General features: G+C 64.5%; 57 protein-coding genes and 1 riboswitch (2 of these 58 only partly in view). Of the genes, 23 read left to right on the top strand and 34 right to left on the bottom strand.

The features are described 5' to 3' along the window. Positions 1–254: the start of an REP-associated tyrosine transposase gene (locus tag UP06_RS16375; RefSeq protein ID WP_045003841.1), read on the bottom strand. The gene continues 283 nt to the left of window position 1, outside the view; the window shows 254 of its 537 coding nt (coding positions 1–254); it begins with the start codon at positions 252–254; its stop codon lies off the left edge, out of view. Positions 255–309: 55 nt separating this feature from the next. Further along, positions 310–987 carry a DUF3800 domain-containing protein gene (locus UP06_RS16370; protein WP_045003840.1) on the bottom strand — a complete coding sequence of 226 codons (678 nt, stop codon included), beginning with the start codon at positions 985–987 and terminating at the stop codon, positions 310–312. Between the two features lie 605 nt (positions 988–1592). Between UP06_RS16370 and purD the strand changes: the two genes are divergently transcribed. Then, positions 1593–2876 (top strand): phosphoribosylamine--glycine ligase, encoded by a 1284-nt coding sequence (gene purD, locus UP06_RS16360; RefSeq protein WP_045003838.1) that lies wholly within the window; start codon positions 1593–1595, stop codon positions 2874–2876. A 167-nt stretch (positions 2877–3043) separates the two neighbouring features. Further along, positions 3044–3949 (top strand): alpha/beta fold hydrolase, encoded by a 906-nt coding sequence (locus tag UP06_RS16355; RefSeq protein ID WP_045004234.1) that lies wholly within the window; start codon positions 3044–3046, stop codon positions 3947–3949. Here UP06_RS16355 and UP06_RS16350 read toward each other — a convergent pair. Beyond that, positions 3946–4404 carry a nucleoside deaminase gene (locus tag UP06_RS16350; RefSeq protein WP_045003837.1) on the bottom strand — a complete coding sequence of 153 codons (459 nt, stop codon included), beginning with the start codon at positions 4402–4404 and terminating at the stop codon, positions 3946–3948. The genes UP06_RS16355 and UP06_RS16350 overlap by 4 nt on opposite strands. Positions 4405–4523: 119 nt before the next feature. Here UP06_RS16350 and UP06_RS16345 point away from each other — a divergent pair, with 119 nt between their 5' ends. Then, positions 4524–6620 (top strand): pseudouridine synthase, encoded by a 2097-nt coding sequence (locus UP06_RS16345; RefSeq protein ID WP_045003836.1) that lies wholly within the window; start codon positions 4524–4526, stop codon positions 6618–6620. A gap of 2 nt (positions 6621–6622) precedes the next feature. Next, positions 6623–7177 carry a 16S rRNA (guanine(966)-N(2))-methyltransferase RsmD gene (gene rsmD, locus UP06_RS16340; protein WP_045003835.1) on the top strand — a complete coding sequence of 185 codons (555 nt, stop codon included), beginning with the start codon at positions 6623–6625 and terminating at the stop codon, positions 7175–7177. Between the two features lie 111 nt (positions 7178–7288). On the opposite strand, the gene mutL is transcribed toward rsmD, so the two are convergent. Continuing rightward, positions 7289–9100, bottom strand: a complete 1812-nt coding sequence (mutL, locus tag UP06_RS16335; protein ID WP_045003834.1) for a DNA mismatch repair endonuclease MutL — start codon at positions 9098–9100, stop codon at positions 7289–7291. A 249-nt stretch (positions 9101–9349) separates the two neighbouring features. On the opposite strand from mutL, the gene UP06_RS16330 reads away from it, so the two are divergent. Continuing rightward, a complete protein-coding gene (locus tag UP06_RS16330) occupies positions 9350–9667 on the top strand; it encodes a ribbon-helix-helix domain-containing protein (protein ID WP_045003833.1) in 318 nt (105 codons plus the stop codon). Between the two features lie 245 nt (positions 9668–9912). Here UP06_RS16330 and UP06_RS16325 read toward each other — a convergent pair whose 3' ends face one another. From UP06_RS16325 to UP06_RS16310, 4 genes are read right to left on the bottom strand one after another with little or no spacing between them, the layout of a single operon-like run. Continuing rightward, the gene (locus UP06_RS16325; RefSeq protein ID WP_045003832.1) at positions 9913–11481 is read right to left on the bottom strand and encodes a GMC family oxidoreductase; all 1569 of its coding nucleotides are present in this window, start codon (positions 11479–11481) and stop codon (positions 9913–9915) included. A 30-nt stretch (positions 11482–11511) separates the two neighbouring features. After that, positions 11512–12060, bottom strand: coding sequence for a twin-arginine translocation pathway signal (locus UP06_RS16320; protein ID WP_045003831.1), 549 nt, complete (start codon positions 12058–12060; stop codon positions 11512–11514). Positions 12061–12103: 43 nt separating this feature from the next. Continuing rightward, positions 12104–12499, bottom strand: coding sequence for a VOC family protein (locus UP06_RS16315; RefSeq protein WP_045003830.1), 396 nt, complete (start codon positions 12497–12499; stop codon positions 12104–12106). After that, positions 12500–12886 (bottom strand): c-type cytochrome, encoded by a 387-nt coding sequence (locus UP06_RS16310; protein WP_082081444.1) that lies wholly within the window; start codon positions 12884–12886, stop codon positions 12500–12502. 307 nt (positions 12887–13193) lie between these two features. Between UP06_RS16310 and UP06_RS16305 the strand changes: the two genes are divergently transcribed. After that, positions 13194–13499 carry a hypothetical protein gene (locus UP06_RS16305; protein WP_045003829.1) on the top strand — a complete coding sequence of 102 codons (306 nt, stop codon included), beginning with the start codon at positions 13194–13196 and terminating at the stop codon, positions 13497–13499. Between the two features lie 68 nt (positions 13500–13567). Here UP06_RS16305 and arfB read toward each other — a convergent pair whose 3' ends face one another. From arfB to ileS, 6 genes are all read right to left on the bottom strand, one after another. Then, the gene (gene arfB / locus UP06_RS16300) at positions 13568–13990 is read right to left on the bottom strand and encodes an alternative ribosome rescue aminoacyl-tRNA hydrolase ArfB (RefSeq protein WP_045003827.1); all 423 of its coding nucleotides are present in this window, start codon (positions 13988–13990) and stop codon (positions 13568–13570) included. 117 nt (positions 13991–14107) lie between these two features. Further along, on the bottom strand, positions 14108–15499 hold the full coding sequence (locus UP06_RS16295) for a M16 family metallopeptidase (RefSeq protein WP_502691258.1): 1392 nt from the start codon (positions 15497–15499) through the stop codon (positions 14108–14110). After that, the gene (locus tag UP06_RS16290) at positions 15496–16890 is read right to left on the bottom strand and encodes a M16 family metallopeptidase (protein WP_502691564.1); all 1395 of its coding nucleotides are present in this window, start codon (positions 16888–16890) and stop codon (positions 15496–15498) included. Before UP06_RS16290 ends, UP06_RS16295 begins: the two co-directional genes overlap by 4 nt. 199 nt (positions 16891–17089) lie before the next feature. Continuing rightward, positions 17090–17821 carry a hypothetical protein gene (locus UP06_RS16285; protein ID WP_045003826.1) on the bottom strand — a complete coding sequence of 244 codons (732 nt, stop codon included), beginning with the start codon at positions 17819–17821 and terminating at the stop codon, positions 17090–17092. 93 nt (positions 17822–17914) lie between these two features. Continuing rightward, positions 17915–18409: a signal peptidase II gene (lspA, locus tag UP06_RS16280; RefSeq protein WP_045003825.1), complete on the bottom strand. Its 495-nt coding sequence runs from the start codon at positions 18407–18409 to the stop codon at positions 17915–17917. Positions 18410–18418: 9 nt separating this feature from the next. After that, positions 18419–21427 (bottom strand): isoleucine--tRNA ligase, encoded by a 3009-nt coding sequence (gene ileS, locus UP06_RS16275; protein WP_045003824.1) that lies wholly within the window; start codon positions 21425–21427, stop codon positions 18419–18421. A 263-nt stretch (positions 21428–21690) separates the two neighbouring features. On the opposite strand from ileS, the gene UP06_RS16270 reads away from it, so the two are divergent. Beyond that, on the top strand, positions 21691–22080 hold the full coding sequence (locus UP06_RS16270) for an MbcA/ParS/Xre antitoxin family protein (protein WP_045003823.1): 390 nt from the start codon (positions 21691–21693) through the stop codon (positions 22078–22080). Between the two features lie 9 nt (positions 22081–22089). After that, the gene (locus UP06_RS16265) at positions 22090–22530 is read left to right on the top strand and encodes an RES family NAD+ phosphorylase (RefSeq protein WP_045003822.1); all 441 of its coding nucleotides are present in this window, start codon (positions 22090–22092) and stop codon (positions 22528–22530) included. Between the two features lie 4 nt (positions 22531–22534). On the opposite strand, the gene UP06_RS16260 is transcribed toward UP06_RS16265, so the two are convergent. Next, positions 22535–23506: a bifunctional riboflavin kinase/FAD synthetase gene (locus tag UP06_RS16260; protein WP_045003821.1), complete on the bottom strand. Its 972-nt coding sequence runs from the start codon at positions 23504–23506 to the stop codon at positions 22535–22537. Between the two features lie 231 nt (positions 23507–23737). On the opposite strand from UP06_RS16260, the gene UP06_RS16255 reads away from it, so the two are divergent. Next, entirely contained in the window at positions 23738–24133 is a 396-nt protein-coding gene (locus UP06_RS16255) for a response regulator (protein WP_007596883.1), read from the top strand. Positions 24134–24213: 80 nt separating this feature from the next. On the opposite strand, the gene UP06_RS16250 is transcribed toward UP06_RS16255, so the two are convergent. From UP06_RS16250 to UP06_RS16240, 3 genes are all read right to left on the bottom strand, one after another. Beyond that, entirely contained in the window at positions 24214–25068 is an 855-nt protein-coding gene (locus UP06_RS16250; protein WP_045003819.1) for a TIGR01459 family HAD-type hydrolase, read from the bottom strand. A gap of 15 nt (positions 25069–25083) precedes the next feature. Then, the gene (locus UP06_RS16245) at positions 25084–26544 is read right to left on the bottom strand and encodes an EAL domain-containing protein (protein WP_045003818.1); all 1461 of its coding nucleotides are present in this window, start codon (positions 26542–26544) and stop codon (positions 25084–25086) included. Positions 26545–26684: 140 nt separating this feature from the next. Then, complete coding sequence (locus UP06_RS16240) at positions 26685–28247, bottom strand: winged helix-turn-helix domain-containing tetratricopeptide repeat protein (protein ID WP_045003817.1); 1563 nt, start codon at positions 28245–28247, stop codon at positions 26685–26687. 120 nt (positions 28248–28367) lie between these two features. On the opposite strand from UP06_RS16240, the gene UP06_RS16235 reads away from it, so the two are divergent. Continuing rightward, positions 28368–29210: a class I SAM-dependent methyltransferase gene (locus tag UP06_RS16235; RefSeq protein WP_045003815.1), complete on the top strand. Its 843-nt coding sequence runs from the start codon at positions 28368–28370 to the stop codon at positions 29208–29210. A 12-nt stretch (positions 29211–29222) separates the two neighbouring features. Here the strand turns inward: UP06_RS16235 and UP06_RS16230 are convergent, their stop codons facing one another. The 7 genes from UP06_RS16230 to uvrC all read right to left on the bottom strand — a co-directional run bounded on the left by UP06_RS16230 (position 29223) and on the right by uvrC (position 35507). Then, positions 29223–30353 carry a YihY/virulence factor BrkB family protein gene (locus UP06_RS16230; protein WP_045003814.1) on the bottom strand — a complete coding sequence of 377 codons (1131 nt, stop codon included), beginning with the start codon at positions 30351–30353 and terminating at the stop codon, positions 29223–29225. Then, the gene (locus tag UP06_RS16225) at positions 30354–30941 is read right to left on the bottom strand and encodes a phage holin family protein (protein ID WP_045003813.1); all 588 of its coding nucleotides are present in this window, start codon (positions 30939–30941) and stop codon (positions 30354–30356) included. It abuts the gene before it with no gap. A gap of 92 nt (positions 30942–31033) precedes the next feature. Then, on the bottom strand, positions 31034–31993 hold the full coding sequence (gene prmB, locus UP06_RS16220; protein ID WP_045003812.1) for a 50S ribosomal protein L3 N(5)-glutamine methyltransferase: 960 nt from the start codon (positions 31991–31993) through the stop codon (positions 31034–31036). Beyond that, entirely contained in the window at positions 31993–32475 is a 483-nt protein-coding gene (locus tag UP06_RS16215; protein ID WP_045003811.1) for a molybdenum cofactor biosynthesis protein MoaE, read from the bottom strand. Before UP06_RS16215 ends, prmB begins: the two co-directional genes overlap by 1 nt. 7 nt (positions 32476–32482) lie before the next feature. Next, positions 32483–32734, bottom strand: coding sequence for a molybdopterin converting factor subunit 1 (gene moaD / locus UP06_RS16210; protein ID WP_045003810.1), 252 nt, complete (start codon positions 32732–32734; stop codon positions 32483–32485). After that, entirely contained in the window at positions 32731–33348 is a 618-nt protein-coding gene (gene pgsA, locus UP06_RS16205; RefSeq protein ID WP_045003808.1) for a CDP-diacylglycerol--glycerol-3-phosphate 3-phosphatidyltransferase, read from the bottom strand. The genes moaD and pgsA overlap by 4 nt, the downstream gene beginning before the upstream one ends. A gap of 95 nt (positions 33349–33443) precedes the next feature. Then, positions 33444–35507, bottom strand: a complete 2064-nt coding sequence (uvrC, locus tag UP06_RS16200; RefSeq protein ID WP_045003806.1) for an excinuclease ABC subunit UvrC — start codon at positions 35505–35507, stop codon at positions 33444–33446. 250 nt (positions 35508–35757) lie between these two features. On the opposite strand from uvrC, the gene UP06_RS16195 reads away from it, so the two are divergent. After that, on the top strand, positions 35758–36381 hold the full coding sequence (locus UP06_RS16195) for an outer membrane protein (protein WP_045003804.1): 624 nt from the start codon (positions 35758–35760) through the stop codon (positions 36379–36381). Between the two features lie 90 nt (positions 36382–36471). Here UP06_RS16195 and UP06_RS16190 read toward each other — a convergent pair whose 3' ends face one another. The 4 genes from UP06_RS16190 to UP06_RS16175 all read right to left on the bottom strand — a co-directional run bounded on the left by UP06_RS16190 (position 36472) and on the right by UP06_RS16175 (position 39134). Next, positions 36472–36687 (bottom strand): cold-shock protein, encoded by a 216-nt coding sequence (locus UP06_RS16190; protein WP_008544396.1) that lies wholly within the window; start codon positions 36685–36687, stop codon positions 36472–36474. 250 nt (positions 36688–36937) lie between these two features. Then, positions 36938–37798, bottom strand: coding sequence for a 23S rRNA (adenine(2030)-N(6))-methyltransferase RlmJ (locus UP06_RS16185; protein ID WP_045003797.1), 861 nt, complete (start codon positions 37796–37798; stop codon positions 36938–36940). A gap of 61 nt (positions 37799–37859) precedes the next feature. Next, entirely contained in the window at positions 37860–38564 is a 705-nt protein-coding gene (locus tag UP06_RS16180; RefSeq protein WP_045003795.1) for a ribonuclease T2 family protein, read from the bottom strand. Positions 38565–38669: 105 nt separating this feature from the next. Further along, on the bottom strand, positions 38670–39134 hold the full coding sequence (locus UP06_RS16175) for a hypothetical protein (RefSeq protein ID WP_045003792.1): 465 nt from the start codon (positions 39132–39134) through the stop codon (positions 38670–38672). A gap of 181 nt (positions 39135–39315) precedes the next feature. Here UP06_RS16175 and UP06_RS16170 point away from each other — a divergent pair, with 181 nt between their 5' ends. After that, positions 39316–39609, top strand: a complete 294-nt coding sequence (locus tag UP06_RS16170; protein WP_045003790.1) for a hypothetical protein — start codon at positions 39316–39318, stop codon at positions 39607–39609. Between the two features lie 64 nt (positions 39610–39673). Further along, positions 39674–40204 (top strand): DUF3617 domain-containing protein, encoded by a 531-nt coding sequence (locus UP06_RS16165; protein WP_045003788.1) that lies wholly within the window; start codon positions 39674–39676, stop codon positions 40202–40204. 99 nt (positions 40205–40303) lie between these two features. On the opposite strand, the gene UP06_RS16160 is transcribed toward UP06_RS16165, so the two are convergent. From UP06_RS16160 to UP06_RS16150, 3 genes are read right to left on the bottom strand one after another with little or no spacing between them, the layout of a single operon-like run. After that, the gene (locus UP06_RS16160) at positions 40304–41689 is read right to left on the bottom strand and encodes an ATP-binding protein (RefSeq protein WP_045003787.1); all 1386 of its coding nucleotides are present in this window, start codon (positions 41687–41689) and stop codon (positions 40304–40306) included. Positions 41690–41713: 24 nt separating this feature from the next. After that, entirely contained in the window at positions 41714–42445 is a 732-nt protein-coding gene (locus UP06_RS16155) for a response regulator (protein ID WP_045003785.1), read from the bottom strand. Beyond that, complete coding sequence (locus UP06_RS16150) at positions 42442–42984, bottom strand: MarR family winged helix-turn-helix transcriptional regulator (protein ID WP_045003783.1); 543 nt, start codon at positions 42982–42984, stop codon at positions 42442–42444. The genes UP06_RS16155 and UP06_RS16150 overlap by 4 nt, the downstream gene beginning before the upstream one ends. A gap of 337 nt (positions 42985–43321) precedes the next feature. Between UP06_RS16150 and UP06_RS16145 the strand changes: the two genes are divergently transcribed. From UP06_RS16145 to UP06_RS16130, 4 genes are all read left to right on the top strand, one after another. Beyond that, positions 43322–44404 carry a branched-chain amino acid aminotransferase gene (locus UP06_RS16145; protein WP_045003781.1) on the top strand — a complete coding sequence of 361 codons (1083 nt, stop codon included), beginning with the start codon at positions 43322–43324 and terminating at the stop codon, positions 44402–44404. Between the two features lie 237 nt (positions 44405–44641). Continuing rightward, entirely contained in the window at positions 44642–46153 is a 1512-nt protein-coding gene (gene hisS, locus UP06_RS16140) for a histidine--tRNA ligase (RefSeq protein WP_045003779.1), read from the top strand. 55 nt (positions 46154–46208) lie between these two features. Next, positions 46209–46475, top strand: coding sequence for a tautomerase family protein (locus UP06_RS16135; protein ID WP_283806032.1), 267 nt, complete (start codon positions 46209–46211; stop codon positions 46473–46475). Between the two features lie 165 nt (positions 46476–46640). After that, positions 46641–47033 carry a thioesterase family protein gene (locus UP06_RS16130; RefSeq protein WP_045003777.1) on the top strand — a complete coding sequence of 131 codons (393 nt, stop codon included), beginning with the start codon at positions 46641–46643 and terminating at the stop codon, positions 47031–47033. A gap of 3 nt (positions 47034–47036) precedes the next feature. On the opposite strand, the gene proC is transcribed toward UP06_RS16130, so the two are convergent. Together proC and UP06_RS16120 are read right to left on the bottom strand one after the other, a co-directional pair. After that, positions 47037–47882 carry a pyrroline-5-carboxylate reductase gene (proC, locus tag UP06_RS16125; RefSeq protein WP_045003775.1) on the bottom strand — a complete coding sequence of 282 codons (846 nt, stop codon included), beginning with the start codon at positions 47880–47882 and terminating at the stop codon, positions 47037–47039. A gap of 170 nt (positions 47883–48052) precedes the next feature. Continuing rightward, positions 48053–48553 carry a type III secretion system chaperone family protein gene (locus tag UP06_RS16120; protein WP_045003773.1) on the bottom strand — a complete coding sequence of 167 codons (501 nt, stop codon included), beginning with the start codon at positions 48551–48553 and terminating at the stop codon, positions 48053–48055. 421 nt (positions 48554–48974) lie between these two features. Further along, positions 48975–49150, top strand: a riboswitch (FMN riboswitch). 76 nt (positions 49151–49226) lie between these two features. Between UP06_RS16120 and UP06_RS16115 the strand changes: the two genes are divergently transcribed. The 6 genes from UP06_RS16115 to UP06_RS16090 all read left to right on the top strand — a co-directional run. Further along, entirely contained in the window at positions 49227–49784 is a 558-nt protein-coding gene (locus tag UP06_RS16115) for a 6,7-dimethyl-8-ribityllumazine synthase (protein ID WP_045003772.1), read from the top strand. A 102-nt stretch (positions 49785–49886) separates the two neighbouring features. Next, a complete protein-coding gene (locus UP06_RS16110; protein WP_045003771.1) occupies positions 49887–51083 on the top strand; it encodes an MHYT domain-containing protein in 1197 nt (398 codons plus the stop codon). Positions 51084–51398: 315 nt separating this feature from the next. Continuing rightward, positions 51399–52262 (top strand): FAD binding domain-containing protein, encoded by an 864-nt coding sequence (locus UP06_RS16105; RefSeq protein ID WP_045004227.1) that lies wholly within the window; start codon positions 51399–51401, stop codon positions 52260–52262. A 12-nt stretch (positions 52263–52274) separates the two neighbouring features. Then, positions 52275–52775 carry a (2Fe-2S)-binding protein gene (locus UP06_RS16100; protein WP_045003769.1) on the top strand — a complete coding sequence of 167 codons (501 nt, stop codon included), beginning with the start codon at positions 52275–52277 and terminating at the stop codon, positions 52773–52775. Then, the gene (locus UP06_RS16095; RefSeq protein WP_045003767.1) at positions 52772–55192 is read left to right on the top strand and encodes an aerobic carbon-monoxide dehydrogenase large subunit; all 2421 of its coding nucleotides are present in this window, start codon (positions 52772–52774) and stop codon (positions 55190–55192) included. The genes UP06_RS16100 and UP06_RS16095 overlap by 4 nt, the downstream gene beginning before the upstream one ends. A 2-nt stretch (positions 55193–55194) precedes the next feature. Beyond that, a protein-coding gene (locus UP06_RS16090; protein WP_045003765.1) for an AAA family ATPase crosses the window boundary here: on the top strand, positions 55195–55976 show its 5' portion. Its footprint extends 85 nt past the window's final position; only the first 782 of its 867 coding nucleotides appear in the window; it begins with the start codon at positions 55195–55197; the stop codon falls past the right edge of the window.

The following is a 55976-nucleotide window of genomic DNA, read 5'->3' as shown; positions in this document are numbered from 1 at the left end:
GAAAAGGTGGATTTGATCAACTGCCAGCGCATTGCAAAATCGGCATCACCTTCCGGTAACGTCCACACCGTGTGAAGGTGATCAGGCAGCACCACGATGGCATCGATCGTGAATGGATGGCGTCGGTGCGTTTCACGAAATGCCGTGCGCAACAACCCGATATGATCCGTCAGCAACGCTAGCTTCCGCTCCGCCAGGTTGACGGTGAAGAAGAAACACCCACCCGAAACGAAGTTGCGGCGGTACGAGGTCATGACGGGACGTTACCACGAAACAAGTGCGATGGGTTTCGCAAGGGCTCAACCCATCCTACGGGCTTATGTCTCGCCAGCGAAACGACTCAAAGTGCGGGTTCGTGACGGGATTCTCGCGATCCAGTAGCCATTGCTGACCAAACTGAAACGTCTCCGTCGCAATCATGTCGCCTGCTTGCAGGGCTATCACCTTTGATACCGGTGCGAACCCGACGTTCGCGAACTCCGGTCGGTCCTTATTATTCTGCAGGTAAGTGCATACGAACATCTCGACGCGGTCGCGGATGCCCTCATCGAAGAAAACCCAAGTTTGCTCTCCCGGCTTACGCCACTTGATGATGTCCGATACTGAGTTCAGGCATTTATAGAGCAGAAATTCGAGAGGATGACCGAGCTGCTCGGCTGCGTCGCCGGTCACCAACTCGTCCCACGCCGCGTTATCAACTGCTGCCGCTACGGTCACCAAGCCAGTATCAAGAATAACCTGCCGAAATAGATAAGTCAGGTGGTCTCGCTCGGCGAGACTGTAGTTCTCAAATTCATCACGACCGGCCCGACACGGCGACAGATGGAACTGCTTAAGCGGCCTTTTGCCCGGCAGAGGCTCTATCAGCAGCGCTTCCCAAGCCACGGCGAAGACATCCCACTGAGGTTCCGTCCCCAACACGCCGCCAATGGTCATCACCGGCGACCCAGCATGCGTTCCACTATCGTCGAAGAATGCTCCCAGCATGTCACTTCCGTCATCAGCTAGAATCGAATTCTATCGCCAACTCTTCCAAGCCAACCAAGAAGCCCCCACAACCACTAACGGGGTCCATAGCGACATGACGAACAGGTACACGTAGCTTGGCCATTTCCCGTAGGCTTTGACCAGCACGGGGACATGGTCGAGTAGCTCGCCCAAACCCGGCCTTATGAGTGGTAGTTTCCGCATAACCTTCAATCCCACATCCTGCTCTGAAGGGGTGCAAATTCCCTTTGCCAAATGCGCAACCGCGACCGTATCGAGCTTCCGCTCCAAAATCTGGAGAAGTCTGCCAGCGACGCTGGGGATTCTGCCAGATCCTGTTGTCCGTCCGGCACCAATCTTTGGCCGAGATTCGCCAAAACGCCCGCTACCACCAGACACGGTAAGGCCTATGGCGAGCCGTCAACCGTAGCAACGCACGCGGCCCAATCGGACTATCCAAGCCGCGCGCCACCTTCTCCCACAAGAGGAAGGAAGAAGACTTCGCCGCGCCCTGAATGACGGGGAGTTCGGGTTCATCCCCCCTTGAGGCCCACGCCGATTCGTGCGACCTCCGCCCCAGCCAAACCCCTCATTCTGAGCCTCGTATGCACATTCTCCTGCTCGGTTCCGGCGGCCGCGAACATGCCCTGGCGTGGAAGATCGCAGCTTCTCCCCTGGTGACCAAACTCTGGTGCGCGCCCGGCAATGCCGGCATCGCGCGCGAGGCGGAGTGCGTGGCGCTCGATGTCGCCGACCATGCCGCCGTGATCGACTTCTGCAAGACCAACGCCGTCGCGCTCGTGGTGGTCGGGCCGGAGACGCCGCTGGCGGCCGGTATCGTCGACGATCTCACCGCGGCCGGCATCAAGGCGTTCGGGCCGAACAAGATCCCCGCCCAGCTCGAAAGCTCGAAGGGTTTTACCAAGGCGCTGTGCACTGAATTCGGCATTCCGACCGGGGCCTACAAGCGTTTCACCAACGCCGCTGACGCGCGTGCTTACGTCCAGAGCCAGGGCGCGCCGATCGTGGTGAAGGCCGACGGTCTCGCCGCCGGCAAGGGCGTCGTCGTCGCCAAGACCGTGCGCGAGGCCGAGGACGCCATCGCCATGATGTTCGAGGGCGCCTTTGGCGAGGCCGGCGCTGAAGTCGTCATCGAGGAATTTCTGCCCGGCCGCGAGATCAGCTTCTTCGCGCTCTGCGACGGCGAGACCGCGATCCCGCTGGCCTCCGCTCAGGACCACAAGCGCGTGTTCGACCATGACGTCGGCCCGAACACCGGCGGCATGGGCGCCTATTCGCCGACGCCGCTGGTGACGCCGGCGATCCACGACGCGATCATGGCAAAAATCATCCTGCCGACGGTGGCCGGCATGAAGCAGCGCAGCACGCCGTTCCGCGGCATTCTCTACGCCGGCATCATGCTGACCACGCAGGGTCCAAAGCTGTTCGAGTTCAACGTCCGCTTCGGCGATCCCGAGTGCCAGGTGCTGATGCTGCGCATGATGTCGGACATCGTGCCGGCGTTCCTTGCCTCCTGCGACGGGCAGTTGAAGAACTTCGATCTGCGCTGGTATCCGGAATCCGCGCTCACGGTGGTGATGGCGGCGAAGGGCTATCCCGGCGACTATCAGAAGGGCACGCGCATCGAGGGGCTCGATGACGCCGCTGGGGTCAACACCGTCGAGATATTCCACGCCGGCACAATGGCGAAGGACGGTGCGATCCTCGCCAATGGCGGCCGCGTGCTCAATGTCTGCGCGCTGGGGGCGACCGTGACCGAGGCGCAGGCGCGCGCCTACCAGGCCGTCGACCGCATCAACTGGCCGGACGGCTTCTGCCGGCGCGACATCGGCTGGCAGGCGGTGGAAGCGGAGAAGGCCAGGAGCTGACAGCGGTTTTTGCGCTGCGCGCGCAATGCTGTCCGCGTCATCGCGCCGCCACATCCACATTCCAAAAATGCGCAATCGGCTGTTGGGGTTAGCATCCCTCACCGGGACCGCCGTGCTACTGTGCATGGGGTTGTTTTCGACATTTTTGTTCGGAGCTGATGGAACTCATGTCCGATCTCGCCGACCTCTATCCCGGCTTCGCCTCCGAATGGATCAACACCTCGTTCGGCCGCATCTTCGCGCGTGTCGGCGGCAAGGGGCCGCCGCTGCTTCTGCTGCACGGCTTCTCCGAGACGCATGTGATGTGGCACCGCGTCGCGCCGCAGCTCGCTGACAAGTTCACGCTGATCATCGCCGATCTGCCGGGCTATGGCTGGTCCGACATGCCCGACAGCGACGCGCTGCATATGCCCTACAGCAAGCGCGCGATGGCGAAGGCCATGGTGGAAGCGATGGAGAGCCTCGGCCACGTGCACTTCGCGCTCGCCGGCCACGACCGCGGCGGCCGCGTCTCCTATCGGCTCGCGCTCGACCATCCCGGCCGGCTGTCGCGGCTCGCCGTGCTCGATATCCTGCCGACCTATAATTACTGGGAGCGGATGAACCGCGCCTACGCGCTCAAGATCTACCATTGGACTTTTCTCGCCCAGCCCGCGCCGCTGCCGGAGACGCTGATCTCGGGCCAAGGCGAGTTCTTCCTGCGCTTCAAGATGGCGAGCCAGACCAAGTCGAAGACGCTGGACGCCATCGACAAGCGTGCGCTGGAGCACTACATCGCGCCGTTCCGCGACCCCGCCCGCGTGCATGCGATGTGCGAGGACTACCGCGCCGGCGCCTATTTCGACTACGACCTCGACAAGGCTGATTTCGAGGCCGGCAAGAAGATCACCATTCCGATGCTGGCGCTGTGGGGCGGCGTCGGCATTGCCCAGGCCGCCGCGACGCCGCTCGACATCTGGAAGCAGTGGGCCACCAATGTCGAAGGCCAGCCGGTGGATTCCGGCCACTTCCTCACCGAGGAGAATCCGGACGTCACCGCCAAGGCGCTGCGGGAGTTTTTCGCGGAAGGTTAACGCCGCTCCCGAAAGAAGTCCTTGAGCAGCCGCGCCGCCTCGCTTTCGCCGACGCCGGAATAGACATCCGGGACGTGATGGCAGGTCGGCGAGGTGAAGAACCGGACGCCGGACTCCACCGCGCCGCCCTTGGGGTCGGCGGCGCCGTAATAGAGCCGCCTGACCCTTGCAAAGGAGATCGCGCCCGCACACATGGTGCAGGGCTCCAGCGTCACGTAGAGGTCGCAGTCGACCAGGCGCTCGCTGCCGATTTTCCTGGCCGCCTCGCGCAGCGCAATGATCTCGGCATGGGCCGTGGGGTCGTAATCGGTCAGGGTCCGGTTGGCGGCGGTGGCGATCACTTCGTAATTGCGGACCACCACGCATCCGATCGGAACTTCGCCCGCCTTTCCGGCATTTTCGGCCGTTTTGAGCGCCAAATCCATGAAAGAGGGGGCTTTCAAGCCTCGTATCATCGCCAGAAACCTGCTAGTAGCTGCGCCTTCAGCAGAAGTGCTTACCGAATTTGCCTGAGCATGCGGCTCGAAACGAGCGCGCACAATGCTTTCTGGCCACCCCCTGAGTGAGATTATTCATGCCTCGCGATAGCGACAAAGACAACGATTCCCGCGGCCGGCGAGGCCCGACCAAAGGACGCCCGGCCGGAGGCCCGCCGAAGGGCCGATCCGGCAAGCCGCGTGGCCCCGAGAAGAAGTTCGCCAAGCGCGGCCCCGACAGCAAGGGCGACGCCCGCCCGCCCCGTGGCGACAGCCGTCCGTTCCGCCCTCGCGCAGAGGGCGATGCCCCGCGCCGCGACTTCAGCGACCGTCCGAAATTCAAGCGCGACGACCGTGGTGGCGAGGAGCGCGGCGAGCGCAGCGTCAAGCCGCGCGGCGACCGCCCGTCTTCCGATCGTTCGTCCCGTGATGGCGAGAAGCGCCCGTTCAAGCCGCGTGGCGACCGTCCGTCCTATGCGCGTGACGACCGCCCGCCGCCGCGCAGGGATCGCGATGACTCCCGTCCGGCCGGTCGCTTCGGCGACAAGAAGTTCGGCGACAAGCGGCCCTACGCGCCGCGAGGTGATCGCCCGGAACGCAAGTTCGACGGCGAGCGGAAATTCTCGCGGGGCGCGCCGGATCGCAGCGACCGCCCGCGCGATCATGGCGAACGCAGCGATTCCAAGCGCTCTGATTCAAAGCCTTGGCAGAAGCGTGATGCGGCGCCGCGCGGCGACCGTCCGCCGCGCAAGGATTTCAGCAAGGGCCCGCGCAAGGATTTCGGCGGCCCTGATCGCAGCGGAGACAAGCCCTGGCAGAAGCGCGAGGGCGGCAGCGGCGATGACCGTCCGCGTTTCTCGCGTTCGCGCGACGATCGTCCGTCGGGCGATCGTCCGTTCCGCGAGCGGCCCAAATTCGATCGCCCGCGCGAGGATCGTCCCAAATTCGACCGGCCCCGTCGTGACGGCGATGGCGAGCGTGGTGGGCGCGGTGGCGACCGCCCGAAATTCGACCGTCCGCGCGAGCGCTCCGAAGGCCGTTCCGACTGGCACGAGCATCCGCGCAGCGAAGGTGGCTTCGGCGATCGTCCCCGCCGCGAAAACGAGGATGAGAGCAGGATCTTCGAGAAGCGTCCGGCCTTCGGTGGCCGCGGCGCCTATCGCGAGCGCGATCGTGATTCTGACCGCCGGCCGCGGCGTGAAGAGGAGCCGAAGCCGAAGAAGGCCGGCGAGCGCATCGCCAAAGTGTTGGCGCGGGTGGGGCTTGCCTCGCGCAGGGATGCCGAGGAGATGGTCACGCAGGGCCGCGTCAGCGTTAACGGCCGCGTCATTAATTCGCCGGCGCTCGACATCACCAAAAACGATGTCGTCACTGTCGACGGCAAGCCGTTGCCGGAGCGCGAGCGCACGCGGCTGTTCCTCTACCACAAGTCGCGCGGCCTGATGACGACGCATGACGACCCCGAGGGCCGTCCCACCGTGTTCGACAATCTGCCGGAAGGCCTGCCGCGCCTGATCTCGATCGGACGGCTTGACTTCAACACCGAAGGGCTGTTGCTGCTCACCAATGACGGCGGGCTCGCGCGCACGCTCGAACTGCCGGATACCGGCTGGCTGCGCCGCTACCGCGTCCGTGCCCACGGCGAGGTCACGCAGGCCCAGCTCGACCAGCTCAAGAACGGCATCGAGGTCGAGGGCGTCAAATACGGCCCGATCGATGCGACGCTGGAGCGCGACCAGGGCGCCAATGTCTGGCTGGTGTTCGCGATCCGCGAAGGCAAGAACCGCGAGGTGCGCAACGTCTGCGCTCATCTCGGGCTCGAGGTGAATCGGCTGATCCGCGTGTCCTACGGGCCGTTCCAGCTCGGCGAGGTCCCCGAAGGCCAGGTCGAGGAGATCAAGTCGCGCGTGCTGCGCGACCAGCTCGGCGACAAGATCATCGAGAAATCGGGCGCGCAGTTCGACGTGCCGCAGAAATCATCGTCAGGCGACGACGATAGCGCGCCGCGCGAGAAGAAGCCTGCCACCAAGCGCGACGTGATCAACGATCGCAAGGGTCGCCGCGTGCTGGTGCAGCGCACCGGCAGCGATGAAGCCCGCGAGCGCAACGAGGCCGAGGTCAACGGCTACGGCCCGCCAAGGCGTCCCAAGCGCGGCTATCACGGCAAGCGCGATCTGACGCCGAAGGAGGACTAGGGTTGCGCGTCGTTGGCGGTCGTTTGAAGGGGCGTAATCTGGCCTCACCGTCCTCGCGTGACATCCGCCCCACCGCGGATCGCCTGCGCGAGTCCGTGTTCAACATCCTCGTGCACGCCTATGACGATCCGATTCAGGACGCGCGCGTGCTCGATCTCTTTGCTGGTACCGGTGCGCTCGGCATCGAGGCGGCCTCACGTGGTGCGAAGTTCACGCTGTTCGTCGACAATGGCGCCGAGGCGCGTGCGCTGTTGCGCAACAATGTCGAAGCGCTGGGCTTGGGCGGCACGACCAAGGTGTACCGCCGCGACGCGACCGATCTCGGCCCGGCGCATCCGGTCGAGCCGTTCTCGCTGGTGTTTCTCGATCCGCCCTACAGCAACGGTTTTGCGGAGAAGGCGCTCGCGAGCCTGCGTGATGGCGGCTGGCTTACATCGGGCGCGCTGCTCGTGGTCGAGGAGGCGAAGGCTGCGCAATTCGTTGCGCCGGAGGGCTTCGAGGAATTGGAGCGGCGCGCCTATGACGACACGGAGTTCGTGTTTTTGAAGAGGCCGTAGCCTCGCTGCCGTAGGGTGGGCAAAGCGAAGCGTGCCCACCACTTCTGTCGCAATCATGGAAAGATGGTGGGCACGTCGCTTCGCGCCTTTGCCCACCCTACGGCATCCAGCTTATCGTCTTCCGAACAGCTTCTCCACATCTGCGAGCTTCAGCTCGACATAGGTCGGCCGGCCGTGATTGCACTGGCCGGAGTTCGGCGTCTCTTCCATCTCGCGCAGCAGCGCGTTCATTTCCTCCGGCCTGAGCCTGCGGCCCGCGCGCACCGAGCCGTGACAGGCCATGGTGGCGGCGACGTGCATCAGGCGGCGCTCCAGCGGCAGTGCCTCGTCCCATTCGGCCATATGCTCGGAGAGGTCGCGCAAGAGTCCGCCGGCATTGGTCTTGCCAAGCAGCGACGGCGTCTCGCGCACTGCCACCGCACCCGGGCCGAAGGATTCGATTGCGAGCCCGAACGATGTGAGCTCCTCGCTGCGTTCAAGCAGCCGCTCCACCGTGGCCTCGTCCATCTCGACGATCTCGGGAATCAGCAGGATCTGCCGCTGCACACCATTTTCGGCGAGCGAGGCCTTCAGCCGCTCATAGACGATGCGTTCATGGGCGGCGTGTTGGTCGACGATGATGAGGCCGTCGCGAGTCTGCGAGACGATGTAGGTCTCGTGAAGCTGCGTGCGCGCCGCGCCAAGCGGACGATCGACCAGATCGGCTACGGGCTGCGTCTCGAACCGCACGTCAGCGCTCGGCGCGCCGACGTCGAACGTGGCTTGCGCGCGCTCCGCGAAAGCAGGCGCGGCGGACCCTTCGAACGATGGCCGCGGCCCGGTCGGAGCGGACGGCGACTGACGCCAGTCCCAGCTCGCCGGGCGGGGCGTGAAAGCGGGCCGGAACGCGGACAATGCGCTCTCGCCGCTATTGGCCGCGGTGCGCCGACCCTCGCGCGCCAGCGCTTCCTTCAATCCATGCACGATCAGTGCACGCACCAGACCCGCATTGCGGAAGCGCACCTCGGTCTTGGCCGGATGCACGTTGGCGTCGACCTCGCGAGGATCGAGCGTGACGAACAGCGCCAACACCGGATGGCGGTCGCGCGGTAGATAGTCGGCATAGGCCCCGCGCACCGCGCCGAGGATCAGCTTGTCGCGCACCGGGCGGCCGTTGACGAAGAGATATTGTCCGAGTGCGTTGGCCTTGGTCAGCGCGGGCGCAGCCGCGTAGCCAGCGACGACAACGCCATCGCGTTCGGCATGGACCTCGATGGCGTGGCTGCGGAACTCCGCGCCCAGGATATCGCCGAGCCGCGTCAGGCGTCCGGCGGCGCCCGGCAGGGCGGCTGCCCAGGTCACCGGCGTGCGCTCCTCGCCGGCCAGCGTGAAGGCGATATCGGGGCGCGCCATCGCGAGCCGCCTGACCACCTCGCGAATGGCTTCGGCCTCGGTACGGTCGGTCTTCAGAAATTTCAGCCGCGCCGGTGTCGCGTAGAAGAGATCGTTGACCTCGACGCGCGTGCCATGGGCCAGCGCCGCCGGCATGATCTCGGACTTCTCGCCGCCCTCGACATTGAGCGCCCAGGCATGCGGCTCGCTCGCATGCCGCGTCGTGATCGATAGCCGCGCCACCGAACCGATCGAGGGCAGCGCCTCGCCGCGGAACCCGAGCGTGCGGATTTGCAGGAGATCTTCGTCGTCGAGCTTGGAGGTGGCGTGGCGCTCCACGGCGAGCGACAGATCCTTTGCGGTCATGCCGCCGCCATCGTCGGTGATGCCGATCCGGCGACGCCCGCCGCCATCAGTGAAGACGTCGATCCGGCTCGCGCCGGCATCGATCGCGTTCTCGACCAGTTCCTTGACCACGCTTGCGGGACGTTCGACCACTTCGCCGGCGGCGATGCGGTTGACGACCTGCTCTGGCAATTGGCGGACGGGCATGAACTCGATCTTGGGCTCGGTCTGAGATTCGCGGACGCGCTATTCTATGCCGTGTTGCGTCAAAAGCATGTGTTGGGCAACAGGAACGTGGCGGGCTGGGGAAGAGGGGTGTCTATCACATTGAAGACGCTGGACGTTCGAGAAAATCGCAAGCCGGCGACTGCTCGATCTTCGGCCTCGCTCCTGATTGTGAGGTGCCGGGCACGGGTGTAGCATCGTGAAAAAACGGCAACAGGACGGGAGGACGCCATGTGCCATTTGTTCGCGCACCAGCCCCAACGCGACTACGAATCCCAGACCCGCTCGTTGCGGATCGGTGGTCACTGCACCTCGATCCGGCTGGAAATGGCGTTCTGGGACACGCTAGAGCAGATCGCGGCTAGGGAGAGCATGAGCCTCGGCAAGTTCCTGACCACGCTCTACAACGAGGTGCTCGACCATCACGGCGAGGTCAACAATTTCGCCTCGCTGCTGCGGTGTTCATGCCTGATTGATCGCTCGCGAAACGTGGTGCAGGTGCAGGAGTTCAAGGGCAACGTCACGGCCATTCTCGACGCGGCCGAATAGCTGTCCCAACAGAAGTGCGTAGCCCGGATGGAGCGCAGCGCAATCCGGGATTCAGCTCATCGGAGAGCCCCCGGATTACGCTTCGCTCCATCCGGGCTACGACATTCCATCCGCCGTCATTGCGAGGAGCTCTTGCGACGAAGCAATCCAGACTGTCGCCGCGGAGGGATTCTGGATTGCTTCGCTTCGTTCGCAATGACGAGGAGAGAGCGGTATGCTCCATGCCGAGCAGATGACGTCGGAGATCAAATCTCCTTCTTCTGCATCGCACCCGCAATGTAGTCGGCCTGCCGGATCGCCAGCGCGACAATGGTCAGGGTCGGGTTGCAGGCCGCGCCGCTGGTGAACTGGCTGCCGTCGGAGACGAACAGGTTCTTGACGTCGTGGCTCTGTCCGAACTTGTTGACCACGCCGTCCCGCGGCTTCTCGCTCATCCGGTTGGTGCCGAGATTATGCGTGCTCGGATAAGGCGGCGTCGGATAGCTCACGGTGGCGCCGACGGCGTCGTAGACCGCCGCACCCTGCTTGTAGGCGTGGGCGCGCATCGCGACGTCATTGGGATGATCGTCGAAGTGTACGCTGGCGACCGGTTGGCCGAACTTGTCCTTCACGCTAGGATCCAGCGTGATGCGGTTGGTCTCCTGCGGCATGTCCTCGCCGACCAGCCACATGCCGGCCATCCGCGGATAGCCGTCGAGCGCTGCGGTGAACGGACGGCCCCAGGCGCCGGGGTTGAGGAACGCCGCCATGAAGGGCAGCCCGATCGAGAGCGTCTCCATCTCATAGCCACCGACGAAGCCGCGCTTCGGATTGTTGGCGGCCTCGTCACGGATGATGCCGGCCATGGTGGTGCCGCGATACATGTGCACCGACTTCTCGAACACGGCGTAGACGCTGCCGGTCATGTGACGCATGTAGTTGCGGCCGACCTGTCCTGATGAATTGGCGAGACCATCGGGGAACATGGTGGAGGCACTGTTCAGCAGCAGCCGTGGGCTCTCGATCGAATTGCCGGCCACCGCGACGATCCGCGCCTTCTGGCGCTGCATCGCCCCGCTCTCGTCGGCATAGACCACGCCGGTGACCTTGCCGCTGGCATCATGCTCGATCTTGACCGCCATGCTGCTCGGCCGGACCTCGAGATTGCCGGTGGCCTCGCCCTTGGGAATCTCGGTGTAGAGCGTCGACCATTTCGCACCGGATTTGCAGCCCTGGAAACAGAAGCCAATCTGCTGGCACGAGCCGCGTCCGTCGCGCGGCTGGCTGTTGATCGCCATGTTGCCGGTGTGGACGGTCTTGTAGCCGAGCTTCTTGGCGCCGGCCTCCAGCACCCGGAAATTGTTGTTGCCGGGAAGTCCGGGAATGCCGTTGGTGCGGGTCACGCCCATCTTGTTCTCGGCCTTGGCGTACCACGGCTCCATCTCGGTGAGCGTGACCGGCCAGTCCAGCAAATTGGCGCCGGGAATGGTGCCGTAGGTGCTCTTGACCCGATACTCGTGCTCGTCGAAGCGCAGCGACGCGCCGGCCCAATGGATGGTCGAGCCGCCGACCGCCTTGACGATCCAGGCGGGGAGACCCGAGAAGTCCTTGGCGACGCGCCACGTTCCTGATGTGGTGCGCGCGTCCGTCCAGGCGAGTTGGGAAAAACTATCCCACTCGTCGTTGATGAAATCCTGGTTCTCGATGCGTGGGCCGGCTTCGAGGATGACGACCTTGACGCCCTTCTGCGCCAGTTCGTTGCCCAGTGTGCCGCCGCCGGCGCCGGAGCCGACGATCACCACAACGCCGCTGTCGTTCAGATCGAATTTTGCCATTTGCGTTCTCCTGAACCGTTGGGGTGCGCCTTAAGCCTTCGGCAGCCAGTCGATGTCGGCAAAGCCGCGGTTGATGTACCCGCCATGCTCGGCGGACGAGCCCTCGTAACCGAACCGTGGCCAGACCTCTTTCTGGTTGTAGAGCGAGACGATGAGGTCGCCGCGCACCTTTTGGAAGAAGTCGCTCTGCTCGATCTCCTTCAGCAGCACCACGCGATCGGATTCCCAGGGCACCTCGGCGTAAGCCACCTTATGGCGGTCGCGCGCGTTCTGATCGAGCCTGGTGATGCCGTCGCTGATGAGGGACTTGACGGAGGCATCCTTGGCCGCCTTGCCGTCCCACGGCTTGATCGCGGTGATGTAGTAGCTGTCGCCGAGGACATCGTGCGGATAGATATCGCGCGCGACCTTCACTAGCGTCTTCATTGTCGCAGGCGAAAGCGCGGTCGCATCATCGGCCCATGCGCCCTCGATGCTGACGGCGACGCTGGTCGCAACGGCTGCGACCGGCACGGCGGTCGCCGCGCCCTTGAGAAAGACGCGGCGGCTGTGCTTGCTTCGACGATCGACTTCTCTCATGGGTTTCCTCCGTTGATTTTGTGATTTGGATTTTTTGATTGGGTTAGTTGAAACGTCCGCCTCGCTGGATCACTTCGATCTTGTAGCCATCGGGATCGCTGACGAAGAAGAAGCGCGCCAACGTCTTGCCATCATGCTTGAAGTCGCGCAGCGGCCCCGGTGCGAGCTCCTCGCGCGCGAAGCGCGCATGCTCGGCATCGAGATCCTCGACCACCACGGCGAGATGGCCGTAGCCGTCGCCGAGCGCGTAGGGTTCCCTACGATCGAAATTGACCGTCAGCTCCACCTCGAAAGGGGAGGACGGGTGACGCAGATAGATCAGGGCAAAGTCCGCGAATTTCAGGTGGTCCGCGACTTCGAGGCCGAAGGCGCGCTTGTAGAAGTCGAGCGCGCGGGCTTCGTCGAGTACGCGGATCATGGAATGGACAGGCTTGGCCATTCAGTTCTGCTCCTTGAGGTAAGTGATGATGGCGGCGCGCGTCTCCGGTTTGGCCTGGCGATATGCCATGACGACGCCGGGAATGACGGCCTGCGGATTGGTCAGCCACGCATCGAGCCTGGTCTCGTCCCAAGCAAAGTCTGCTTTCGCGAGGCCGTCGGAGTAATGAAACCCTTCGACCTTGCCGGCCGGCCGTCCGACGATCTTGACCAGCGGCGGACCTTGCCGCATCGGTTCCAACAGGTTGGTGGTGTGACACACCGCGCATTGTTGCTTGAACAGCGTCGCGCCATCCGGTGGTTTCGCTGCCGGCAACGGCATCTGCGCGTCGGCGACCCGCGCCAACAGCACCACTGCGGTGCACAATCCCAACACGGCTGCGCGCATCGCGAAAGCTCGCTCATCCACAAATCAACGTCGACGCGCAAACTCTAGGCGGCGCCAAACATGCGGTGGTAGTAGCGGGCTGTTTCGCTGCAAGCGGAGATGCTCTTGATGTGCGTTGTTCCGCGTTGCCGCATATGCGGAGCACAATTCCGCGAAACCGCCTCGAAATCCCTAAACGATGACCACACGAGGCGGATTGCATCGCGACCGCGCCGTTCGAACTCTCGACGCGATGAACTGGTCCGGTGCAGGCGGGCGGCGCAGGACGCAGCCGACCTGTTCATTGCGAAAAATCCAGGAGAAATGGATGAAGTTGGTGAAGACCTCTGCAATCGCATGCGCTCTCTCGGCCCTCATTGCGACGCCCGTTTTCGCGCAAGGCGCGTCATCTGGCACCAAGCCTGGCGGCACCGTGCAAAGCAAACCCATGCAGGGGGGCGCGTCAGCCAGCGAAGATGAGGATCTCGGTGCGCAGCAGGGAGCTGCGGGTGAGAAGGTGGGCATGAAGTCGACCAAGGGGACGAAGGGCACGGTCGGCACCACCGGCAGCGCAACGCACAAGGGGGCGGTCGAGGATTCCGCCTCAGGCACCAGCACCGGCAAGCGTTACTGACCCCACCCGACACAGCAAACCTCCGGTCGCCCGGCGGCCGGAGGTTTCTTGGTCAATGTCCTGGTCAATCAGTCGTCGAAGCCGCGGCCGCCACCGCGGCCAGCCTTGACGTCGCTGCGGCGCTTCTTGCCCTCGAGGCGGCGCTGCTTGGAGCCAAACGTCGGCTTTGTCGCACGCCGCGGCGTCGGCCGTATCATCGCCTCACTCAGGATATCGACGAGCCGGTCAATGGCGTCCTGGCGATTGCGCTCCTGGGTGCGGAAGCGCTGGGCATGGATCACGATCACGCCGTCCTTGGTCATGCGTTGGCCGGCGACCCGGGCGAGCCGGATCGCCGCATCTTCCGGGATGGTCAGCTTGCGCGCGTCGAAGCGTAGCTGGGCCGCGGTCGACAATTTGTTGACGTTCTGCCCGCCCGGGCCGGAGGCGCGGACAAAGCCGATCTCGATGTCGTCCTCGTCGATGACGAGATCGCGGGATATCCGCAGCATGGGAGCACCATTCGTGATGTCCGGACATATCCCGGACGTCCATTTTCGGCAATGGCGTGCCATTAGAAACGCAAATGGCCGGGCAAGCCCGGCCATTTCAGGGAAGCGTACAGAACGTCAGTTCGACTTCGTCGCCGGCGCTGCCGCCGGTTGCGCGGCGGCCTGCGGGGCGCGGCCGACGATGACGGTCAAAAGCCCCTGGCCCCAGAGCCGCTTGGCCGCGGCCTTGGCGTCGTCCAGCGTTACGGCGTCGACGATGGCGTTGCGCTTCTCGATATAGTCGATCGGCAACTTGTCCTGCTGATATTGCAGCAGTGCCTGCGCGAGCTTGGAGGAGGTATCGAGCGCCAGCATCTGCGAGCCCTTGAGGTAGGACTTGGCCTCGTCGAGCTCCTTCTGCGTCGGGCCCTCGTCGGCGATGCGGCGTACTTCCTTCTCGATCGCGTCCATGGTGTCGCCGGCGCGGTCGGCGCGCGTGCCGGTGTTACCGATGAAGACCGCCGAATGCTCCATCCAGAGCAGCGATTCGAACACCGAATAGGCGAGGCCGCGCTTCTCGCGGACCTCGTGATAGAGCCGGGAGGACAATCCGCCGCCACCAAGGATATGGTTGACGACATAGGCCGCCATGAAGTTCGGATCGCTGCGCTTCACGCCGGGGCCGCCGAAGGTGATCACGGTCTGCGGCACGTCGAGCGGCACGAAGGCGCGTTGCGGCGGCTTTGCGGCCTCGATGTCGGGGACCGCTGTGAGAGTGGCTTTGGCAGGCAAGCTGCCGAACGTGTGGTCGAGCAGCTTGCCGAGGGTGGCCGGATCGACGTCGCCGACGACCGCGATCTTCAGCGTGTCCTTGGCGAGCACGCGGCCGACATAATCCTTCATGTCGGGGACCGTGATGGTCGGTACGCTCTCCAGCGTGCCGGTGGTCTGCTGCCCGTAAGGGTGATCGCCGAACGCGATCTCCAGGAATTTGCGGCTTGCGAGCGAGCTCGGGTTGGTGGTCTCGCGGCGCAGCCCCGAAATGACCTGGGATCGGATGCGCTCGACGTCGGCCGTCTCGAAATGCGGCGAGGTCAGTGACATCCGCAACAGGTCGAAGGCCTCGTCCTTGTTGTCGCGCAGCATGCGCAGGCTGCCGCGGAAGGTGTCGCGGGTGGCGCTGAAGGAGAGCTCGATGGCGCGGCGGTCGAGCCGCTCGTGGAACGTCTTGGAGTCGAGATCGCCGGAGCCTTCGTCGAGGAGGTCGCCGACGAGATTGGCGACGCCCGGCTTGTCCTTGGGGTCCTGCGCCGAGCCGCCGGCAAAGGAATATTCCATGGCGATCAGCGGCACGGTCGCGTCCTGCACGAACCAGGCCTCGATGCCGCCGGGCGAGGTCAGGTGCTGGATCTTTGCGGCGGCCTGCGACGGCGAGACCGAGGCAAGCGCGAGCGCCGCGCCGGCGGCCAAGGAGAGCGCGAAGTGTCTTGTCCGCAGGAAGTGTCTTGCGCGAAGGAAAGGATGGTTCACGAACGCTTCTCCTCGCGCTTGGCGGGTGTGGTGTCCTTGATCAGATAGCCCGTCACCGAGCGCTTCTTCTCAAGCCATTTTTGCGCAGCTTGACGGACTTGTTCGCCGGTGACGGCGCGGATGCGGTCGGGCCAGCTTCGGATGTCCTCGATCGACAGGCCCGTGCTCAGCGCGCCGCCGTACCAGCGCGCCAGCACAGCCTGGTTGTCCTGGGCGTAGATCGCCTCGGCAATGAGCTGGGTCTTGACCCGCTCGAGATCCTCGGCGCGGATCGGGTTCGCCACGATGTCGGCGATGACGCCGTCGATCACCTGCTCGACATCCGCGAAGCTGACGCCGGGTCTCGGCGAGGCCGCGACTGCGAACTGGGTCGGGTCGAGCGAGACGCTCGAATAGCTGGCGCTGGCGGAGACGGCGAGCGGCTTGTCGACGACCAGCGCGCGGTAGAGGTAGGAATTGCTGCCGCTGCCCATCAGTTGCGCGAGCACGTCGAGTGCTGCGCTCTCGCCGGTCGCGGCCGTCGTTGCCGAGGGCGCCAGATAATAGCGCCGCAGGCTGGGCTGCTCGACGCGCGGGTCGGACAGCGTGACGGTGCGCGGTGCGGCCGGCTCCGGCTCCTGTGGGCGGATGCGCTGTGCGGGGATCGCCGGCTGGGCCGGGATCGGGCCGAAATTGCGCTCGACCAGCGGGCGGATGTCGGCGGCCTCGACGTCGCCGGCGATCACCAGGATCGCGTTGTTCGGCGCGTAGAACCGGCGGTAGAAGGCGAGCGCGTCCTCGCGATTGAGCTTCTCGATCTCCTGGTGCCAACCGATCACCGGCCGGCCATAGGGATGGTTGAGATAGAGCGCGGCCATGACCTGTTCGTTCAGGCGCGCGTCGGGGCTGTTGGCGACGCGCATGTTGTACTCTTCGAGCACGACGTCGCGTTCAGGCAGCACGTTCTCGTCCTTGAGGATCAGGCCGGTCATGCGGTCGGCCTCGAACTCCATCATGGTCGGCAATTGCTCGCGCGGTACGCGCTGGTAGTAGTTGGTGTAATCGACCGAGGTCGAGGCATTCTCGTTGCCGCCGACGCGGAGCACGGTCTGGGAGAATTCGCCGACCGGATGCTTCTCGGTGCCCTTGAACATCAGATGCTCGAGGAAATGGGCAAGGCCCGATTTGCCCGGCGTCTCGTCGGCCGAGCCGACCTTGTACCAGATCATCTCCGTGACCACGGGCGTGCGGTGATCGGGGATCACCACGACCTGGAGGCCGTTGCTGAGCGTGAAGCTGGCGGGCGGGGCCGATGTTACGGTGGTCTGAGCGAAGGCGGCGCCGGTCGCAAGAACACTGGACGAAAGCAGCGCGGCGATAAGGCAGGCAGCCGATCGGTAAGAGGACATCATCATCCTTATGAAAGGCCGAGCCCGGACGTCCGGCTCGGAGGCACGGCATGGTACACCGCGCGGCTGAGGCTTCGCGTCACGAAGCAGAGAACGCTATCAAGGCGCAACTAAATTGCACGTAAGCTAATCGTGCGCCGGGTCACACAGACCGGGCGCGCCAGATCGGCGCCTGTCGAGACGCCGCGGCGGGCGACGGGCGCTATTGTTCCCTGTCCTTGCCGGACATGATGTCGAAGTACATATGCTTCGTCTTATCCATCCCCTCGCCATAGGCATAGCTCGACGAAGGCGTCTGATATCCCGGAGGCGGCTCGGTCAGCGACTGGCGCGGCGGCTCGCTTGTGAACGGCTTGGACTCGGCTTTGCCGCCGACGCCCCTCATCATGTTCCAAAGGCCGCCGGTGAAACCGAGTTCGGCGGGGCTCAGCGACGGGTTGCCGTTGGTGCCCGGCTGGATCGGATCGCTGTTCGTGCGCTCGGGGGCGGCGGTCTGGCCGGCCTTCATCTCGGCGGGCGTCAACGGCTGGGCCGCCTGCCAGTTCTCCGTTGCCTTGACCGCCTTCTTGCGCTGAGCGATGGCCTCCTTGCGGCGCCTCTCGTCTGGGTCCTTCGGCCAGTTCGGTGCGTTCTTGGCTTCGGTCCCGGCGGGCGGCGGCAGGTCGAGCTTGGGTGGCACCACCAGCGGCGACCGCTCGCGGTACTCGATACCTTTCTTCTCCATGCTCTTGGCGCCGATGCCGGACATCAAATTGTCGATGAGCTTCTCTTCGAAGGTCATGTCGTCATCGTCGTCGCCGTCGTCACCGGCGCGGACCGGGCCTGCCGCCATGACGAGGCCGATGCCGAGTGCGACGGCGGACAATTTCAGCGCCCGCCAAATCCCCGTCCGGGGGTCTCGAACCATCGAACCACTGGTCTCGGAGCTGCGCATACCTGTACCTGTTCCAAATTGTGGCAGATGCCGCGTCACGCGCAGCCGCCCCTCGCAAAGCAGGGTTCCATCTCCGGTCCGTATCGGCCGGGATCAGGGCGCTTTTGCGGCGGGTACCCCCAGGAAGGAATCATACAATAGGGCCGCCACCCCGGCAACGATGGCCACGTCAGCCAGGTTGAAGACGTACCAGTTAAAGGTATTTCCGGCGATCTCGATATGAAACAGAGCGAAATCCACCACTGCGCCATAGGCCAGGCGGTCGATGCCATTGCCGATGGCGCCGCCGATGATCAGCCCCAGTGCGACGGTCGCCAGGAAGGTGTGCGACCGGGCCATCCAGATCGCCAGCGCGACCACTGCGATGGCCTTCACCGCCATCAGCGCGAGCTGCGCCGCCTGGCTGTCGTTCTGGAGCCAGCCGAAGCTGATCCCGATGTTCCAGGCCAGCACCAGGTCGAAGAACGGCGTCACCTTCACCACGCCGCGACGGGCGAGGTCGAACCCGTTCAGCAGCCAGAGCTTTGAGGCCTGGTCGAGGATGACAGTGATGACGGCCGAGATGATGCCGACGCGGAGCGGGGTCATGGCCGGGGATCAGACCCCCACCCCCAGCGCCTTCCATTCGCGCAGCGCCTTGGCGTCGCGCGGGGTGACGTCGGGATATTCAGGGTCTTCGCCGACGGTCGGCGAAATCTTCCAGGAGCGGGCGCATTTGGTGCCAACCGCCTTCTCCACCACGACCGCGACGCCGGGCACGGCATCGAGACGGAACGCATTCGCCGGCGCCTCGCCCTCGCGCACCTCGTAGTTCGAGGTGATGCAGATCTCGGCGAGATCGGTGTCGAACAGCGTCGCCAGCATGTCGCGGTCGGCGATATAGATGACCGGCGAGGCCTCCAGTGACGAGCCGATGTTCTTGGCGGCACGCTCGAGCTCGAGGGCGCCGGTGACGACGCGGCGGACGTCGCGGATGGTCTCCCACTTCGCGGCGAGCTTGTCGTCGCGGAGCTTTTCGAGACCTTCCGGAAACTGCGTCAGATGCACCGACGGCTCGGCATCGGGCTTGTACATTCGCCAGCCTTCTTCCGCGGTGAAGCTCAGGACCGGCGCCAGCCATTTCAGGATCGAATTGCACAGCAGGTCGATTGTGGTCAGCGCCGCCTTGCGCGTCAGCGAGGACGGCGGATCGCAATACAGCGTGTCCTTGCGGATGTCGAAATAGAACGCCGACAGCTCGCTGTTCAGGAATGCCGACAGCGTCGCCACCACGCTCTTGAAATCGAACGTCTCATAGGCCTTGCCGACGGCCTCGGCCCGGATCGCGAGCTCATGCAGCATCAGCCGTTCGAGCTCGGGCATCTCGGCGGGCGCAACTGCGTCGGCCGGCTTGTAATGGTGCAGCGTGCCGAGCATCCAGCGCACGGTGTTGCGCAGCTTGCGATAGGTCTCGACCGTGTTCTTCAGGATCTCGGGGCCGATGCGCTGATCGTCGGTGTAGTCGCAGGACGCGACCCAGAGTCTCAGGATGTCGGCGCCGGATTCCTTGATGACGGCCTGCGGCTCGATGGTGTTGCCGAGCGACTTCGACATCTTGCGGCCGTCCTCGGCCTGGGTGAAGCCGTGGGTCAGCACGATGTCGTAGGGCGCGCGGCCCCGCGTGCCGCAGCTCTCCAGCAGCGAGGAGTGGAACCAGCCGCGATGCTGGTCCGAGCCTTCGAGATACATCACCGTGTCGGTGCCGCCATCGACCTTGCGCTTGATGCCGGCAAGGCCGGGGAAATGCACGGGGTCTTCGAGCACGAAGGCGTGCGTCGAGCCGGAATCGAACCAGACGTCAAGGATGTCGTCGACCTTCTGCCAGTCTTCGTTGGCGCGTGAGCCAAGGAAGCGCTCGCGGGCGCCCAGTGCGTACCAGGCGTCGGCGCCTTCCTTTTCGAAGGCGTCGCCGATGCGGGTGTTGACGGCCTCGTCCTGGAGGATTTCGGCGGAACCGTCGCCCTTCTCGCGCACGAATACCGCGATCGGCACGCCCCAGGCGCGCTGCCGCGAGATCACCCAGTCGGGGCGCGCCTCGATCATGCCGTTGATGCGGTTCTCGCCGGATGGCGGCACCCATTGGGTCACCGAGATCGCGTGCAACGCGCGGGCGCGCAGCGTGTCGCCGGTCTTGGTCTTGCCGTTCGTCGCAATGTCCTTGTCCATCGCGATGAACCATTGCGGCGTGTTGCGGAAGATCACCGGCTTCTTCGAGCGCCAGGAATGCGGGTATTGGTGCTTGAGCCGGCCGCGCGCGAGCAGCATGCCCTTGTCGACGAGCGCCTTGATCACGGCCTCGTTGGCGTCGCCCTTCTCGCCCTTGTCGTTGATGACGCGCTTGCCCGTGAAGCCCGGCGCCTGGTCGGTATAGGCGCCGTTCTCGTCAACGGTGTAGGGGATGGCGCTGTTGATGCCGCGTGCATCCAGCTCGCGCGTGCTCGCTGTCCAGACGTCAAAGTCCTCGCGGCCGTGGCTGGGCGCGGTGTGCACGAAGCCGGTGCCGGTGTCGTCGGTGACATGATCGCCGGACAGCAGCGGCACGATGAACTCGTATCCGCCGGCAAGGCCCTTCAGCGGATGGGCGCATTCGATCGCGTCCATGGTGTCGCCGGGGATGTCGCGCACCTTCTTATAGGCCGTCACGCGCGCCTGCTTGAATACCCCTTCGGCGAGCGCATCGGCGAGGATCAGGAGATCGCCGGTCTTGGCCCAATTGTCAGCCGGCGCGTCGGTGATCTCAAAGAGGCCATAGGCGATCTTCGGCGAGAACGAGATGGCGCGGTTGCCGGGCAGGGTCCAGGGCGTGGTGGTCCAGATCACGACGCTTGCCGACGCCAGCGCGCCATGGGCGGGCGAGGTGACCGGGAATTTCACCCAGACCATATCGGACGTGTAGTCCTCGTACTCGACTTCGGCCTCGGCCAGCGCGGTCTTCTCGACCACGCTCCACATCACCGGCTTGGAGCCGCGATAGAGCGTGCCGTTGGCGGCGAACTTCATCAGCTCGCGCGCGATCTGGGCCTCGGCCGGATAGTTCATGGTGGCGTAGGGATGGTCCCAGTCGCCGATCACGCCGAGCCGCTTGAACTCCTCGCGCTGCACGTTGAGCCAGTGCGTGGCATAGGCGCGGCATTCTTTCCGGAAATCGATCATCGCGGCACTGTCGCGGAAGTCGGGCTTCTGCTTGCCCTTCTTGCGATAGTGTTCCTCCTCGACCTTCCATTCGATCGGCAGGCCGTGGCAATCCCAGCCGGGCACGTAGTTGGAATCGAAGCCGAGCATCTGCTGGCTCTTGGTGACGAGATCCTTGAGGATCTTGTTCAGCGACGTGCCGATATGGATGTTGCCGTTGGCGTAGGGCGGGCCGTCATGCAGCACGAACTTGTCGCGGCCCTTCGCATCCTCGCGCAGCTTCTCGTAGAGGCCGATCTCGTACCAGCGCTTGAGGATCTCCGGCTCGCGCTGCGGCAGGCCGGCGCGCATCGGAAATTCCGTCTGCGGCAGGAATAGGGTTTTCGAATAGTCTTTGGCTTCGGACTTTTGGGACTTTTGCGGCTTTTCGGACATGAGGCTGACTGGCTCGGAAGGGCGCGGGAACAGATGGCGATGCGGAATCGCGGGTGAAACGACAACATCCCGGTCTTGCGCCGAGCCGAAAGCTCAGGCGGAAGCCGGGCCGCTAATTCCTATGATGCGCCGCGCAAACATGGGCTCTCCATAGCAGCCGGGCGGGGGAAGCGCAAAGGGGCGAACGGCCCAATCCTGACGGCGAGGCACTATTGCGGAATTCTGCAGCAGAACTAATGTATTGATTAACGGAGACTAATTCCATGAACGCGGAGCCGCTTGCCGAGGTGTTCGAGGAGCTCAAGCAGCTCCGCCGACTTGGTAGAAGGCGAGATGCCCAGGCACATCCAGAGATTACATCCTCCCTTGAGGACGCTTACGCTGTGCTGGTCGAGGCTGGCCAGAATGATACCGCGGAGCTAATCCGCCAGGTGATAGACGATCTTTCTCCATCGGGGTCGCTGGTCAGAACTCTGGAGATCAGGACGCTGGCCAACCGCGTCTTTGGTGATACGGCAAAGGCAGTGGCTTGGCTCGATCGACCAAATCGGTCCTTATCTGGCCAGAAGCCGGTCGATCTGTTGCAAGATGAACTTGGCGCGGCTGTCGTCCGCGAGTTGCTTGAGCAGATCGATCACGGAATTTTTGCCTGAGCCCGTAAGATGGAGCTCTGGCGGATTTCGAACTACACCGATTTGTCCGGAATAGGCGGCCTGAGGGCCGCGGGCCGATGGCATTCGCAGGGCAGGCGGATCGTCTATCTCGCCGATCATCCGTCGAGTGCGTTGTTGGAAATGCTGGTCCACATGGATCGAGATCTTATCCCGCCAGCATATCAATTGCTGCGTGTCGCGGTCCCCGACGACCTTCTCGCTGAGACCGTCGGGCCGGAATTGCCTCTGGATTGGAGGACCCAGACGATGGTCAGCCGTGAGATTGGCGATCGCTGGCTCGATCGGTCGACAAGTGCGCTCTTACAGGTGCCATCTGCGATAAGCGCGCAAGGAGCCAACTTTCTCTTGAACCCTGCGCATCCTGATGCAGCGCGCGTCAGCGTAGCCGAGGTGATCCAGGCGCCATTCGATTCACGGCTGCTCGGCTAATGGATCAATCGACCACCCCAAGCCGCGGAAACGCGTCCGGGGCGGCGGCCAGCATGGTGCGGGCGTGGGCGGAATCGTCGTCCATCTGGCGGATCAGGGCCTCCAGGCTGTCGAATTTCAGCTCCTCGCGGATGAAGCCGATGAAGGCGCAGTCCAGCGCCTGGCCGTACAGGTCGCCCTTGAAGTCGAACAGGAAGATTTCCAGCAGCGGTGCGCCATTATCGAAGGTCGGGCGGCGGCCGAAGCTCGCGACCCCGTCGAGCCGCTCGGCGCCGCGGCCGACCCGCACCGCATAGATGCCGTACTTCAGGCCGCAATTGGCATCGAGCCGGATGTTGGCGGTGGGATAGCCGAGGTCGCGGCCGCGCTTCTCGCCATGAATGACCTCGCCGGTGATGAACCAGGGGGCGCCCAGCATGGTCGTCGCCTCGTCGATCTGGCCTTCCGCGAGCGCGATCCGGATGGCGCTGGAGGAGACCGGGCGTTCGTCGATATCGACATGCGGCTGCACGTCGACCTCGATGCCGAGCCGGGGCGCCTCGCTGACCAAAAGGCTCGGCGAGCCGACCCGGCCCTTGCCGAAATGGAAGTCGTAACCGACCGCGATGCCGCTCACGCCAAGGCGTCCGATCAGGTCATGGTGAATGAAATCTTGCGCGGTCGTCCCGGCGCGGGCCTTGTCGAAGGTCATGACCACGGCGCCAGCGAGCCCAGTCCCGGCCAAAAGCCGTAGCTTGGCCCGCTCGTCCGTCAGGCGGAATTGCGGGGTGTTCGGGCTGAAAAACCGGCGCGGATGTGGCTCGAAGGTCAATGCCAGCGCAGGCCGGCCCTGCACCCGGCCCATCTCCAGGGCTGCCGCAATCACGGCCCGATGGCCGAGATGGACCCCGTCGAAATTGCCCATGGCGACCACGGCACCCCTGAGAATCGTCGAATCCGGCGTGATGTCGCGAATAACGGTAAAATGCGGGGCCATCAGGGGAATTTCTCGAACCGGCGGGACCGGCCGGACCGTGGCTTGACCCACCCGATGAAGTCAAGCGGGGGGATGCGACCGCATTGAACGCGATTTCAATTGATCGGGGGCGCCCCCAATTAACGGGCTGTTTAACGCCTTGGTGCTAGTCCTTGAAATGTGGAACTGCGGGCCCCGGCCTTGGCAGCTCCAATCGTAAATATTTCCTGGGTATGCGTTGGGGGAGTCGAGATGGCGGTTGATTTGTCGATGTCGGTTCTAGTGGTGGACGACTACAGCACCATGATCCGTATCATCAGGAATCTGCTGAAGCAGCTTGGCTTCGAGAACATCGATGATGCCAGCGACGGTTCGGCAGCGCTGAACAAGATGCGCGGCAAGAAGTACGGCCTCGTGATCTCCGATTGGAACATGGAGCCGATGACGGGTTACGACCTGCTGCGCGAAGTGCGCGCGGATCCCAACCTCGCCACCACGCCCTTCATCATGATCACGGCAGAATCCAAGACCGAGAACGTGATCGCGGCCAAGAAGGCCGGCGTGAACAATTACATCGTCAAGCCGTTCAACGCGGCGACGCTGAAGACCAAGATCGAGGCGGTCTTCCCGGACATGGCGAGCGCGTAAGGCGCTATCAGAGCCATCGGCTGAATTCGGAAGGCCCGGGCTGGTCCCGGGCCTTCTGCATTTGTCCGGACGCTAGATCGCTACCACTTCAACTCGCGCATCAGCGCCTTCGGCGGGTGGCCGAACAATTCCATCACGGATGCCGGGTCGAGCTGGTCGAGGCCCTCGAACTCCTCGGAATGGATGCCGCGGGTGACGAACAGGCAGTCGATACCGAATTCGCGCGCGCCGGTGAGGTCGGTGCGGACGGAATCGCCGATCGCCAGCACCTTCTTCCGATCGATCTGGTGGCCCTGGCGTTCGCCGGCCAGCCGCATCGCACGCTCATAGATTGGCCGGTGCGGCTTGCCGTAGAAGATCACCTCGCCACCGAGCTCGCGATAGAGCTCCGCGATCGCGCCGGCGCAGTAGATCAGCCGGTCGCCGCGCTCCACCACGATGTCGGGGTTGGCACAGACCAGCGTCAGCTTGCGCTCGCGCGCCTTCAGCATCATGCCGCGATAGTCTTCCGCCGTCTCGGTCTCGTCGTCGTAGAGACCGGTGCAGACGATGTAGTCGGCCTCTTCCAGCGGCGCGAGCACCGCATCGAGGCCGCGATAGATCGAGTTGTCGCGCTCGGGGCCGAGCCAGAACATTTTCCGGCCAGGATGGTCGGCGACATAGAGCCGCGTCAGATCGCCGGAGGAGACGATCGCGTCATAGGTCTCGTCGGCGACGCCGAGCTTGCGCAATTGCCGCTGCACGGAGTCGGCCGGGCGCGGCGCATTGGTGATCAGGATCACCGTACCGCCACGGCTGCGATAGGTGTGCAGTGCCTCGCAGGCCTCGGGGAAGGATTCCAGGCCGTTATGGACCACGCCCCAGATGTCGCTGAGCACGACCTCAACTCCGCCCACGAGCTCGCGCAGGCTTTCGGCGAAATGCAGCGCGGTCATGATGCGCGCGGCCGATCAGACACGGCGCGCGAGCGCCGCGTTGCCGGTGATGCGTGGTGACGGAGGGGCGGCAGATGTTGCGCCCGGGCTGGGTGTACCGGAGCCATTAGATCCCTGAATGTCCTGCGCCTGGTTCGGCGCGGCCCCGGCGGTAGCAGAAGCCCCCTCGGGTCGCAATGGCCGGGGCGGCGCGAACAGAAAGCCCTGGCCGAACCGCACGTCATAGTCGAGCAGATCGACCACTGCGCGCTCGCCCTCGATCCGCTCGGCGATCAGGTCGATGCCGAAGCGGCCGAGCAGGTCGGACAGGTCGGAGGGATGAATGTCCGAGGTCGACGCCTGCCTGGGGTCGAGCAGGAGGGACGCGGGCACCTTGATGAAGCGCACGCCACGGTCGGCGAGCTCGCGCGGCTCGATCCGCAGATCCGTGACATGGTCGATCGAGAAGCGGAAGCCGCGCTGCGCGAGCGCGGCGAGGTTTTCGGTCTCGGCGGGGCCGAGGCTGCGGAAGGTCGACTGCTTGAACTCCAGCACCAGTGACGGCGCCAGCGCCCGGTTGGCCTCGAGGAAATCGAGGCATTGTGCGAAGGTGGTGGAGTTGCCGAGCGTGGAGGCCGCGACGTTGCAGAACACGCCGACATCCTTGTTGCGCACCATCAGCCGGCGCAGCACCTGCACACAGCGCAGCATCACCATATTGTCGATGCGCCCGATCAGGCCGGAGGCCTCAGCGAGGCTGATGAACTCCTCGGCGGCGATCATCTGTTCGCGCTCGTCGCGCACCCGCGTCACCGCCTCATAGAAGCGCACCTTGCGCTGCGGCAGCGTCACCATCGGCTGGAGGAAGATGTCGATGCGGTTCTCGTCGATGGCGTTGCGCAGCGTCGCCAGCATCTGGGTCTGGTTGCGTGCGCCAGCAGCGGCATGGACCATTGGTGCGGGTGCGGGCCGCGGCGCTGCCGGGAGCGGGGGCCGCGGCGCAACCGGGCGCTCGTCGGGCATGGCGATCAGATCAATCGGCCCCTCCAGTTCAGGCTTCGCGAGCGGAGCCGGGGCAGGAGCCGGCGTGCCGTCAGCGAGCAGGTCCTCGTGGGCCGACACCGTGGCAGCGAGCTGCCTGACCAGCCCGCCGAGCTCGTTGATCTCGCCGACCACCGACTGGATGCGGTCGGAATTGGTCGAATTGGACGAGGCGATGCGTCCCTCGACCGCCGCGAGCCGGCGGCCGAACTCGGCCACCTGGCGGGCGAGGTCGGCGGTGCCGCGCGACAGATCGGCGATCTGGCCGCCGACGTCGCTGCGGTCGCGCAGCCGCATCGACACCGCGTTGTAGAGGATCAGGAAGGTCAGCGCGGTCAGCGCCACGATCGCAGATTCGGTTCCGCTGATGCCGGCGACCGAGTAGAGCACAAGCCCGAGCGAGGCCGCGACCAGAACCATGCAGATGGCGATGAAGATCGTCGAAATGCGAATCATGCCGCGCGTTACGCCTCAAGTGCTGACTGCCTCACCGGGAAAACACGGGTCGCTATCCGAACCCGTCACGCCTCATGCTCCCCAAGCCGCATCACCCTAACATCATTGTTGATTCGAGGGGATAGCGGCCTGTTCGCGGCTCAAGTCAGGCCAGCCCGGCGAAAGCCTTCGAGGTAGCGCTCACGGTCGGGGGCGAGCCTGATCGGCATGAACTCGGCGATCCAGGCCAGCGAGACGTTCGGCTGGGCGCGGCGGAGTTCCTTCAGCGCGACGCTGGCGATCGTGCCGTGACCCGCCATGGCGGCGGCCGCGGTCAGCACCCTGTGTGCGCCGACGAAGTCGCTGCGCTGGCGCAAGGCTTCCTGCGCGAGCCGGATCGCCTCCTCATAATCGCCGCCGAGGAAGCGGGCATAGGCGGCGATGCCGAAATAGACCGGGGCGTAGGGGTCGCGCGGGCTGAGGCGGATCGCCCGGCGCGCGGCCGCGTCGGCGTCCCGCCAGCGGCCGCAATAGCCGAGCGCCAGGCCGTAATAACCCTGCGCCAGCGCAAAGTTTGGATTGAGCCGCAGCGCGGTCTCGAACTCGGCCAGCGAGTCGTCGAACCGCCGCGCGAACAGATGAACATGACCGAGCGCATTATGCGCCCAGGCATCCTCGTCGTCAGCGCGAATCGCGGCACGTGCCGCGCGCTCGGCGACGGAGATCGCGGCGGCCATCTCCATCCAGCCCATATGCGCCGCGAACATGTAGCTGGTGCCGAGCAGCCCGAGCGCCTTGCCGTAGTTCGGGTCGAGCGCGATGGCCTTTTCGAGCAGGGCCTGCGCCACCACGTGGTCCTGCCGCGTCACCCGCCAATAGTGCGACAGCGCGCGCATCAGCAGATCCCAAGCGTCCATGCTGTCGGGCGGCTTGCGCTGGGCGCGAAAATTCTCCGCGGCATAGAGCTGCGGCTCGATCGCGGCGACGATCGCTTCGGTGATCTCGTCCTGCACGGCGAAGACGTCGGCGAGCTCGCGGTCGTAGCGTTCGGCCCAGAGATGGCTGCCGGTGGCGACGTCGTTGAGCTGCGCGGTGATGCGGACACGGTCGCCGTCCTTGCGAACGCTGCCTTCGACGACATAGCGAACGCCAAGCTCTTCGGCGACCTGGCGCAAATGAACCGTGCGGCCCTTGTAGATGAACGACGAGTTGCGCGCGATGACGAAGAACCAGCGCAGCTTCGACAGCGCGGTGATGATGTCCTCGCTGATTCCGTCGGAGAAATAATCCTGCTCGGCTTCGCCGCTCATATTGGTGAAGGGCAGCACGGCGATCGCCGGACGGTCGGGGAGCGGCAATTCTGCGCCTGTCGCGTCGGACGGCTTGCCTGCCGCAGGCGGTGGGGCTGCAGAGGAACGTTCTGTGACCTCGCCGACGAAGCGCACGCCCTTGCGCGCGACGGTGCGGATCAGCCGCTGCTCCTCGCCGGTGTCGCCAACCGCGCGCCGTGCCGAATTGATCCGGCTGGTCAGCGTCGATTCCGAGACGACGCGGCCGTTCCAGACAGCATCGAGCATATTATCCCGCGTCACCACGCGCTCGCGGTTGCCGATCAGATAGAGCAGGAGATCGAACACCTGGGGCTCGAGCGCGACGAGCATATCCGCCCGCCACAATTCGCGGCGCTCGGGATCGAGCACGAAATCCTCGAATTGAAACGCCACGCCTTGCCTCGGCTCCTGCCCGGAAATCAAGGTACTCTCAGCGTAAAATAACGCCACTCTCAAGGCCAGCGAACCGCCAGCGCCCTATCGTCCCGGCAGTTTCAACCGCAGGAGATTGCCATGTCGACATCCGCAGCGCTCAGCGCGCAGGCCACAGTCCAACCCGATCTCGTCGCCGTCAAGCAGCGCCAGCACGGCGCCTGGTCGTCCGGCGACTATGCCGTCGTCGGCACCACCTTGCAGATCGTCGGCGAGCAGCTCTGCGAGGCGCTGGATTTGCGCGCCGGCAGCAAGGTGCTGGACGTTGCCGCCGGCAACGGCAATGTGACACTGGCCGCGGCGCGGCGCTGGTGCGACGTCACATCCACCGATTATGTGCCGGAGCTGCTCAAGCGTGGCCGCGAGCGGGCGACAGCCGAGCATCTGACGATCGAATTCCGCGAGGCAGACGCCGAGGCGCTGCCGTTTCCGGATGCCAGCTACGATGTCGTGGTCTCGACCTTCGGCGTCATGTTCACGCCGGACCAGGACAAGGCGGCGTCAGAACTCGCGCGGGTCTGCAAGTCCGGCGGCAAGATCGGCCTCGCCAACTGGACGCCGCAGGGCTTTATCGGCCAGCTCTTCAAGACCATCGGCAAGCATTTGCCGCCGCCGGCGGGTGTGAAGTCGCCGGCGCTGTGGGGCACGCCGGCGCGGCTTCAGGAGATGTTCGGAAGCCAGGCCTCGGAGATCGCCGCCGAGCCACGCATGTTCGTGTTCCGCTATCGCTCGCCGGAGCACTGGCTCGAGGTCTTCAAGTCGTTCTACGGCCCGATGCTGAAAGCCTTCGCCGCGCTCGACGAGACCGGCCAGGCTGCGCTGAAGCGCGATCTGATGACGCTGCTCGCCGAGTTTAACCACGCCGATGACGGCACGGTGGTGGTGCATAGCGAATATCTCGAAGCCGTCATCACCAAGCGCTGAGGCGGAGTTCGGTCAGCTCGGCGCCGCGGCGCCGACCGTATCGGCTGATACGGCATCGCGACTGCCGAGCGGCTTGGGCCGCCCGGTGGTCGTGTCGTGCAGAGTCTGCCGCTCCACCTCGGAGTTCAGCTCGGCCCCGAACATGATCACAATCGCCGACATCCACATCCACATCATCAAGCCGATCGCTGCGCCGAGCGAGCCGTAGGTCGCGTTGTAATTCGCGAATTTCGACAGGTACCAGGACAACAGCGCCGAGCCGGAGATCCAAAGCATGGCGGCCGCCATCGCGCCGATGCTCAGCCATTGCCAGCGCGGTGCGTCGCGGCTGGGTGCGAAGCGGTAGAGGATCGCGAGCGCCGCGAGCAGGATGACGAGCAGCAGCGGCCAGCGTGCGAGTGCGGCGATCAGCTGGCTCTCCGGAGCGATGCCGAGATGATCGAGCGCGAGCGGGAACGCGACCACGGCAGCCACCATCAAAAGCAGTGCTAAGATGGCGCCGATCGTGAAGGCCAGAGAAATCAGGTTCAGCCGGATGAAGCTGCGCTTCTCGCGTTCCTCATAGGCGACATTGAGGGCGTCGAAGATGGATTTGACGCCGGCATTGGCGCTCCAGATCGCGAGCACGAGGCCGGACAGGAAGGTGATGCCGAGCGCTGTATTGCCATTTGATACGACGCGCGCAACCTGATCCTCGACAATCTGGAACGCGCCCTCGGGCAGCATCATCGCCAGCGTCTGAAGGTTGGCGCTGATCGTGGAGGGATCGGCGAACAGTCCGTAGGACGAGACGAGCGCCGTCACTGCGGGAAAGACCGCGAGCAGTCCGAAGAAAACGACGCCACCTGCAGTCGCCAGCAGGCGATCGTCGTCGATGCGCTGATAGGTGCGCCAGAAAATATCCTTCCAGCCAGGCCAGGGAATCCCGAACGGGCTTCTCGCGCGACGGCCATGGCCGGGCTGCATCGCTGCGCCCGCAGGGTTTGTTTCCGGCGAATTTGCCTCATTGTTCCGGTGGTCTTGCGGAGGTCCGGATCGGACGAACCCGGAGTCCTCGAAGTAGCGCTTCGCGGTCAGCACGAAGATTGCCGTGGCGGCGACCAGGACCCAACTGTCGAGCTGGTCGGAGCGCCCCGCACGCATTCAGGCGTCCAGTCCATGCCTGCCGCGCTTGCGGCGCGCTGCCGCGAAGCCCAGCAACCCGACAGCGGCGATCATGACGCCGAGCTGCACCGGGCGGTTGGCGCGAGCCAGCCGCGCCTTGCCGCCATGGCTTCGTTCGCCCGGCGCGTGCGGTACCAGCGGAATCGTCGTCGCGACCTCCTTCAGGGCCTGTCCGACCGTTCCGCGCGGAACGCGCGGGGTGACGACCGCCACGCGCAGGCGGCTGGCGAGCGGCACGATCGGCCTGGTCTTACGATTCATCTGAGCTATGGCCGCGCCGGCACAGATCGCGGCCAGCATCAGAAGCACGGCGCCGACCGCGCCGAACCCCCAGAACTGTCCGTAAGTGAGTGCAACCCAACGGTACAGCGCCATCAGGCCGACGAAAAAGGCTGCGATGACGAATAAGGCCGCCACCGCGAACAGTCCGCCGGCCACTGCGTAAGAGGTTACCTTGCCGGTTGCGTGGTTCGTTCGGTCGCGAAGATAGGATTGTGTGGCGCGTTTGACGTGGTTGAGCTTGAGCGCCAAGCCGGCGCGCAGCAATTCGCCCGATGGCGCAAGCATGCGGACATCCCTCTGAAAGTCGAAAACCCTTATTCGGGGATGAACGTGGCGGCGTTTGACTTGTTCCGCCGGAGCGCGCCAGCCGTTGCGGATCAGCCGAGATCGGCCGCCGCGATCCAGAACACCTCGCCCTCGGATTCCTCGGTGTCGAGCCAGAGCAGCGGCAGTTCCGGGAAGGCCTCGTCGACCAGGTCGCGGCCGCGGCCGATCTCGCAGATGAGGCCGCCGTCCGGCGTGAGATGGTCGGGCGCATCGCGCAGGATGCGGCGGACCACGTCGAGGCCGTCGGCGCCACCGTCGAAGGCGAGCTTCGGTTCGGCCCGGCATTCCGGCGGCAGCGCCGCCATGCCTTCCGCGTCGACGTAAGGCGGGTTGGTGATGATCAGGTCGTAACGTGCATCGCCGAGCGGCGCGAACAAATCGCCGCGATAGAGCGTGATGCGCTCATCGAGCCCGTGCTCCCCGACATTACGTGTCGCAACCTCGAACGCGCCCTTGGAGATGTCGACCGCATCGACGGCGGCGTTCGGGAAATGATGCGCGGCAAGGATCGCCAGACACCCGGATCCGGTGCAGAGATCGAGCACGCGCTCGATGGACGAGGGATCGTCGATCAGCGAGCCAGCCTCGCCATCGCCGCCGAAATGCGACTCCAGCAATTCGCCGATGAAGGAGCGCGGAACGATGACGCGCTCGTCGACATAGAAGGGCAGGCCGCGCATGTAGATCTTGTTGACGAGATAGGCGGCCGGTTTGCGCGTGGTGACGCGCTTGTGGATGAGATCGAGGATGGTCTTGCCTTCCGCCGCCGTGACGCGCGCGTGGGCAAAGGTCTCGAACTGGTCGGGATGCAGATGCAGCGCTTCGCAGACCAGGAAGGCCGCTTCCGCGACGGGGTCGGTGGTGCCATGGGCAAAGGCGAGCTTGGCCTCCGTGAAGCGGCTCACCGCGTAGCGGACGAAATCGAGCAGCGTCAGAAGCTCGCCACGGCCGACCTTGGCGAGTTTTGGCGCGGCGCGGCTGCGCGCGGTCTTTTTGGATGCTCTTGCCATCAGGATCGGGTCCAGCGCGCGGCGGCCTCGTCGTCACGGGCCTGGGCCTCGACCCAGCCGGTGCCGGTGGCGCTCTCTTCTTTCTTCCAGAACGGTGCGCTGGTCTTGAGGTAATCCATCAAGAACTCGGCCGCCTCGAACGCCGCTTTGCGGTGTTGCGAGGCGGTTAGCACCAGCACGATGTTCTGGCCGGGCATGAAGCGGCCGACGCGGTGAATGATGGTGACGCCGTTGAGCGGCCAGCGCGAAATGGCCTCGTCGACATGGCGCTTGATCTCGTCCTCGGCCATGCCTGGATAATGCTCGAGCGTGAGCGCTGAAATCTTCGCGCTGTCCTCGTCGGCGCGGCAGATGCCGGAGAAGCTCACGACCGCGCCGATATCGGTGCGGCTCCTGGTCAGGCTCGCGATTTCGCGCGCAATGTCGAAATCGTCTTCCTGGATGCGGATGGTGACGGCGCCGGTGGCGACAGGGGAGGTCATGGCTGGCCTAGCCGCCGGTCATCGGCGGGAAGAACGCGATCTCGCGGGCGCCGGCGATCGTGGCGTCCGACTTGACGTGGGTATGGTCGATCGCGGCGCGGATGACTTTTGGCTTCTCGAACGCGTAGGCATAGGCCTCGCTCCGGCCGGACAGCCAGGCGATCAGCTCCTCCACGGTGCGCACGCTTCCCGGAGGCTCGATGGTCTCCTCGGCCATGCCGACGCGCTCGCGCACCCAGGCGAAGTATTTCAGCTTCATCCCTCATCCTCCTTGATGAGGTGATGGATGCCGGCACGGAAATAGTCGTAGCCGGTGTACATGGTGAGGATGGCCGAGGCCCACAGCAGCGCCAGTCCGATCATCGAGACGATCGGCACCGCCTCGTCGCCGGCCGGGCCAGCGAGCAGGAAGCCGATCGCAACGAGCTGAACCGTCGTCTTCCACTTGGCGAGGTTGGTCACGGGCACGCTGACGCGTAGCGCGGCGAGATATTCCCGCAGGCCCGAGACCAGGATCTCGCGGCACAGGATCACGATGGCGGCCCACAGCGACCAGCCATGGATGATGCCGTCGGCAGCCAGCATCAGCAGGCAGGAGGCGACCAAGAGCTTGTCGGCGATCGGGTCGAGCATCCGGCCGAACGCCGATTGCTGATTCCAGATCCGCGCGTAATAGCCGTCGAGGTAATCGGTCACTGCGGCCGCGATGAAAATGGCGACCGCGACCCAGCGCAACCACAGTGGCTGATCCAGAATCGACTGCGCATAGATGCACCCGACCACGACCGGGATCGCGGCGATCCGGCCATAGGTCAGCATGTTCGGGAGGGACATCGCGCGGCTGGTTGTCCCTCGTGTCGTGGCGATGTTCATCCGTCCTACCAATACCGCTGTGGCCTGAAGGTCAACTATCCCGCTCCCAAATGGGGTGCGGCATGCGACGACCATATGACCGCGGCCCCTTTAGTTCACCCCGGCTGGGGATGGAAATAGTCGAAAATCCTGCGGGCGCTCTCGGCGCTCACCCCCGGAACCTTGCCGAGATCGACGATCGAGGCCCGTTCGATCTCCTTCAGAGTTCCGAAATGATGCAGCAAGGCACGTTTGCGTGACGGGCCGATGCCCGGAATCTCCTGCAAACCGGCCTCGCGGATGTCCTTCTTGCGCAGCTTGCGGTGCGAGCCGATGACGAAGCGGTGGGCCTCGTCCCGCAGCCGCTGAATGAAATAGAGCACGGGGTCGCGTGGCTCCAGCTTGATCGCCTCGCGCTCCGGCATGAACAGGGTCTCGCGGCCGGCATCCCGGTCCGGTCCCTTGGCCACCGACATCAGCGACACCTGGGTCAGCCCGAGATTTGTAAAAATCTCCCGAACGGCGTTGAGCTGGCCGCGGCCGCCGTCGATGACCACGAGATCTGGCCATTGCGGGAAGTCGTCGTCCTTGGCCTTGGCCGCACCGTCTTCGGGCGGATTGATCAGGCGCTTGAAGCGGCGCTCCAGCACCTCACGCATCATGCCGTAATCGTCGCCGGGCGTGAGCCCTTCCGACTTGATGTTGAACTTGCGGTACTGGTTTTTCACGAAACCATCCGGACCGGCGACGATCATGGCGCCGACCGCATTGGTGCCCTGGATGTGGCTGTTGTCGTAGACCTCGATGCGCTTCGGCGGATGCGGCAGGCTGAGCGTCGTCGCCATCGCGTCGAGCAGGCGGCTCTGGGTCGCGGTATCGGCGAGCTTGCGGCCCAAAGCCTCGCGCGCATTGGTCAGGGCGTGGGTGACGAGCTCCTTCTTCTCGCCGCGCTTCGGCGTGGAGACCTCGATCTTGTGGCCGGCCTTGATCGACAAGGCGTTTTCGAGCAGCTCGCTCTCCTCGATCTCGTGCGAGAGCAGGATGTTCCTTGGCGGCGGCTTGTCGTCGTAGAACTGGGCGAGGAAGGAGCCGAGCACCTCTTCCGGCGTAAAGGTCTTCTCTGCCCGCGGGAAATAGGCGCGGTTGCCCCAGTTCTGTCCGGTGCGGAAGAAGAACACTTCGACGCAGGAGAAGCCACCGTCCTGGTGGATGGCGAACACGTCGGCTTCCTCCACCGTGCGCGGATTGATGCCCTGCTGCGACTGGATCGCGGACAGCGCAGCGAGGCGGTCGCGGTAGAGCGCCGCGCTCTCGAATTCGAGCTCGCCGGAGGCCTTCTCCATCTCGCCCGCGAGCTCCTGCTTCACTGCCTGGCTCTTGCCGGACAGGAAGTCGGTCGCCTCGCGCACCAGCGTCGTATAGCCGGGGAAGTCGATCTCGCGGGTGCAGGGGCCGGCGCAGCGGCGGATCTGGTAGAGCAGGCAGGGCCGCGAGCGGCTCTCGAAGAAGGAATCGGTGCAGGAGCGGATCAGGAACGCGCGCTGCAACGCCGTGATGGTGCGGTTGACCGCGCCGGCGGAGGCGAACGGGCCGAAATAACGCCCGGGGCGGCTCTGCGCGCCGCGATGCTTCAGGATCTGCGGCGCCCAATGGTCGCCAGTGATCAGGATGTAGGGAAACGACTTGTCGTCGCGGAGCTGCACGTTGAAGCGCGGGCGGAGCTGCTTGATGAGGTTGGCCTCGAGCAGAAGCGCCTCGGTCTCGGTCGTGGTCGAGACGATCTCCACGGAGACTGTCGCCGCGATCATGCGCAGGATGCGCGCCGGCTGCGGCGCACTGAGGCGCGCGTAGTTGGACAGGCGCTTTTTGACGTTCTTGGCCTTGCCGACATAGAGCACGTCGCTGTTCGCAGCGAGCATGCGATAGACGCCGGGCGATGTCGGGGCGAGCCGGACCGCGCGCTCAATCGCCTCATGGCCGGTCGCCAATGGCTCTTCGCCGACCGCGCCGCTCTCTTCCAGGATGTCCGGCAGTCGCGCATCGTCCTCGTCGTCGCCGCTCGCGGTGGCGGGATCGAGGTCCGGCGGCGTCAGCCCCTCGGGCGGGGCGTCCGGTGCGGTGCCGCGCGGCGATTTGCGCGCGCGCGCGTCGTTCGGATTGTCGGGGGAATCGTGAACCATGGGACGAATTTAGGCGCTGAGGGTGCCGATTTGAAGTTCCGGCAATGCCGCACGCACAGGATGGCGGCCGCAGTTCCCGGTAACGCTTCCTTAAGTCTGTTAACAGCGCGGTAACGGGTCTTAACAGGCCTTTAACTTAAAACTCTCGATAAATCTTACGCGAAAAGTTCTTGGTTCCGTAACCATGCGGTTTTGCCTTGCGCGGCGGTGCAGGCATCGCACGGGGTGGTAGTTGCGTTGGAGAGTACCGATGAAGAGGCTCGTTGTGGGCGCAGCCGCGTTGGTTGCAGCCGGCTGGACAGCTTCGGCAGAGGCCGCCGATCTTAATTACGGGCAGCGTGCGCCCTATACCGTCAATCAGCCGCTCAATTCCTATAGCTGGGCCGGCCCCTATATCGGCGCCAATGTCGGCTACGAGTGGGGCTCGGTGAGCAACACGCCCGTGAAGCCCTCCGGCTTCGTCGGCGGCGTGCAGGCCGGCTACAATTTCCAGAGCGGCCCGTGGGTGTTCGGCGTCGAGGGTGACATCCAGGCCGCTGGTGCCGACGACACTTTCGCGCCGTGGAAGTTCTCCAATCCATGGTTCGGCACCTTGCGCGGCCGCGCTGGCTACGCCTTCAGCAACGTCCTGTTCTACGGCACCGCCGGCCTCGCCTTCGGCGAACTCCGCGCGCAGACATTTGGCTGGACGGAGTCGCACACCACCGCCGGCTGGACCGCCGGTGTTGGCGCGGAAGTCGGCTTCGCGCCGAACTGGAGCGCGAAGCTCGAATACCTCTACATCGATCTGTCGACGAGCCAGTTCGCAATTACAGGCGTGTCAAACGGCTATAGCGCCAGCGTTGTGCGCGCAGGCGTGAACTATCACTTCTGATAGGCGAATAAGAAAATACCGGACAACAGCCTCCCGGCCGCTCGCGGCCGGGATTTTTTTTTGCGCCAGATTTTTTTTGAGTGAGGCCCGCTAGGAGAGGATCACTAAATTGACCGCCTTTGGCCCCTTCCCCTTCTTGTCCGGTTCGACCTCGAATGTGATACGCTGTCCTTCGGCAAGATCCTTCAGTCCCGCTCGCTCCACAGCGGTGATGTGAACGAAGACATCGCGACCGCCGTCGTCCGGTTTGATAAAGCCGTAGCCGCGCTCGCCGTTAAAGAACTTGACCGTTCCCGTCATGGCCATCGGGAAACTCCCCCTCATTGCTCCTCCGCCACAACGCAGACGCGCGTCGCGGCATGACCGGGCCTTACGAAGCCCGGGAGCTGGCCATCCTTGGGCAGACCATTCGGTCCGACTGGATCTTTCTTAGGCCTTCACTCCGCCGCAACCATTCGCGGAAGCGGAACGTAAAGCCAGTCACGGAAACAGCATAATACGGTTCTTTGCAGATTGACTACGGTTACTGCATATTTTTCCCAAGAATGCCGGAGTGTTACGGCTTCGGCACCTCTAATCGGAATCTGGCAGCGCCGCCCTGGCCGAGCGGCATTTCCAGCTCGGGCAGGATCGTCTTCAGCTCGCCTTGCAGCGTATAGGGCGGATTGACGATCAACAGCCCGGTGGACGTGAGCGGTGCGCCGTCAATCTGCGGTGCGGCGCTGAATTCGAGCCGCAGGCATTTTGCCGGCGACTTTGCTGCGGCTGCGGTCCGCGCCACCAATTGCGCCAGCGCGTCGGTGGCACGGCGGCTCTTGGCCGGATACCAGATTACATAGATACCGGTCGGCCATTTCGCGAAGGCTGTGGAGAAGGCCGCGCCCAGCTTTTCGAACTCGTCCTTCGCTTCGAAGGACGGGTCGATCAGCACGAGTCCGCGGCGCTCCTTCGGCGGCACGAAGGCCGGCAGCGCGACCCAGCCGTCGAGATCGACCACGCGGGCCTGTTCATCGCGGCGCAGCACGTCGATGAGCGCCTTTCGCGCTTTCGGCTCGAGCTCGCAGGCGACGAGGCGATCCTGCGGCCGCATCAGGCCGCGCGCGATCAGCGGCGAGCCCGGATAGGCCTTGAGCTCGCCCTTCGGATTGTAGGCGCGGACGATGTCGAGATAGGGCTTCGTCAGCGCGATGGTGTCGTTCGAGAGGCGCGCCTGCATCAGCCGCGCGATCCCCGTCAGCCACTCGCCACCGCGCTTCGCCTCATCGCTCTCGAGATCATAGAGGCCGGCGCCCGCATGGGTGTCGATGACGCGGAACGCGGCCGGCTTGTCCTGCAAATAGGTCAGGATGCGCGCGAGCACGATGTGCTTGATGACATCGGCGAAGCTGCCGGCGTGAAAGGCGTGACGGTAGTTCATGGTGCAGAGTTACGACATCGTGCGATGAAAGTAACTGCTGTCATTCCGGGGCGGTGCGGCTCTATCCACCCCTGATCGGCGGCATCGTCAGCTGGTCGCGGCGGCAGGCGCGGCGGTCGATCTCCTCGCAGGCGCGGAATTGCAAATCCTTGCTGAGGCAGATGCGGACCTCGGAGAGCCGTGTCCGGTTGCAGGTCACCGAGACGGCGGCATTGCTCAAGCCGGGATTGGCCTTGATGAAGGCTTCCTCGACCTCGGCCGGGGCCACCGTCTTGGCTTGCGATAGGTCGAGATACTCGGCCGGAATCTTGATCGCGGCGCGGGCTTTGCGGATGGTCTCGAAATAATTGCGGTCGGTGAGCCCGGAGCAGGTGCCGTGCTTGTCCCATTCGTTGAAGATCAGGCCCGGCGCCGGCATCAAATCGAGCATCGAGGAGACGATGTTGCGGTTCAGCCGCGGCGACGGCCGCTGGCAATATTCCGGAAAGCCGTTCTCATATTGCGGCCACAGGCCGTGCACCACGAAAGCGTAGGGCCGTCCGCCGCACTGGATTTGCGAGCGCCCGCCGCGCTCCGCCGCTTCCTCGCAGAACGAGGGCGACCAGGACAGCGACAGCACATAGAAATCGAATTCGCCGGGCGTGTTCTGCCGCCTGTCCTGCGCTGTCGCGCTGCCGGCGAGTCCAACCAGCCCGGCCGTAAGGAGGAGGGCAAGGGTCAGCGAGATCATCAGGCGGGAGAACGAATGCAATCTGGAATGAAACATGGCGACGCCCCTCAACTAGACTGTGCAAAAGAGCCTAGCAGGCGATAGGAACATTACAAGAACAAATTTCGAGCGGCGACCGTTCGGCCGCTTGATCGGTCCGAATCAGGGCTTTGCCGCGCGGCAGGACGGATTGTAGGCCCAGTTGCGGTCGAGCCCGACCACGCACCATTCGACGCCCTGGCCGTAACCGGCGAAGCCGCCATCCTCGATGATCGAGAAGTGCACCTTGCGCATCTTGCCGTCATTGAGCATGGCCTCGCCGGAGCAGTAGCGGCGCGGGATATTGTCGGACGCCCAGGGCCGGAACGCGGTCTCGTGGACGGCCGAGAAGCCCTCGATCTTCAACGACGAATTCCAGAAGGAGCTTTCCTTCTCCCAGAATTGGGTGGCGATCGTCGGCAGCGCCTTCTCGCAATCGGCGACGCGGCCGTCATAACGCGGCCCGCTCAGCCAGAAGTTCAGCTCCAGCGGATTGGCGGCCCGGGCTTCACCGAGCGACAGCGCCCCGAACATGAGGCCGAGCACAGCGGCAAAACGGAGCGATTTCAGTGAGGTCGAGGCGCGCATGGGCAATCCAGACAGCATGATCTGCGGAGGCCGAACGGTGCCGCGAAGGCCGGGGCAGGTCAAGTGCAGCGCGGCAACACTTAGCCACGAGTTGACCGGAACGTCGCAGCAGCCGGCGTTCGGTTCTTTCCACCGCCGCGCCGGCACCGTAAACTACCGCCAACCAATCGGAGTGACGGGAATGCGAATCATTGCGGCCGCGGGCCTTCTTGCCTTGGGACTGATGGCGAGCCAGTCGGCGCGCGCCGATATTTTGCCGGTGCCACCCTTCAAGGGCAACGACACCGGCGGCATCATCGCCTATTCGCTGGCGGCCCAGGCCGATGCGCGGCAGCTCGCGGTCGATCACTGCGCGCGGTATGACAAGGTGGTCAAATTCCTCGCGGTGCAGGCCTATGAGGGCGGCTACATCTCGTTTGCCTGCCGCTGGGTGCCCTATGGCGCGGCCGACCGGCCGATCCGCACGCTCTACTGAGGCGTTCTCGTAGCGCCAGGATAACGCCGAGAAAAAGAAGACATCTCAGCCGGGAGTCTCCCGCATGACGCGCAAGCTTGCTTTGCTCGGATCAGTCGTTTGCCTCGTGTTGTCGGCAGGCGCGGCCCGCGCCGACGATATGCCGGTGCGCAAGGCCGGTCTGTGGGAATTGAAGATGGTCAGGAGCGGCTCGGCGATGCCGGAAATGACCATGCAGCACTGCACCGACGAGACCGTCGACAAGGAGATGAACAACAACGTCTCCCCGATGGCCAAGCAGATCTGCTCCAAGCAGGACATCAAGAAGACGTCGACCGGCTATGTCAGCGATTCCGAGTGCAACGTCGCCGGCATGACCACGACCTCGCATGCCGAGATCGTCGGCGACTTCAACTCGGCCTACATGGTGAAGACCTCCTCGCATGCACAGGGCGGCCCGGCCGGCAGCGCAGGGCGCGACACGACCATGACGCTCGAAGCCAAATGGGTGGGGGCCTGCAAGCCCGATCAGAAGCCCGGCGACATCGTGATGCCCGGCGGCTTCAAGATGAACGTGCGCGACGTCGACAAGCTGAAAGCGCTGCTGCCAAAGTAAGTAGGATCGTAGCCCGGATGGAACGAAGCAAAATCCGGGACACTATCTCCGTCGTGTAAAGTCCCGGATTACGCTTCGCTCCATCCGGGCTACGTTCGGCTAAACCGGAATCCGCACGCTCGCGCGCAATCCGCCCATCGGGCTGTCGCCGAGCGTGATGTCGCCGCCATGGGAACGGGCGATGTCGCGGGCGATCGCGAGCCCCAGGCCCGTGCCGCCTTCGTCCTGGTTGCGGGCGTTGTCCAGCCGCAGGAACGGCTTGAACACCTCTTCGCGCAAATGGGCGGGAATGCCGGGGCCGTCGTCGTCGACCGTGACGGTCAGATAGCGGTGATCGCGCTGGCCGGTGATGGCGATGCTCTTGCCGTAGCGTGCGGCATTGGTGACGAGGTTGGCGAGGCAGCGCTTGAACGAGGCCGGCTTCACGGTCACCACGGGCAGGCCGTGGAAGGTCACGGTCGCGGTATGGCCGTGGCGTTCGGCGTCGCTGCGCAGCTCCTCGAGCGCCTGCGCCATGTCGGTCGGCTGCGATTGCTCGCCGGAATCGCCACGGGCAAAGGCGAGGTAGTCCTCCAGCATCATCGACATCTCGTCGACGTCCTTGCGCATGCCCTCCAGTTCGGGGCTGTCGCCGATCAGCTCCAGCTCGAGCTTGAAGCGGGTCAGGATGGTGCGCAGATCGTGGCTGACGCCGGCGAGCATCGCGGTGCGCTGCTCCATCGTGCGCTCGATGCGCGATTTCATCTCCAGGAATGCGACCGCTGCGCGCCGCACCTCGCGCGCGCCGCGCGGTCTGAAGTTCGGTGCCTCGCGGCCCTTGCCAAAGCTTTCGGCGGCGTCGGCAAGCCGCAGGATCGGCTTGATCTGGTTGCGCAGGAACAGCACCGCGACGATCAGCAGGATCGACGACGTGCCGACCATCCAGAACAGGAAGATTTCCGAGTTCGAGGCGTAGGCGGCGCTGCGCTGGGCGAACACGCGCATCACGGCATCGTCGAGCTGGATGCGGATCTCGACGAGGTTGGAGCGGCCAACCGTGTCGATCCAGAACGAGCGCCCGATCTGGCGGCCGAGCTGCACCGACAGCGTCTGGTCGAGCAGCGAGAAGAACGGCTTTGGTCCGGGTGGCGGCATGTCGCCGACGGGAAGAAAATCGACCACGAGCTGCATGCGCTCGGCGATGCGGCGCAGTTGCGCGCGGTCCTTGTCCTGCGGATAGCCCTTGTAGACGTCAATGAGGCTGGCGACGTCCTGCACCACGGCCTGCGACAAGCGCCGCGTCACCGTGTTCCAGTGCCGCTCCATGAACACGAAGGCGACCACGGTCTGGAGGATCACCATCGGCACGATCATGATCAGCAGCGCACGGGCATAGAGACCGGTCGGCATCCAGCCCTTGAACGCATTGCCCATCCAGCCATTGGCGGCGGAGACGCGCCCGGCGGCGCTTCGGAGCAGCGTCAGGCCGGTGTCAATCGTGCTCATTGGTCGTGTTTCACCGCTCTGATCTTATGGCGAGGCCACCAGCCGGTAGCCGATGCCGCGCACTGCCTGGAGGAACAGGGGATTGGCGGGGTCGGTCTCGATCTTGCGCCGCAGGCGGTTGATCTGCACGTCGACGGCGCGCTCGTTGACGCTGCCATTGCCGGTCAGCGCGCTGCGCGGCACGGTCTCGCCTGGCGCCTCCGACAGGATGCGCAGCATCTCGCGCTCGCGGTCGGTGAGGTGGATGACCTCCTCGCCCTGGCGCAACTCGCCGCGATCGAGATGATAGATGTAGGGGCCGAATGCGATTTTCTCGACCAATGCGGCCTGCGGCGGTGGCGCGGCGCGCTTGAGGATGTTGTTGATGCGCAGCGCAAGCTCACGCGGCTCGAACGGTTTTGCCACGTAATCGTCGGCGCCGATTTGCAGGCCCTCGATGCGAGCTTCGGCTTCATGGCGGGCCGTCAGCATCACGATCGGCACCGATGAAGATGTCCGGATGAAGCGGGCAAGATCGAAGCCGGTCTCGCCGGGCATCATGACGTCGAGGATCAACAGGTCAAAATGCAGGCCCAACAGTTTTGACCGCGCATCGCCCGCGCTTGCGGCGGTGGTGACACGGTAGCCTTCGCTGGCGAGGAAGCGCGACAGCAGATCGCGGATGCGGCGGTCGTCGTCGACCAGCAGGAGATGCGGGGCATCGTCGGCCGGTTGCGCCGGCGGGCGGGCGAGCGTGGCAGCGAGCGGCACAGTCACTCCTTTGCGTCTTGATTGACGGTGGCGAAGATCGTCTCCAGCACCTTGTCCGGATCCTCGCGGTCGATCATCGCGCGCAGGAAGCGCTTGACGGTCTCGGCATCCTGCGGCGCCATCTCGGCCAGCGCCTTGGTGATCCGCGTGGTCTGGAGGCCGGCGAGCTTCTGCACCAGCGCCTCGCCCTTGGGTGTTGTGTAAAGCAGGCGCTGGCGGCGATCGTTGTCGCCGGTCTTCTGCACGATGTAGCCCTCGTCCAGCAGCTGCTTGAGCACGCGGCCGAGCGATTGCTTGGTGATGCGCAGGACATCGAGGAGGTCGGCGACCTTGAGCCCGGGATAACGATAGACGAAGTGGATGACGCGGTGATGGGCCCGGCCGAAGCCGAATGCCTCCAGCTCCTGGTCGGGATCGCCGACGAAATCGCGATAGGCGAAGAACAGCAGCTCGATGATATCCCAGCGCAAATTGCTTCCTTCGGGCGCGGCCGGCTTGGTCTCGGCAGCGTCATGAGAGGGAGTCGCGAAATTTATGTCAGGCATATTGACGTATCTTGGGTTCAATGTTACAAAACGATCAGCCCGCACGAAATTTTAGATCGTTTCGCGTCGGGTGGCAGTTTCAAGGGCGGCCGGAGAGTGCCGAACAGGCGGCGAAGGCCGGATCAGATCTACCGTACGATTGTCGAGCGGCATTTCGGCAAAACATACTGGACTTCCGCCTTCCGCAAAAGCATGTCCTCGGCGACATGCTGGCCACGGAAACCGGCCGTAACAAGGCTGGCGGTGGTCCAGCCAGGAACCTAATCAAGCCAGCCGGGCCCGAACAGGGCAGGCCGGCGCCAGAACAGCGCCGCCATCGGCAGCGGGAGCCAAGGACATGAGCATGAAATTCGACATCCAGCCCGCATCCAATCCGACCTCCGAAAAGGACCGCGTGGCCAAGCTGGTGGACCCCGGCTTCGGGCGGGTCTTCACCGATCATATGGCGATCGTCCGCTACAACCAGGCCAAGGGCGGCTGGTATGAGGCGCGCATCGAGGCGCGCGCCAATTTCCAGCTCGATCCGGCCGGCGCTGTCCTGCACTACGCGCAGGAAATTTTCGAGGGACTGAAGGCCTACAAGCGCGACGACGGCGGCGTGAACCTGTTCCGCCCCGACGCCAATGCGCGGCGCTTCAAGGATTCGGCCGACCGCATGGCGATGGCGCAGGTCCCCGAGGACGTCTTCATCGAGGCGGTCGAGCAGGTCGTGCGCATCGACCGCGCCTGGATGCCGGGCGGCGAGGGCAGCCTCTATCTGCGGCCCTTCATGATCGCGAGCGAGACCTTCCTCGGCGTGAAGCCGTCGTCCGAATACATCTTCGCGGTGATTGCCTCGCCGGTCGGCTCCTATTTCAAGGGCGGGCCTGCGCCGGTGTCGATCTGGGTGTCGGAGAATTACACACGCGCCGCGATCGGCGGCACGGGCGCCGTCAAATGCGGCGGCAACTATGCCGCGAGCCTGCGCGCGCAGGCCGAAGCTATCCAGCACGGCTGCGATCAGGTCGTCTTCCTCGACGCAATCGAGCGCCGCTACATCGAGGAGCTCGGCGGCATGAACGTCTTCTTCGTGTTCGACGACGGCTCGCTCTCGACGCCGCCGCTAGGCACGATTTTGCCCGGCATCACCCGCGACTCCATCATCGCGCTCGCCAGGGATGCGGGCAAGACGGTGCGCGAGGAGCCCTATTCGATCGACCAGTGGCGCAAGGATGCGGCGAGCGGCAAGCTGAAGGAAGCTTTTGCCTGCGGCACCGCCGCCGTGATCTCGCCGATCGGCAAGGTGCGCTCGGTGAGCGGCGATTTCGAGATCAGCGGCGGCGTCGCCGGCCCCGTCGCCATGGGCCTGCGCAAGCAGCTCGTCGACATCCAGTACGGCCGCACCAACGATCCGCACAGCTGGATCAAAAAGGTGATTTGAGTCTCGATCTCTTCCCCTCTCCCCGCTTGCGGGGAGAGGGTAGGGTGAGGGGGAGTCTCCGCGGGGGTGGTGAAAGACGGATTCGCGGAGAGTCCCCCTCACCGGGAATCCGCGCGTTCCGCGCGCATTCCGACCTCTCCCCGCAAGCGGGGCGAGGTGAAAAGCGCCGTTTCAGGGTTGTCAGCCAACGTTTATGCTGTAAGTCAACGTTGACTTTCAAAGCTTGCAACGAGCGACATGACCAAAAAACCCCAGAAACTGAAGGCGCGGCTGCCGCGCGGGCTCGAGGATCGCGATCCCGCCGCGATCCGGGCGACGCGCGAGATGGTCGAGAAAATTCGCGCCGTCTACGAGCTCTACGGGTTCGAGCCGGTGGAGACACCGGCGATGGAATACACCGACGCGCTCGGCAAATTCCTGCCCGACCAGGATCGCCCGAACGAGGGCGTGTTCTCGTTCCAGGACGACGACGAGCAGTGGATTTCGCTGCGCTACGATTTGACCGCGCCGCTCGCCCGTTACGTCGGCGAGCGATACGGGACCGATGGTCTGGTCCTGCCCTACCGCAGCTATCGCGTCGGCTACGTGTTCCGCAACGAGAAGCCCGGCCCCGGCCGCTTCCGCCAGTTCATGCAGTTCGACGCGGATACGGTCGGCTCGGCGACGCCGGCGGCGGATGCCGAGATCTGCATGATGGCGGCGGACACGATGGAGGCGCTCGGCATCGCGCGCGGTTCCTACGTCGTAAAGGTGAACAACCGAAAAGTGCTCGACGGCGTTCTGGAAGCAATCGGGCTCGCGGGCGATGAGAACGCCGCGCGCAGACTGACTGTGCTGCGCGCCATCGACAAGCTCGACAAGTTTCCTGCCGACGAAGTGCGCAAATTGCTCGGTCCCGGCAGGTGGGATGGCGGCGAAGAAGGCAAGGGCGACTTCACGAAGGGCGCGAATTTGAGCGCGGCGGAAGCTGACGTGGTTCTGGCCATCACCAAACCACGCGACGATTGGAAAGAGGCCATTGCGGCGGCAGAAACCTATTTGGCCAAGAGCGAAGTTGGTCAGGCCGGCGTGAGTGAGCTGGAAGAGATTGCCAAGCTGGTCACGGCGTCGGGTTACGGTGCAGACCGCATCAAGATCGATCCGTCCGTCGTGCGCGGCCTCGAATATTACACCGGCCCCGTCTACGAGGTCGAACTCCTGCTCGAGACCAAGGACGAGAAGGGCCGTCCCGTGCGCTTCGGCTCGGTCGGTGGCGGTGGCCGCTATGACGGGCTCGTCTCGCGCTTCCGCGGCGAGCCGGTGCCGGCGACCGGTTTCTCGATCGGCGTGTCGCGGCTCCAGGCTGCGCTGACGCTGCTCGGCAAGCTCGATACGCGCCCTGAGTTCGGTCCCGTCGTCGTCACCGTGTTCGACCGCGACCGCGTCGCCGATTACCAGAAGATGGTAGCTCACCTGCGCACCGCCGGCATCCGCGCCGAGCTCTATCTCGGCAATCCCAAGAACATGGGCAACCAGCTCAAATATGCCGACCGCCGCAACGCGCCCTGCGTCATCATCCAGGGCTCGGATGAAAAAGCGCGCGGCGAGGTGCAGATCAAGGATCTGGTCGAGGGCGCGAAGGCGGCTGCCGCCATCGCCTCCAACCAGGAATGGCGCGAGAGCCGCCCGGCGCAGTTCTCGTGCAGCGAAGCCGATCTCGTCGCAAAAGTGCGCGAGGTCTTGGCGCGCCATGACGTGAGCTGGGGCTAGCCATTCGCAAGCAGCGTCATGCCCGGGCTTGTCCCGGGCATCTACGTCCTGTTTGATGGAAGAGAACGTGGATGGCCGGGACAAGCCCGGCCATGACGAACGCAGCAGGGAGAAGACAATGCCTGAGATCACCGTCAGCATGGCCGTGGGCCGCACCGATGAACAGAAGGCCGGCATGATGCGCGACATCACCCAGGCACTGGTGAAGAATCTCGGCGTCGATGCCGACGCCGTCGTCATCCAGATCAACGAAGCTCCGCTCGCCCACAAGATGAAGGGCGGCAAGACCTTTGTGGAGCGCGCGGCGGCGGCGAAGAAGTAGCGACGGTTAGCGCGGCATCCAAGACTGTCGTCCCGGCGAAGGCCGGGACCCATAACCCCAGGGAGCGGTTGTGGGCGCAAGCAGGAAACTCCGAGCCTTCGCCAAACTGCGGCCTGTGGCTATGGGTCCCGGCCTTCGCCGGGACGACACCGTGTGTGAGGCACCATGGACGCACGCGACTTCATCACAATCGACATGAGCGCTGAGCGCACGCTGGTGGTGCCGGTGGAGCGCACGGTCGGGCATTTCGTGCCCGGTATGCCCATGGTCTATGCGACCCCGATGATGATCCTGGAGATGGAGATGACATCGGGCGACGCGATCCGCGCGGCGCTAAGGCCGGGCTGGGTCACCGTCGGCACCGAGGTCGACATCCGCCATCTTGCGGCAGCCTTGGTTGGTGCAACAGTGCGGACCACAGCGAAGGTGGTTGCGGTCGAACGCCGTATCATCCGCTTCGAGGTCGAGGCGTTCGAGGGCACGCGCAAGCTCGGCGAGGGCCGCCATGCGCGCGGTCTCGTCAATGTCGAGATGTTCAACAAGCGGTTGGGGGCGTAGCCGCTACTTCGCCAATTCCTTCGACCGCTGCGTCGCGGCCGCGATCGCGCGGATCATCAGGTCGCGCAGGCCGGGCTCACCCATCAACACGCCGAGGGCTGCGGCGGTGGTGCCGCCGGGCGAGGTGACGTTCTGGCGCAGCGTGCTCGATGGAAGCTCCGATTGGTGCAAGAGCTCGCCGGAGCCGGCGACGGTCTCGCGTGCAAGCTTCGTTGCCAGCGCCTCTGGCAGTCCCGCTTCGACGCCGGCGCGCGCGAGCTCCTCGGCAAGCAGGAACACATAGGCCGGGCCGGAGCCGGAGACGGCGGTGACCGCATCCATCAGGCTTTCGTCCTCGACCCATTCGACTGAGCCCGTGGCACGCAGCAGAGCATCGGCCACTGCGCGTTGATGCGCGCTGACATTGTTCGCCGCGACCGCGACGGTGATGCCGCGGCCGATCGCGGCCGGCGTGTTCGGCATCGCGCGCACCACGGCGCCGCCGCAGACCTCGCCAAGCGAGGCGATCGTGGTTCCCGCCATGATCGACACCACCGAGGTCTTCTCCGAGACGAATGGCTTCAGCCCGGCGCCGGCCTCGCGAAAATATTGCGGCTTGACCGCGACGACGAGCGTCTCGACCTGACCTGCCGCCTTCACATCAGGATTGAGCGCAACGCCTTTCGCGGCAAGCGCGCTGATCTCGGGCGAGAGGTGCGGATCGATCACCGCGACGCGGCGCGGATCGAGCCCGCCCGAAAGCCACCCCGTCAGCATCGCGCCGCCCATCTTGCCAGCGCCGGCAAGCAGGATGGTGCCGGTGATGTTTTGGAGAGTGCTGTTGTCGGTCACTGCGGTCACCACAAACAAAGCTGTCGTCCCGGCGAAGGCCGGGACCCATAACCACGAATGGTTTTAGTGGATGAAGGTGTTGGCAACAAGCATCGCACGATACGGAGACATCACGCGGTATGGGTCCCGGCCTTCGCCGGGACGACGGTGAGGAGAGAGCGGTGGCTCACTCACCGTCTCAGGGAGGCCTACGCCTCGCCCGCCGTATCGAACATCGCCGCGTCCATTGCTTCCGTCGTGGTCTTGCCCGCCCACACCACGAACTGGAACGCCGGGAAATAGCGCTCGCTGGCGTGGATGGCGCCGGCGAGCATGGCTTCGCATTGCGCGGTCGAGGCGGTGAGCCCACCCGGCAGCACCAGCGCCTGGCGATGCATGATCATGCCGGTGTTGGTCCACAGGTCGAAATGCCCGACCCACAACTGCTCGTTGATCGCGGCAACGAGCCGCTGCACCTCCGGCCGGCGCGCGACGGGAACCTTCATGTCGAACGCGCAGGCCAGATGCAGCGCCTCGATCTCGCCCATCCAGGTGAAGGAGATCTGGTAGTCGGTCCATTGTCCCTTCGAGACAATCGTGAGTTCGTCTTCGCCGGAGCGTTCGAACGGCCAGTTGTTGCTGGCAGCAATATCCTCGACCACCGCGAGCGGGTGATTTCGGGAATCAATAGTGCCTTCGAGCAGGGACATGCCGTCTCGACCTCTTGCCTTTTTGTTGTCTTTGATACGCACGCAGTTGGTCCGGCGCGCGCTCCCTTAACGTTGCTAAGGTGATCCGTTAGGAGTCGCTGTTGCGATCCCGGGATCAGCGCGGGCTTGTCGCGGATCAACTGATGTGATTTGCGGAATCTGCGCAACCGGCTGCCGAGTCCGTCCACAAGTCAGGACTCGTTCGTCCACAGCTCATCTCCGCCATAATTATTAACGAAAAGAACAAATCGGAATCGGACTCGCAGGAAGCGCCCAATCGTTAATTCCGCCGCGCGAGGGCCGGACCCCCAAGAGAACCTCCATGGCGGCATGGGACCATGCGGATTTCCCATGCGGAACAGGCTTGCTGTGGCCACTTACCGGCGTCATATTTCCGGTCAGGTCGTTCATTCCGAACGGCCGATGTTCTCAGGGCGGGGTGAAAGTCCCCACCGGCGGTAAGGGTCGAAAGGCCTAAGCCCGCGAGCGCCTTCCCCAAGGATATTCCTGAAAAAGGGATATTCCCAAAGGGAAGGGTCAGCAGATTCGGTGCAACTCCGAAGCCGACGGTTAAAGTCCGGATGAAAGAGAACGGTCGGTGGCAGACGCATCGCAAGATGCGGCTGTTTGTCGTTCCGTGTGCCCTGATTCTGGTCCTTAACTGAGGAAAGCCATGAATCAGATGTTGCAAGATCCCCAAACCGAAACCTCTCAAGTCACCCAACCGCCGGTTCCGCAGGATCCGGCGTCTGAACACCCGCGCTTCGCAAAGCCACAGCGGGTGGCCTTCGTGCAGGCCTGCTGGCACCGCGACGTGGTCGAGGAAGCCCGCATCGCCTTCGTGAAGGAGGCCGAAGCGCGCCACCTCACCCATGTCGACGTGTTCGAGGTGCCGGGCTCGTTCGAGATCCCGCTGCACGCGCAGATCCTCGCCAAGACCCGGCGCTACACCGCGATCGTCGCGGCGGGCCTCGTCGTTGACGGCGGCATCTATCGCCACGAGTTCGTCGCCGACACCGTGATCAAGGCGCTGATGGACGTGCAGCTCCGCACCGAGGTGCCGGTGTTCTCAGCGGTGCTGACGCCGCAGCAATTCCACGAGACCGAAGTGCACTACGATTTCTTCCGCAGGCACTTTGCGATCAAGGGCGTCGAGGTCGCGGCAGCCTGTGCGGAGACGTTGCTCGGCCTGGAGCGCCTGCGCGGCCAAGTCGCGGCGGGGATTGTGTAAGCGCTCCCCTCACACGCCGCTGATTGTCAATCCCGCTGCCGTCCCTATAAAGTCGGCGGCGGGAGGAGGCCGTGCCGTGGAGACGGGGCGGCCGACAAGATCATGTTCGAAGGACACGATCCCTATCTCGTCGCGCTCTCTGTGGCGATCGCGAGCCTGGGTGGCTATACCGGCTTTGCGCTTGCGGCTCGCATCCGCAACACGCCCGGCGTCAGCAATCGCTTGCTGCTCGCGGGTGCGGCGGCGTTTCTGGCCGTCGGCATCTGGACCATGCATTTCGTCGGGATGCTGGCCGCGCCGCTGCCGCCGGATACGGTCTATCTGGTCCTGCCCACCATCATCTCGTTCCTGATCTGCGCGCTGGTGGTCGGCATCTCCCTGTTCTTCGTCTCGATCGGCGAACCGTCATTAAAGAGGGTGGCATCGTCGGCCGTGCTGCTCGGCGTCGGCATCGCCAGCATGCATTACGTCGGAATCCATGGTCTCGCCGGGCCCTTTGCGATCGCGCACGACCGGACGATGGTGCTGCTGTCGGTCCTGGTCGCTGTTGTCACCGCCTATGGCGGCTTGCGCGCTTTTCTGGCGCAGCAGGAGGGCGTTCGCCTGATCGTCAGCTCGATCGCCTTCGGCATTGCGGTTTCCGGCATGCATTACACGGCGATGCTCGGCATGCATTTCGAGCCGCTGACGGCCGGCGGGCATCAGCATCTCGGCGGCGGCCTTGCCGCGTCGCAGCAAATTCTGTCCATCGTGGTTGCCGTGCTCTGCTTCGTGATCGCGGCCGGTTTCCTGCTCTCACTCGTCCCGGACCAACGGCGGCAGGCGGCGACTGCGGTGATGGTCGATCCGATCTCCCCGTCCGTCGCGCCGGAGCCGATGACTCAGGCGTCTGCATCGCCGCGGCCGATGCCGGCGCCGCTCGGCGGTCTCGGCCAGCCGCCGCGCGCGCCCGTTCCGCGGCTGCCGGTCGAGGGCGCCGACGGCACGCACTTCATCGACACGGCCGACGTCCGCAGTGTCCGCGCCGACGCACACTACACGCGTGTGCATGACGGTACCCGCGAGCGGATGTGCCCGTGGTCAATCTCGGAGGCCGAGGCGCAGCTCGATCCCTCGCTGTTCCTGCGGGTGCATCGCAGCCACATCGTCGCGATTCCCCATGTCGCGCTGGTCCGCAGGGAGGGCGACGGCGCCGTGCTCGAGCTCGACGGCCCGTCCCCGCACCGGGTGCCCGTGAGCCGGGCGAAGATCGCCGAGGTGAAGGCAAGGCTGGGGCTGGTGAACCGGCGGCACGCGTAGATCTCCGTTGGAGGTGCACTCCCTCTCCCGCCTGCGGGAGAGGGTTGGGGTGAGGGTGTCTCCGCAACGGGACAGTCCCTATGAGGAGAGAGCCCCCACCCGGCGCTTCGCGCCGACCTCCCCCGCAGACGGGAGAGGTTGCAGCGAGATCGCGGCTCATACGTCGCCGACCCTGACGCAATTCGTGCGTTCCTCGCCGCAACTCGTGCGAAATCCGCTGTTCCGTGCCGCTCGTGTTGCGGCCGGTCGCTCCCGGGGAGACCGTCCCTTCAACGTCCGCGCCGTCAGCGCCAAGGACGATTGTGGGAGGTGATGATGATCCCGGGCTCATTCAGCTATTACCGGCCGGCGAGCGTCGCCGATGCCGTCAAACTCTTGACCGACCTCGGCGAGGATGCGCGGCCACTGGCTGGCGGACACAGCCTGGTGCCGATGATGAAGCTCCGGCTCGCAACCCCCGCCCATCTGATCGATTTGCACGGCATCGCAAACCTCAAGGGCATCCGCCGCGACGGCACCAATCTCGTCATTGGCGCGATGACCACCCAGCATGATCTGCTGGCGTCCGACGAGATCGCCAGATCCGCGCCGATCCTGCACGAGACGGCGCTTCTCATCGCCGACCCGCAGGTGCGCTACCGCGGCACCATCGGCGGCAATGTCGCCAATGGCGATCCCGGCAACGACATGCCGGCGCTGATGATGACGCTGGGCGCGACTTATCGGCTCGAAGGACCCGGCGGCGCGCGCGACGTGCCGGCGGCCGACTTCTATCAGGGGGCTTACTTCACGGCGCTCGAGCCCGGTGAGATCCTCACCTCCATCTCGTTCCCCGTACCGGCCGCCGGCCACGGCTACGCCTACGAAAAGCTCAAGCGCAAGGTCGGCGATTACGCGACCGCGGCGGCTGCTGTTGTGCTGACCATGGCAAGCGGCAAGGTCGCGAGCTGCGTCATCGGCCTCACCAATGTCCACGAGACGCCGCTGCTCGCGACCGACGCCGCCAACGCCGTGATCGGCACCAGCCTCGATCCGGCGACGCTAAAGAAGGCGGCATCGGCAGCCTCGGCGATCATGTCGCCGGCCGCCGATGCCCGCGGGCCCGTTGAATACCGCAAGCATGTCGGCGGCATCATGGTGACGCGCGCGCTTCAGCGCGCAGTCGCCATCGCGAAATAGGGGAGAGGATCGATGGCAAAAACACATGTGACCATGAAGGTGAACGGCGCCGAGGTCGAAGGCCTCGTGGAGCCGCGCACGCTGCTGGTGCACTTCATCCGCGAGAATTTGCAGCTGACCGGCACCCATATCGGCTGCGAGACCACCCATTGCGGCGCCTGCACCGTCGATATCGACGGCATGTCGGTGAAATCCTGCACCGTGTTCGCGGTGCAGGCCGACGGCTCCGACATCATCACGATCGAAGGCATCGCCAATGCCGACGGCACGCTGTCGGCGCTCCAGGAAGGCTTCCGGATGATGCACGGCCTGCAATGCGGCTTCTGCACGCCCGGCATGATCGTCCGTGCGCATCGGTTGCTGAAGGAAAATCCCTCGCCGAGCGAGCCGGAAATCCGGATGGGCATCTCCGGCAACATCTGCCGTTGCACCGGCTACCAGAACATCGTCAAAGCAATCCAGTACGCTAGCGCCAAGATCAACGGCGTGGAATTCCAGGAGGCCGCAGAATGAATGACCTCACTCCCACGCGGGAACAACGCACCGCCGCGCTCGAAGGCATGGGCTGCAAGCGCAAGCGCGTCGAGGACATCCGCTTTACACAAGGCAGGGGCAATTACGTCGACGATATCAAGCTGCCCGGCATGCTGCACGGCGACTTCGTTCGCTCCCCGCATCCGCATGCGCGCGTCACAAAGATCGACGACAGCGAGGCGCTGAAAGTGCCCGGCGTGCTGGCGGTCATCACCGCCGAGACGCTGAAGACGGTCAACCTCGCCTGGATGCCGACGCTCGCCGGCGACGTCCAGATGGTCTTGGCCGACGGCAAGGTGCTGTTCCAGAACCAGGAAGTGGCCTTCGTCGTCGCGACCGACCGTTACGCCGCCGATGACGGCATCAACAAGGTCATCGTCGAATACGAGCCGCTGCCGCCTCTGGTCGATCCCTTCAAGGCGATGGACGCCGACGCACCGGTGCTGCGCGAGGACCTCGTTGGCAAGATGTCCGGGGCGCACGGACCTCGCAAGCACAACAACCACATTTTTGAGTGGATGGTCGGTGACAAGGATCTGACCGACGCTGCCTTCAGAAAGGCGGAGGTCACGATCAAGGAGATGATCTCCTATCACCGCACGCATCCGTCGCCGCTGGAGACCTGCCAGTGCGTCTGCTCCTTCGACAAGATCAAGGGCGAGCTGACGATCTACGGCACGTTCCAGGCTCCGCATGTGATCCGCACCGTGGTGGCGCTGATCGCAAAGATTCCGGAGCACAAGATCCACGTGATCGCGCCCGATATCGGCGGCGGTTTCGGCAACAAGGTCGGCGCCTATCCCGGCTACATCTGTGCGGCCGTCGCCTCCATCGTCACCGGCAAGCCGGTGAAATGGGTCGAGGACCGCATCGAGAACCTCACCGCGACCTCGTTCGCGCGCGACTATCACATGACCACCGAGATCGCGGCGACCAAGGACGGCACGGTCACCGGCCTGCGCGTCCACGTGCTTGCCGATCACGGCGCGTTCGATGCCTGCGCCGATCCGTCGAAATGGCCGGCCGGCTTCTTCAACATCGTCACCGGTTCCTATGACTTCCCGACCGCGCATCTGGCGGTCGACGGCGTCTACACCAACAAGGCGCCGGGCGGTGTCGCCTACCGTTGCTCGTTCCGCGTCACTGAGGCGGCCTATTGCATCGAGCGCGCCATGGATATTCTGGCGCAGAAGCTCAACATGGACCCGGCGGAGCTGCGGCTGAAGAACTTCATCAAGCCGGAGCAGTTCCCGTATCACTCGGCCTTGGGCTGGGAATACGATTCCGGCGATTACCACACCGCCATGCGCAAGATGATGGAGACCACCGGCTACGCCGCGCTCCGCAAGGAGCAGGCCGAGAAGCGTGCGGCCTTCGCGCGTGGCGAGACCCGCGACATCATGGGCCTCGGCGTCTCCTTCTTCACCGAGATCGTCGGCGCCGGCCCGTCGAAGAATTGCGACATCCTCGGCATTGCGATGTTCGACTCCTGCGAGATCCGGATGCACCCGACCGGCGCCGGGATCGCGCGGGTCGGCTCCAAGAGCCAGGGCCAGGGCCACGAGACCACCTGGGCGCAGATCATCGCAACCGAGATCGGCATTCCCGCCGACAACATCATGGTGGAAGAGGGCAACACCGACACTGCGCCTTACGGGCTCGGCACTTATGGCTCACGCTCGACACCGGTGGCGGGTGCCGCGATCGCGATGGCTGCGCGAAAGATCAAGGCCAAGGCGCAGATGATCGCAGCCTACAAGCTCGAAGTCCACGAGGACGATCTCGAATTCGACATCGACGGCTTCCGGGTGAGGGGCCTGCCGGAAAAATTCATGTCGATGAAGGATATCTGCTGGGCGGCCTACAACTCCGTCCCGCCGGGCATGGAGCCGGGGCTGGAGGCGGTGAGTTACTACGATCCGCCCAACATGACCTATCCGTTCGGCGCCTATCTCTGCGTGATGGACATCGACGTCGATACCGGCGTGTACAATGTTCGGCGCTTCTACGCGCTCGACGATTGCGGCACCCGCATCAACCCGATGATCATTGAGGGCCAGATTCATGGCGGCCTCACCGAAGCCTTCGCCATCGCAATGGGCCAGGAGATCCGTTACGACGAGGTCGGCAATGTCGTCACCGGCTCGTTCATGGACTTCTTCATGCCAACCGCGGTCGAGACGCCGCATTGGGAGACCGACTTCACCGTCACCCCGTCGCCGCATCACCCGATCGGCGCCAAGGGTGTCGGCGAAAGCCCGAATGTCGGCGGCGTGCCGGCCTTCTCCAACGCCGTCAACGACGCGTTCTCGTTCTTAGGGTCCAAGCACATCCAGATGCCGCACGATTTCTGGCGCAACTGGAAGGCGGCAAAGGATCTGGGCGCGGTGGCGTAGCGATGAAGGGCCGTGACGAGATCGCGCAAGCTTTGGCCGCGTCGGGATACATCGCCGATGCGGATCTCACGACCGCGATCTCGCTGATGCAATTGCTGCGACGTCCGCTGCTGCTGGAAGGCGAGGCGGGCGTCGGCAAGACGGAGGTCGCGAAAGCACTGGCAAAAGTGCACACGACCGAGCTGATCCGGCTGCAATGCTATGAGGGGCTCGACCAATCCTCCGCGCTTTATGAATGGAATTACCAGCGCCAATTGTTGGCGATCCAGGCGCATCGCGGCACTGACAGTATCGAGGACCAGGTCTTCTCGGAAAAATACCTACTGGAGCGCCCCTTGCTCGCCGCGATCCGCCGCGCACAGGCGCCGGTGCTGTTGATCGACGAGATCGACCGCGCCGACGACGAGTTCGAGGCGTTCCTGCTCGAGCTGTTGTCCGACTTCCAGATCTCGATCCCCGAGCTCGGCACCATTTCCGCCGTCACGATCCCGCATGTGGTGCTGACCTCGAACGGCACGCGCGAGCTCTCCGATGCGCTGCGCCGTCGCTGCCTCTATCACTATGTCGATTATCCCGACGTCGACCGCGAGGCCCGTATCATCCTGGCGCGGATCGCCGGTGCAAGCCAATCGCTGTCGCTCCAGATCGCGCGCATGGTGGAGGGCGTGCGCAAGGAGGAGTTACGAAAAGTCCCGGGCGTCGCTGAGACGCTGGATTGGGCGGCCGCCCTCGTCGGTCTCGACGTTCGTGATCTCCACGACGCGCCCGAGACCGTGCACGAGAC

This window comes from Bradyrhizobium sp. LTSP857, assembly GCF_000938285.1.
GTDB lineage: Bacteria > Pseudomonadota > Alphaproteobacteria > Rhizobiales > Xanthobacteraceae > Bradyrhizobium.
Note: the sequence above shows the minus strand (reverse complement) of the source record. Positions and strands in the feature narration are given on the sequence as shown.

Bases quoted from the DNA above. Each gene is read 5' to 3' on its own strand.
- UP06_RS16370 (WP_045003840.1), bottom strand. From the start codon at position 987: ATGCTGGGAGCATTCTTCGACGATAGTGGAACGCATGCTGGGTCGCCG.
- purD (WP_045003838.1), top strand. From the start codon at position 1,593: ATGCACATTCTCCTGCTCGGTTCCGGCGGCCGCGAACATGCCCTGGCG.
- UP06_RS16355 (WP_045004234.1), top strand. From the start codon at position 3,044: ATGTCCGATCTCGCCGACCTCTATCCCGGCTTCGCCTCCGAATGGATC.
- UP06_RS16350 (WP_045003837.1), bottom strand. From the start codon at position 4,404: ATGATACGAGGCTTGAAAGCCCCCTCTTTCATGGATTTGGCGCTCAAA.
- UP06_RS16345 (WP_045003836.1), top strand. From the start codon at position 4,524: ATGCCTCGCGATAGCGACAAAGACAACGATTCCCGCGGCCGGCGAGGC.
- mutL (WP_045003834.1), bottom strand. From the start codon at position 9,100: ATGCCCGTCCGCCAATTGCCAGAGCAGGTCGTCAACCGCATCGCCGCC.
- UP06_RS16330 (WP_045003833.1), top strand. From the start codon at position 9,350: ATGTGCCATTTGTTCGCGCACCAGCCCCAACGCGACTACGAATCCCAG.
- UP06_RS16325 (WP_045003832.1), bottom strand. From the start codon at position 11,481: ATGGCAAAATTCGATCTGAACGACAGCGGCGTTGTGGTGATCGTCGGC.
- UP06_RS16320 (WP_045003831.1), bottom strand. From the start codon at position 12,060: ATGAGAGAAGTCGATCGTCGAAGCAAGCACAGCCGCCGCGTCTTTCTC.
- UP06_RS16315 (WP_045003830.1), bottom strand. From the start codon at position 12,499: ATGGCCAAGCCTGTCCATTCCATGATCCGCGTACTCGACGAAGCCCGC.
- UP06_RS16310 (WP_082081444.1), bottom strand. From the start codon at position 12,886: ATGCGCGCAGCCGTGTTGGGATTGTGCACCGCAGTGGTGCTGTTGGCG.
- UP06_RS16305 (WP_045003829.1), top strand. From the start codon at position 13,194: ATGAAGTTGGTGAAGACCTCTGCAATCGCATGCGCTCTCTCGGCCCTC.
- arfB (WP_045003827.1), bottom strand. From the start codon at position 13,990: ATGCTGCGGATATCCCGCGATCTCGTCATCGACGAGGACGACATCGAG.
- UP06_RS16290 (WP_502691564.1), bottom strand. From the start codon at position 16,890: ATGATGTCCTCTTACCGATCGGCTGCCTGCCTTATCGCCGCGCTGCTT.
- UP06_RS16285 (WP_045003826.1), bottom strand. From the start codon at position 17,821: ATGCGCAGCTCCGAGACCAGTGGTTCGATGGTTCGAGACCCCCGGACG.
- lspA (WP_045003825.1), bottom strand. From the start codon at position 18,409: ATGACCCCGCTCCGCGTCGGCATCATCTCGGCCGTCATCACTGTCATC.
- ileS (WP_045003824.1), bottom strand. From the start codon at position 21,427: ATGTCCGAAAAGCCGCAAAAGTCCCAAAAGTCCGAAGCCAAAGACTAT.
- UP06_RS16270 (WP_045003823.1), top strand. From the start codon at position 21,691: ATGAACGCGGAGCCGCTTGCCGAGGTGTTCGAGGAGCTCAAGCAGCTC.
- UP06_RS16265 (WP_045003822.1), top strand. From the start codon at position 22,090: ATGGAGCTCTGGCGGATTTCGAACTACACCGATTTGTCCGGAATAGGC.
- UP06_RS16260 (WP_045003821.1), bottom strand. From the start codon at position 23,506: ATGGCCCCGCATTTTACCGTTATTCGCGACATCACGCCGGATTCGACG.
- UP06_RS16255 (WP_007596883.1), top strand. From the start codon at position 23,738: ATGGCGGTTGATTTGTCGATGTCGGTTCTAGTGGTGGACGACTACAGC.
- UP06_RS16250 (WP_045003819.1), bottom strand. From the start codon at position 25,068: ATGACCGCGCTGCATTTCGCCGAAAGCCTGCGCGAGCTCGTGGGCGGA.
- UP06_RS16245 (WP_045003818.1), bottom strand. From the start codon at position 26,544: ATGATTCGCATTTCGACGATCTTCATCGCCATCTGCATGGTTCTGGTC.
- UP06_RS16235 (WP_045003815.1), top strand. From the start codon at position 28,368: ATGTCGACATCCGCAGCGCTCAGCGCGCAGGCCACAGTCCAACCCGAT.
- UP06_RS16230 (WP_045003814.1), bottom strand. From the start codon at position 30,353: ATGCGTGCGGGGCGCTCCGACCAGCTCGACAGTTGGGTCCTGGTCGCC.
- UP06_RS16225 (WP_045003813.1), bottom strand. From the start codon at position 30,941: ATGCTTGCGCCATCGGGCGAATTGCTGCGCGCCGGCTTGGCGCTCAAG.
- prmB (WP_045003812.1), bottom strand. From the start codon at position 31,993: ATGGCAAGAGCATCCAAAAAGACCGCGCGCAGCCGCGCCGCGCCAAAA.
- UP06_RS16215 (WP_045003811.1), bottom strand. From the start codon at position 32,475: ATGACCTCCCCTGTCGCCACCGGCGCCGTCACCATCCGCATCCAGGAA.
- moaD (WP_045003810.1), bottom strand. From the start codon at position 32,734: ATGAAGCTGAAATACTTCGCCTGGGTGCGCGAGCGCGTCGGCATGGCC.
- pgsA (WP_045003808.1), bottom strand. From the start codon at position 33,348: ATGAACATCGCCACGACACGAGGGACAACCAGCCGCGCGATGTCCCTC.
- uvrC (WP_045003806.1), bottom strand. From the start codon at position 35,507: ATGGTTCACGATTCCCCCGACAATCCGAACGACGCGCGCGCGCGCAAA.
- UP06_RS16195 (WP_045003804.1), top strand. From the start codon at position 35,758: ATGAAGAGGCTCGTTGTGGGCGCAGCCGCGTTGGTTGCAGCCGGCTGG.
- UP06_RS16190 (WP_008544396.1), bottom strand. From the start codon at position 36,687: ATGGCCATGACGGGAACGGTCAAGTTCTTTAACGGCGAGCGCGGCTAC.
- UP06_RS16185 (WP_045003797.1), bottom strand. From the start codon at position 37,798: ATGAACTACCGTCACGCCTTTCACGCCGGCAGCTTCGCCGATGTCATC.
- UP06_RS16180 (WP_045003795.1), bottom strand. From the start codon at position 38,564: ATGTTTCATTCCAGATTGCATTCGTTCTCCCGCCTGATGATCTCGCTG.
- UP06_RS16175 (WP_045003792.1), bottom strand. From the start codon at position 39,134: ATGCGCGCCTCGACCTCACTGAAATCGCTCCGTTTTGCCGCTGTGCTC.
- UP06_RS16170 (WP_045003790.1), top strand. From the start codon at position 39,316: ATGCGAATCATTGCGGCCGCGGGCCTTCTTGCCTTGGGACTGATGGCG.
- UP06_RS16165 (WP_045003788.1), top strand. From the start codon at position 39,674: ATGACGCGCAAGCTTGCTTTGCTCGGATCAGTCGTTTGCCTCGTGTTG.
- UP06_RS16160 (WP_045003787.1), bottom strand. From the start codon at position 41,689: ATGAGCACGATTGACACCGGCCTGACGCTGCTCCGAAGCGCCGCCGGG.
- UP06_RS16150 (WP_045003783.1), bottom strand. From the start codon at position 42,984: ATGCCTGACATAAATTTCGCGACTCCCTCTCATGACGCTGCCGAGACC.
- UP06_RS16145 (WP_045003781.1), top strand. From the start codon at position 43,322: ATGAGCATGAAATTCGACATCCAGCCCGCATCCAATCCGACCTCCGAA.
- hisS (WP_045003779.1), top strand. From the start codon at position 44,642: ATGACCAAAAAACCCCAGAAACTGAAGGCGCGGCTGCCGCGCGGGCTC.
- UP06_RS16135 (WP_283806032.1), top strand. From the start codon at position 46,209: ATGGAAGAGAACGTGGATGGCCGGGACAAGCCCGGCCATGACGAACGC.
- UP06_RS16130 (WP_045003777.1), top strand. From the start codon at position 46,641: ATGGACGCACGCGACTTCATCACAATCGACATGAGCGCTGAGCGCACG.
- UP06_RS16120 (WP_045003773.1), bottom strand. From the start codon at position 48,553: ATGTCCCTGCTCGAAGGCACTATTGATTCCCGAAATCACCCGCTCGCG.
- UP06_RS16115 (WP_045003772.1), top strand. From the start codon at position 49,227: ATGAATCAGATGTTGCAAGATCCCCAAACCGAAACCTCTCAAGTCACC.
- UP06_RS16110 (WP_045003771.1), top strand. From the start codon at position 49,887: ATGTTCGAAGGACACGATCCCTATCTCGTCGCGCTCTCTGTGGCGATC.
- UP06_RS16105 (WP_045004227.1), top strand. From the start codon at position 51,399: ATGATCCCGGGCTCATTCAGCTATTACCGGCCGGCGAGCGTCGCCGAT.
- UP06_RS16100 (WP_045003769.1), top strand. From the start codon at position 52,275: ATGGCAAAAACACATGTGACCATGAAGGTGAACGGCGCCGAGGTCGAA.
- UP06_RS16095 (WP_045003767.1), top strand. From the start codon at position 52,772: ATGAATGACCTCACTCCCACGCGGGAACAACGCACCGCCGCGCTCGAA.